Genomic DNA, 57,671 nt, shown 5'->3' with positions numbered 1-57,671 from the left:
TGTCGGTCAACTTTGTACACAATAGAGTTCGTGCAGTGTTATCTCAAGGCGGAAGAGTATGGGTTCAAGAAGCAGGTCAATCCAATTTTACTCGCGACTGGGTTGAAGCTCTCATAAGTTCAGGTGTTCATGAATCCGTCATTAAAAACAACGTCATAATCGTACAACACAGCGATTGGAATGAGAAACAAACCAGCCCAAAAGATCTCGATTTTGTAAAATCCAAAACCAATTACAAAGCTATTTCTGACGGCAACAAACCTAAAAAAGTATTTGTCCGTAAAAATCGCAGAGGTCCATTTACGCCAATCTACGTCGAACAAGACAGTAAATGGATTGCAACGGCCACATCAGAAGACAACGTAAAAAAACATGCAAAAACGCTTTGGCAATTAGCTGATAAAATCGTTAAAGAAAGTCGATTTAACGCAACATACTCTTCAATTCCAAATGGCGGTGTCGACTTTTCTGACCATGTTGAAATTTGGTGGATCTTAAACCAAGGCCAGACTACGGTTTCCGTTCATTCTTTTTGGCAACGATATGTGACTAACGTAACACTTGATAAAGTTAACCCTCCGAGTGGTCGAATCGCAATAATAGCCGATGGTAACTCCCCTGATCCTGACGATATTGGTGCAACACCTGTCATCTTTGGTTTATTAAAACAGTCTGGACTAGCAGAAAGACTGGTACACGTATCACACTCATGCGACCTTGACCCGTTTCGTAACAAAGCAAAACATCAAATAGACAAATCCAACGAAGCGCGCCGCCAGAAAGTTCTACACCAGCTCGCAGGTGAGTCAGTTAAACTGTTCGGTCCATTCGAAAACCTTCGTAACTACTACAACTGCCGAGTTGACCAACAGGGAGCAACACAAGATTTAGTTGATGCAATAAACGCTTCTACAGAGCAGGACCCGCTGTGGATAATTGAAGCCGGTGAACCAGACTTAATTGGTTACGCTTTGCAGCAGTCTAACAAGAGTAAACACCAATACCTTCACGTAGTTTCACACCACCCTGCCAATGACAATAGTGGCGACTATTTTGAATGGCAGCAAATACTAGATTTTGGCGTAACAGAACATCAAATCGGTGATCAAAATGTCACCTTGCAAACGCCAATTCATCATTGGGATTGGGCAAAAGAACACCAACACCTAGGCTTTCGGTTTATCTGGGAAATGCTCGCTTATGCGGAACAAGACGGCATTGTGCCCTTCCAAGCGAATAAGTTCGATTGTTCAGATGCTGGAATGGTTTATTGGTGGATTACAGGCGCTAATGTAGGTGGAAACAACTTCGCAACACCTCCTGACATCAAAAAAATGTTAGTGCAACGGCAGTAAAATAAATGCAAAGGTGCGACGACAATATCGCACCTCTTTACTGGGTATCAGTGATATTCCACATAGAATATAAAAATATAAAAATAAAACACTCAACAGGGAAAAATGATGAAGGCAATATTCTTTTTTTATTTCGTAACCACCTTTTTAACCATAAGTGTCACCGCTGCGCCATCTGTGTCAGTGTCATCAGTTTCTGACAAAGTTGAGCAATCATTAAATTGGCAAGCAGAATGGATATGGACAAAACAAAGGGCTGGCATACCAAACACTTGGGTTGCACTGAGAAAAGAAGTAACAATAGAAAACTTATCATCGAACAAAAATAATAGTGGGAGTTCAAATCAAGAGGTCATAGCCTATATCAGTGCTGACACAAAATATTGGCTTTGGATTAACGGTGAAATGGTCGTGTTTGAAGGTGGTTATACAGGAGGTCCAAGTCCAGTAGTTAACTCACCTCGTGTTGATGATTTTGCAATTGCATCAAACAAATATTACGACCAAGTTGATATCAAACCTTACCTCAAACAAGGTTCGAATACGATTGCTGCACTCGTTTGGTACTATGGTGACAATGGCAAAAAAGGTACCCACATTTCTGCTAGTAAAGCAGGCTTTATTTTTCAAACAAATGTCGGCGACACTGCAATAATATCAGACGCCTCATGGAAGGCTAAGCAACATCAATCTTATCAACAAATCAAAAAAGCACCGCCTTATCGAGTGGCAGCATGGAGCATTAATTATGATGCCCGCCAAGACATGGCCGATTGGACAGACAATGCATGGTATTTGCCCGAATTTGACGATTCACAATGGTTGCCGGCTAAATCAATGCATCGCCCGCCTCGTGCACCATTTTATAACCTTTATCCAAGTGAAATTCCGATTTTAAATAATTACGGTTTAGCAAATTGCACCAACTTACCTGATTCAGTATTTCCATTTGTAAGTGACGGTAAAAAAATCAAATGCAAACTAGATTTTAATAAAAATTTCACTCCTTATTTTGATATCGATGCGCAAGCAGGCTTACAGGTAAACATAGATTCCAATATGCGACTCAACACCATCGAAACGTTTTACACTACCAAAGCCGGTCGCCAACAGTTTGAATCATTTTCGTGGATGAATGGTAGATTAATTGAGTACACGTTTCCAAAAGGTGTTGTAGTTCATGGGCTAAAATACCGTTGGACAGGCGTTGGCTCAGCCCCTGGACATTTTGAGTCGAGCGACGATTGGTATACCCGAATTTGGCAAATGGCAGAAAATACATTGTACATTTGTGCGCGTGATAACTTCATGGATACCCCAGACCGAGAACGTGGATTATGGATTGGCGATGTTGCAGACCAAGCCAGTTATTTATTTTACTCAATGGATAAACCAGGGCGTGATCTACTCAAAAAAGCCATCAAAGTCACATTGGCCTTTAGCGACTCTGAAACCGGTATATTTGCGGGGCTAGGACCTGGACGCTTTCGTGAATTGCCAGCCCAAAGTCTCCAGTTTATTGAACAGGGGATCTGGCACTATTACTTTAATACCGGAGACAAAGAAACTCTTAGCTTTGCCTACCCCTATGTCCACAAATACTTAACTTTGTGGGGCACCAAGGAAAATGGCTTGGCCACATTTAGAACTGGGCACTGGAAATGGACCGATTGGGGCCCACAGGACACCATTGATTATGACGCTATACAAAATGCTCTGTATTACAGTGCTCTTGTATCGGCGAGAAAAATGGCGGTTGAATTAGGTAATACAACCCACATGAGTTTTTACAACAGCCGCATTGCCGCTTTAAAACAAGCCTACCAAAAACATTATTGGCAAAAAGGCTTTTACAGCAGTAACCCAAATAAATTTAAAGATGACAGAGCCAATGCACTCGCTATTTTATTTGGACTAGCCGATACCTCACAGTACCAACAAATTGTCGATAATGTGTTGCTACCTAATCACTTTGCTAGCCCACATTTTGAATGGATGGTCTACAACGCCATGGCAATAGCAGGTCGTTACGACGACGCTCTAACACGCATGAAACAGCGTTATGCAAAACAAGTGAATAACCCGGCCTTGTCAACATTGGCAGAATACTTACCATCGGGTGGTACTGAAAACCATGCGTGGAATGCCCCAAGCACAGTACTCAGTCAACATATTGCCGGCATCACTCCAACCGATGTCGGATGGAGGACTTACCAAGTTATGCCAAATATGGCCCATATGACACATGTGCAACAAAACGTACCGAGTGTAAAAGGCCCCATAAATTTTGATATCAAAAGAACAGAACAACAAATCACTATGAATTTAACGTCACCGAAAATGTCCTCCGCCGTGATAGGAATACCTAAGGCTTATTTTAACATCGGTCACGTCGCCATTAATGGCCAGCAAGTCTGGTTAAATGGCAAGCCAAACGTCGCCATCGATGGTGTCAGCTATGTTGGTGAAGATCACAAATATCTTAAATTTAGATTGGCCGCGGGTTCGTGGTCTATCGTAAGTCGCAAATAACTGGCAATCAATAATAAATAGGAAAGCCTGACATGAAACAATCAACAAATACAAAACGTCCAAACACCTTAAAATTGGCAAGCTATTCTTTGTTAGCAACGTCACTTTTAGTAGGTTGTAATGCAATCACTCATCAACTGGAAGGCGACAAAACGGTTGCTGATTCGCAACTCATCCCGGCCAAAACAGGAAGCTTTGGTGATCAAGGAGATGGCACTTATATCAATCCAATACTAAATGCGGACTACCCTGATTCCGATATCGAGCAAGTTGGTGATACTTATTACATGATCACCTCAAAACAACACATGTCGCCTGGTATGCCAATCTTAAAATCAAAAGATATGGTCAACTGGACAAATGTAGGTCATGCATTCCCTAAGCTTTCGTGGGCGCCCGAATACAATTGGGATCGAATGAACGGTTATTCATTTGGAACTTGGGCCGGAGATATCGCTTATCACGAAGGCAAATGGTATGTATATCAAATTGATTACCAACACGGTTTAATGGTCACTATGGCTGACCAGATTGAAGGTCCGTGGAGTGACCCAATCATGATGCTGCCACATGCCGATGTATTAGACGATCCCGCTGTTTATTGGGACCATGATACTGGTAAAGCATACGTCATCATCAATACCGGTAAGAAGCAAAAAGGATCTGACAACAAGATCGAAGGCAATGAAAACCGCATTTATGAAATGAGCTGGGATGGTACTAAAATCCTAGACGAAGGCAAGCTTGTATATACCGGCATGGGTGCAGAGGCTGCTAAAATTTATAAAATTGACGGCACTTGGTATATATTCATGGCACAGTGGACCATGGGTGATAAGTCGACAAAACCTGGAGTTAAAAATCCCAAAAACGACCGTAAACAACTCGTGTTGCGTTCAAAAGAAAGTATTTATGGCCCGTACGAAGTGAAAACCGTTCTTGAAAAAGGCAAAGAGTTTAACAATCGTAGCGCCAGCCAAGGTGGTTTAATGCAAGCACCAGATGGTTCTTGGTGGTATATGCATCAGCTAATTCAAAATGACGATATCCCTTTTCAAGGTCGACCGCAGGTGCTCGATCCGGTTACTTGGGTTGATGGTTGGCCGATAATAGGTTTTGACGAAGATAACGATGGCATAGGTGAGCCGGTAAAACGTCACAAAAAACCAATAGATGGATATCCAGTGTCTGCACCAAGTTCAGATGATGATTTCTCATCTTCGCAACTTGGTATGCAATGGGAGTGGAATCACAACCCACGTGATAGCCATTGGTCATTATCCGAGCGTCCGGGTTGGTTACGCCTAAAAGCAAGTAAAGTACTACCTAATACAAAGGCTTTTGGGCCTAAAATCAATGAATGGACCAATAATGACGGTTCAGACTCTGACTTCTGGCGCGCCCCAAATACACTAAGTCAACGTATGATGGGGATCACGACGGGCACTGCTGTTGCTAAGTTTGATATTTCCGGAATGAAACCCAATCAACTAGGCGGTTTTGTGCGTTATGGTGGCGTATTTAACTTACTCGGAGTGCAAGTTGACAACAATGGTAAGAAGAATTTGTTCTACATGGATAAGATGGCTAAACGTGTTGTTGGCCCTGAAATCACCGGAGATGACTTATACGTGCGTACCTCTAACGCCCGTGACCAAGCAACTTACGAGTACAGCTTTGACGGTGTAAGTTTCAAAGCCTTTGGCCCGAGCTTTACCATTGCCTTTGGTAAATGGACTGGTGACCGTTTAGGATTCTTCTCATGGAATGAAAAACGCGATACTGACGCTGGTCATATCGATATAGATTGGTTCTTATATGATTATGACGGACCAAAAGCGGCACATAAACTTTTAGATTTATAGAAAAATTAACATCCAATGCTTCCATACCTCAATGGAAGCATTAACTTTTTAATGATGAAAATAACCCGGTGCTACATCATAGTAATTGATGTTTTCACCTTCTATCTGACGTAACTCATCAATATACATAATAGCATCAGAATCTCGTGTTGAATTAGTACCAAACAAATACCAACCATAGGACGGGTACAGACCATTTTTATCGTTGTAACCCAATTGGATGTTGTGATGGTTCACTCTTCGTTTACCATCTATCCAAAGCCTAATATACCCTTTTTCCTCAAACGGATTGGTTCTAACCTGCAGCACAAAATCAACCCAACGATCTTGATATTCAGGTAAAGATACCGGTAAATTTAAGTGATTGACCCCCTCTCCTTTTATACTAGTACTTAGTTCCTTTGAGTCCCATGAATAGCCAACTCTAAACCCATCTGTTCCTATGGTAAGGCTAATTGGCGGTATTCGGCTTGGTTCACCATTTTTATCCTTTGCTCCGTGCAACTGAAAAAACAAAGCTCTTTGATCGCCTGTTAACGTAAAGTCAACACTTGGAAAATAAGCACTAAAACCATACCAAAGTGTTGTACTATTGGTGCTCGCTCTTTTTCCATGAAACATGGCCTTTCGATCTGTATTGTCTAATTTATTTGGGTCACCATTCCACTGTTCGGGGTGTTGATGTTTCCAATGTAATTTGGCTGAATGCTTACCTAAACGGACAATTTCAGACTCCACCTTAAAAGAATGTGGTCCCTGAAATTGAGTAAAGAAAAAGAATTCAGGTAATTGGTTATTTAAACCTGGTGTATAAATATTTATTGTTGTATTTTCCGCATTCCAACCAGCACCAGAAAATGACTCATAGGCAACAGACTTATGTCTTTGAATAGGTTTATTGCCAACATAAGATTCACCAATCGCATAATTTTCCGCGACCGTTCTGCCAGTCTCCTCTGAAATTATTTTATCGTGCGCAGTCTTACATGCCATTAGCACAACACTTATTAAAATTATTGTAAAAATTCGTTTATTCATTTTTGCCTACTTTCGTCGTTTCAATTGTGATTCGAAATAAGATATCTATGATTAAACATTAATCACGGCTAACTGACGTTGCATTTTAAAGTCATGGTACACATGGCTATTCTCCATTCTAAATACACTTTATTTTCAGTTTGACCTATATGTTTTGAGCTGCTCGGGTTGCCTAGCAGGCATAGATTTTCGGTTCAGAATGGGAGCTTTGAGTTTTAAACACTGATCGCTAAGTCGAGTTTGTCACGCGCAAAAAATATTTGTTACGAAGAAATCACAGATCCCATTGTTTCGAATAATGGCAACAACGTTAGCACTTTGTCATGCCAACCCAATCAAAACATTAGTTGGGTTAGCTATGAGCGTAGCTTTTGAACAGCTAGCTTTTCTGCCTAATTGATTTGTTGGACCAAGTTATTTGCTCGAAACTCGCCGTCATGCCATAAGTAAAGTCGTTGCGAACCCGCTTTTCTAACATTCACAATAATTGCTTTTACTTCCCCTGTTTCATTGGCAACAGGCTTCACTAATAACTTGCCTTTATCGACGTTAAAATAAGTTTTATCCACTTGCCAGTCTTGACTATTAAGCAGATTATCCGCTTTAGTACTACGGTTAGTGCGTTGTTTAGCTATCGCAAAAACACTTTCCCCTTTACTATTGCGGTAAGCAACCGCCGCTGTATCACTCTGTTTTCCAAGCTTTTCTAAAGCAAAAATCTTGCTAACTTTTTTGCCATCGGTGTCTACTAATGTACGATTTTTTGTACCAGGCATAGGGTGTCCATGGGTCCAACTACCATTGTCAAAAATAGCCATACGCCATTCGCGATACCCTTCCCCCTTCGCCTCGTAAGCCGCTGCAATTTTGCCATCACCTAGAATAAGTGGTCTTGTGCCGAAACTGGTTTCACCTGCTTTTTCTGAGTTGTAGGCTAAAGTGTGTTGGTTACTGCTCTGCAATGTTAATGGTAAGGTTAATTTTTCTTTATTTGCGTTATAAAACGAGCCGTCCGTCGTATCTAACACCATGTAATAAAGGTTTAGACGGTTGTAATGTGTTTTATCGTGGATCTCTTTAAAATTACAAGCATGCCAAAGTGAGGTAATTGCAATTTCAGTGTCCGATATTTTTAACGGATTAATGTAATGAGTGTGAACGGTTATCGGGTCGCTATGATCGGGCGTTGGCCAAGTAATAGTGACTGGCGGCTCAAACGTTTGTGAACCATTTTTCATTTTGTAATATAACCATGGAGATTTATGAGTACCGGCGCGAGTAAAAAAATAAATGTCGCCATTGGCCATCTTGTAACTTTTGGTATAAGAAGCAAAAGGCGTGATGTCGTTTTTTTCTGAAAATGAAGATAAATCATATGGTTTGCTAGAAACCACATGTTTCATTCGGCCACCAGCATGGGGAGTGTCTATCGATAATGGATTTAACCCATCTTCACGCTCTCCTCCATGGCCACCAAATACAATATGAATATAACCCTGATTATCTACTTCAATTATGGGCCGCCCATGGCTGTCAATTTTGCGTTCACCTTTTGACAGGGTGCTGTGTCCCGCTTTGTAAGGCCCATCCCATTTGTCTATGCGTAAGTTGTAACTAGCAACATATGGGTCTGTTAAATGTCCTTGGTAAGTCACATATACCGTATCACCAATGAGTTGGTGCCAACCTGTGTAAGTATTTCCCGGTAAGTTTTCTGTAAAGAAACCTTTGGGCAGTTGCGGTTGATGATTGGTTTTCTTGCTATTCGAACTTAAGTTTTCTGCAGGCAGGTTGTAAATTTCAATAAATTTTTTGCCTTCGGTGTAAGCATCATAAACAGGTTGAAACTCAACATACTGACCGTATAAATACTGATCTATCCGCCAGCGCCAATATTCACTGTTATAAGTAGCGTTAGCTGTATTTCCATTTTGTTTTTCATTTATTAAAGCCGAAAATGTAGGATCTTGAAGAGAATATTTATTTATTAATTCAGACCTTTTTTCAAAAAAATTGCTCTCTGTCTCTGCTAGAACAGGCTGACTCGGTAGTTTGATTGCACATGCAGATATTGTAATTACGGACGCTGATATCACCGCAGCTATAGTAAGTTTTAATGCGTTATTCATGGTAATTGAGCTTCTGTTTAAATTAATAGAAACAAATTATTGGGTTTAGATTTCAACCCAACAATAAAGGCTTTAAAAGCCCCTTTTAGGGAGGCACGAATTTACATCAACTTTTATTTTTTAAGACGTTGCGTTCTTTTACTGAATACCAGTTTGTGAGTTTATCGCTTAAAGCTTTTACCAACTCTGGATGTTGTTCTGCTAAATTCATTGTTTCATGTTCATCAGCTAAAATATTGTAAAGCCTCGGGCCTTCTAACACACCTTTGTGGTACTTCTGGTAACTGATGTTTGCTCCGTCATAACTTAAGATTAACTTCCATTGGCCTGCGATCACCCAACGGTATAACAAAGTGCTTTCAGCGTTGTTCAGCTCTGTCATGTCATGGGCAAATCCCTCTCCAAATATAGCATCACGGTCTATTGGCGTTTCTTGTTTTAGATTTTCCAATAAATTTTTACCAGGTAAATTAGGCGGAACTTCAATACCCGCTACAGCTAATACCGTAGGTACAATATCAATGCTGCTCACCGCTTCTGTTCGCATTTGTGCGTTAAATTGACTAGGCAAAGAGAACATAATAGGTGTACGAACACCGCTTTCTCCTGGGCTTTGTTTTGAGCGCGGTAAAAAACGTTCCGCCTGACTTGGATTTGTCACCCAGCCATTGTCAGATACATAAACAATCAATGTATTATCTTTCAGCCCTTTTTCCTCTAAATATCCAAGTAATTCAGCATTGGTTTCATCAAACCATTCGATCATCGCGTAGTACTTAGCAATAGATGTTGGCAAACCTAAATTTGCGTATTTTTTATATATGCGCTGCGGTGGATTATGCGGTGTATGAGGCATATATGGCGCATACCAAATTAAAAATGGATGGCCTTCGGAGGTCGATTTGTCGATAAAGTTCGTTATCGGCTTTATTCCTTCACGACCAATTTTTAATCCGTCATCTCCGTGACGGCCGCCTTTTTCTGGAAAACCACGAGTCATGCCTTCATCAAATCGGCCGCGCTTAAAGCTGCCTTCCCACCATTTACCTGTTTGAAGTGATTTGTAGCCTTTTTCTTTTAACAGTTGCGGCAGTGTCGCAACATTATCAATTTTTGCAATAATTTCACCGCGTTGCTTTTGATATTCAGCCCCTTTTTTTCCGCCCGGTAGATTGCGCGATGGATCGTTGCCCGTAATTCCGTGCTGAGAAGCATAAAGCCCCGTGGCTATCGTGGCCAATGATGGCCGACACAAAGAAGTCGGAACATAGCCTCGAGTAAATGTCACAGACTCAGCCGCCAACTGGTCTAATGCAGGTGTCTTGACAATCTCATGCCCCATAAAGCTATAGTCATTCCACGCATGATCATCAGATAAAATAAGAACAATATTTGGCGGTGTTTGGTTATTTTCACTATTTGTGTCTCGGGAAGAATCTAGCTTGTCAGATTGCAATGAAGTCATGTTGCAACCAGCTAAAGCTAATACTAAAAGCCCGCACAGAGCCTTTGTCTTATAAGCGAGTTGTTTTATTTTACTATGTCCAGTTGATAGGTTCATTTGATTAAGCCTGTTTGCGACTATTGTACTTTTTAATAGTTTTTGTGATTACTTTTACGATATTGGAGATGACTTCCCATTTATTTCTAAATATGCGAAACCAACTCCATACCGTCACTTATTATGGTGTTTGGAACTCTAAGCGGTGCTGGCCAGCAGAATATTTCACGGGCTTTAGCTTACCGAGGGTAGGTAATGTCACTAACGCACTTGAGTTATTTGGAATTACAAAATCCCAAACGATACGATCGCCATCACGTTGCCAGCGACTTTTTATTTCCCCATACCCGGTTGTGTAAGACACATCCACACTATCTAAGCCAGATACAAATAACGGGGCTAATTCAAAATCTTGATATCCAACGGTGTCAGCCATTGGACGAATACCACCAAGGCCTTCATAAAACCAACCGTCATAACCGCTGTGGAATGGATGGTTTAATGAACGGCCAGGTTCGGCTTCATGTCTACCTTGCTTTGAGCCTGGAATAAAGCCACCTTTACGCTCCCACAATGTGGTCGCATTAAGCTCGTTTAGCAGGTAAGCGTAACCTGGGTAACCTTTGGCTTTAAAAATATTAAAGGCCGTATCTGCGTAGCCAAAATCACTTAACGCACGGTACAAATAAGTTTGCCCCAACGCACCGACAGACGCATGACCTTGCCATGTGTTAATCACATCATCGTTGATAGCTTTGGCTATCGCCGCGTGTTTATCTCGAGGCGCAATATCAAACGCTATTGCCATCGCATCAGCTGTTTGGCTTCCATAACTATTACTTGTAGAGTCAAATAATTCAGTATTAAACTGCGTAGTGATCTGCCTAAATAACTTAGAATAGTGAGCGGTACCTTCAGGTTTATTTAATAACGTTGAGATTTTTGACATTAAATTAGCAGTATGAGCAAACAAAGCGGAACTTGTTAACGTTGGAGTTGTACGCTCAGAGGCACAACGTCCGTTTACGCGGTCCGCACCGCGATTTACTACAGGATCACACCAGTCACCATAGCCAATTCGTAACATTGAACTTTCTAGCTTTGCTTCACCAGCTGTCATGTATTCAACCATGCTCTCATATTGGTCAGCCAATAATTGCATGTCTCCATGGTGGCGATAGTGTTCCCATGCGATCATAATTTCCGCTGCCGCCCAGTCAAACTTGTCACCATGTGTTCGTTTACCAGGCACAACTGCTGGCGCTACAAATGCCGCGGTTTGAAAGTCGCCCAAAAACTTGTCCCAAAACTTATCCATGTTGTAATTGTAGTTACCAGTGATCATTGCCGCATGAGCATCACCAGTCCAGCCAGCTCGTTCACGAATTGGACAATCCATTGGCAATGCAATTAGGTTACTTTCATATCCCCAAAGGGCCATGTCATGTATTTGATTCAATAATGGATCAGAGCTTGTAAATTTACCTACTATTTCAACATCGCTTCTAACTAAATGCGCGGTTATTGAATCTAAAGCCGGGGCATGCTCCAAACCTCGAATTTCAATGTACCTAAAACCATGCCAAGTAAAAATTGGTGTCCAGCTTTCAGTTTCATCGTCTGACGCTATATAGCCGTCCACCTGTTTTAATAAAGGCGCGCCGCCGCCACTTTTTTGACTGATCATATTTTTAGATGTGACCCATTCAGCGTAACGGAAATACACAGCTTGCCCTTTTTTAAGGCCAAGGCTTTTAACATCAACGGTTGGAATACCAGTAAAGTTTTGACCAAAGTCCAATACCCAAACATTTGGCTCCGGATTCAAGATGTCTACAGGCTTAACTTCTTTAACAGCTTTAATTGCGGGCTGTAGTTGTGGTTCGAGGGATTTTGTAGGCCATTGCTCAAGCACTTCTACCTTTTGCCAACTGCTCAAATCTAAATTGGTATCTTTATTCCAACCAGCGATAGCGTTATTTGCATCAAACAATTCGCCAGAGAATACGCCTTCTTTTAATACAGGAGAAACATGGCTCAACCAATTTTTGTCACTGGCAATCACTTGTTTAGTGCCGTCGTCATAGGTAACTTCAAGTTGGGCAATAAAAGTTGGCTGACCATAAGACAAAGAGCGCTTTGGCTTTGAGCCCGATTTAGCATCAGGGTTTGTCCATTTGCTGAATGCAATATCTTCGTCATACCAACCACTGCCTAGATGCACAGCGATGATATTTTCACCTTTATTTAAAAAAGATTGAACATCATCAGTGTTATACAAAATACGTTTATCAAAATCGGTTTGACCCGGGTCCATAATACGATCATCCACATTACGACCATTTAGATATATTTCATAGTAGCCACCAGCTGTACTATGTAATCGAGCTTTAGTGATTGATTTATTGCTGTCTAATGTAAATTCATGTCTAAATAGACCTGCTGTTGCTGATGCTTCTAATTGTTTTAATACTCGTTGTTGAGTTTTTAGTTTGCTGTTTGTTAAACTTTTATTTTCTAAGTTTGCAGCAAATCGCATCCATTGCGTAACGGCTGGCGTAATTTCAGTGGGTTGAGGTTTAGCCATTTTTAGCCATTTCGCTTGCCAATCGTCCTTATTAACAAGTCCCATTTCCCAAGAATCGATGTCACTCCATTTATGTGGCGGTTTGTCACCTTCAGCCCAAACTCGAACGCGCCAATAGACGGCTATACCCGATGTAAGTGGCTTTCCTTCATATGCGATATGAACTGAACGTCGATCTTGTATTTGCCCACTATCCCATAAATCTGGTCTGCCCTCGGATATTAAGTGTTCAGATGTAGCGACTTGAATCTGATAAGCGCTTTGTGTGGTGACATTGGAATACCAAGCCAAACTCGGTTTTGGATTATGAACATTAAGCGGATTCTGATTACCTTCTACCAATAAATTAGAAGGCGCTGGATCTAAATCTTGCTTAGTTCCACAACCTACAACATTAGCAACGACAAGCAAAAGTATCGCTATTCTAGTGGCATACCAGCCCTTGTTTACGAAATACCGAGTATTGTTCATTAAATCCATCTCCTTTTAACGAGCACTTTCCTATTTCGCCGCATACATAATTGCGAGTAAGTAAGAACAAGTTGATGATTTAATAGGGTTGGATATTTGTCTAAGGTAGTACTACTGGCATAAGACCAGAGAACAAATAGCATTAGCTATTTAGACTTATATATGTGTAATCCCTATTGATACTGCAACTTTAACGTTGCTTCTAATTTTATTTATTATTTTTTGTACAACTGCAAATAAACCTTAACACGCCACATGTTTAAAAAAAAGCACAAATGAGCGATTTTGACTTACAATGACTTGTCGTGGTATTTATAATACATTAGACGTTTAACGGGTTAAAACTCCAATAATTTTAAAAAAAACAATAATAAATAAATAGATAGGATTTATCTAAAGATAGAAAAAAATATTAAATAAAGTATAAAAAAGAACAATATAAATTCAAAAACAATAAACCACTCTTAGAAGTGACTATAATCGACTGGAGTTGACATGAATAATAAAGTATATATTGCACTCACCATCGTGGTGGCATATTTAGGCCTTACCGCCTGCCAATCAATCTCGAATGTATTTTCCGATAAAAGTAGTGATAAATTATATTCAGGTGCAGTTTCAACGGTGACAATACAGCTACAAGCCTTAGAAATCGGTCAGCGAGTAGCAGATTGGCAGGTAACTCAAATTGAAGCTGATAATTATGATTATTTAGCCGCTCGATATCACGATGCATCATCTAAACCTCAACATTGGATCCAAGCAGCGTTTTACATTGGATTAACAGAATGGGTAGAGGTCACCGATAATAACGTTTTGTTAAGTCACATCGAAACAATGGCAAAAGAGCAAAACTATGCATTAAGGTTATCTCGAGGTAAACATGCTGATGACCATGCTATTGGACAAACCTACCTTTGGTTAACTGAAAGAACAAATAACAAATTTGCATTTGAGCCGACAAAACAACTTTTTGATCAAATACTTGCAAATCCTTCAACTGTTACACTAGAAATGGATTCAAGCAAAAAAAGACCTAAAGCCTACGAGGGTGCTTGCCAAGATAGGTGGTGTTGGGCCGATGCATTGTTCATGGCTCCAAGAACGTGGATAAAATTAGGAAATATTACTGGAGAAGACAGATATATTAATTTTGCCGACAAAGAGTTTTGGGCAACCGTGAACTATTTGTTTTCTGAAAAACATGGATTGTATTTTCGCGACAGCCGATATTTCGATCAGAAAAGTGATAATGGAAAGCCTGTTTTTTGGAGCCGAGGCAACGGTTGGGTATTTGCGGCTTTACCTTTAATCATTGATGACTTACCAAAGGACCACCCTTCTCGCGCCCGATATATAGAGCTCTTTAAAAAAAATGCAGCTGGCTTACAAAAAATACAAAACCCAAACGGATACTGGTCGGCTTCATTGCTTGATCCAAATAAGGTTAAAACACCGGAAGTAAGTGGTACAGGCTTCATCACGTATGGATTAGCTTGGGGGGTAAATAATGGTATTTTAACTGATGATTCTTATAAACAATCAGTTATTAAAGGTTGGAACGCGTTAGTGAACTCAGTGCAGAATAATGGTCGAGTAAACTGGGTTCAACAGGTAGGAAAATCCCCTGATCCCGTGAAAAAAACCGACACTCAATTATATGGTGCAGGTGCAGTGTTACTTGCCGCATCCGAAATGACCAAGTGGACAAAGTAGAATGTATTCTCGCCGATGTAAGTCCTACAGGCGCTTAACTATGCAACCAGTACGTCGGCGGCAAGTAGCTAGTGCACTCATTATCTGCTTGTTAGCATTCATTACAGGCTGCAACAGTCACCCTGCACTAGCATCAACTATGTATGTCGCTAAGTCTTCACTGAACACACCTAGCTCAATGGTTGAAAATACAAATTTAATCGCTATTGAAGCTGAAAATTTTGCTAGCCAACATTTAGACCATAAACGCCGCTGGTTGGTTATGTCTGAAGATACATCAACACATAATTATCCAGATGCTGATCTTCCGCACTACGAAACCGCTAGCGGCAAAAGTTATATTGAAATTTTGCCAGATACGCGAGTCAATCATTATGAAACACTTGTTCGAGGTGAGAATTTTAGTGCACAAGGCGGCAATGTCGCCGTATTAACCTATCCGGTATATTTTGACAAGCCTGGTAAATACTACGTATGGTCACGCGCTTTTAGTACAGGCAGTGAAGATAATGGCGTTCATATCGGTTTAAACGGGCATTGGCCTGAAACGAGCCAGCGCGTTCAGTTTTGTCATGGTAAACACAAATGGACTTGGTCGTCAGCGCAGAGAACAATCGGTAATCATTGCGGCGTCCCAAATACCATTAGTGTTAATGTACCTACAAAAGGTGTACATACTTTAATGATTTCAATGCGTGAAGACGGATTCGAACTGGATAAACTCTTGCTGACTCAGGATGTTAACTACCAACCTAGAGGAAAAGGCATCGCTGCAAAAAGATTAGCCCCACCGCCTTTACAGGAAAAAACGGAATTGTTTGGTATTAAACAGTACAAACGAATTATAAAACCCGAAAGTTTCAAGTTCGATAAAACCAATAATGGATTTGAGGCAACATTGGCTCTAGGTCATAAAGATAGAGGTTCAAGTTCGTTGATAGTAGTGACTTTGCACGACACACATCAAAACGTGCAACCTATCGAATTCACAATCCGTATTAATGACAAGATAATTGGTAATTTTAAGAATAACTCTTCTATCACGTTAAATAACGAATTTTATTTTATTACAGATAAAGTAAACCTTAGCAAAGGCGATGTCATTCGAGTCACAGTAACAAACCCAGGCGATGTTTTATCAATAAAAAAAATTAAAAGTCTATGGCAAGCTCTCGTTATTTCGAGAAGCCAATAATTAGTAGAGAAAGGGATAAGCAAGATGTATAAATTAACAAAAAAGCCCGTAATTCACTTTAAGAAAGGATTACTCAAAATAAGCTGTGTAACATTAACAGCCTTAGCGTTAGTCAGCTGTTACTCTTCAACAACACATACTAACTCCGATGCTAAAAATACAGTCAACACTAAAGATAATCAAAAACAACCGAACATACTATTTATTCTTGCCGATGATCATCGTTGGGATCTAATTGGTAAATATCACTCTATTATAAAAACCCCGACACTCGACCAACTTGCAAATCAAGGCACTGTTTTTAAGAATGCTTTTGTTACGACACCAATTTGTGCTTCGAGCCGTATTAGTATTTTAACGGGGTTAACAGAACGGACGCACGACTTCACATTCAGTCGCCCAAAAACAGGAAAAGTGGAATCGGCCAATATGTACCCCGCAATATTGAAGAAAAACGGCTATCGTTCGGCACTTGTGGGTAAATATGAAATCAACATGTCAGGTCAACATAAAGATAGATTTGACTATTTTAAACCGCTATTGCACGAGAAAACAGGTGAGTTTAAAGGTAAAAATTTGCCACAGACTTATTACATTGCTGAGTTGGCCAAAGATTTTATCGAACAATCCAAAAATACAAACCAGCCTTGGACAATGTCGGTAAACTTTTGGAACCCCCATGCATTAGACAAAGATAAAGAAGATCAATTCCACTACCCGCCTGAATTTGAAAACTACTATTCAGATGTCACTATTCCACCTGCAAAATTATCTGACAACGAATATTTTGAACAGTTACCCGAGTTTTTACAATTATCGATTGGCCGCGTTCGTTGGGAGTACCGTTTCAGCAACGAAGCCATGTACCAAAAAATGGTCAAACGTCATTACCGAGCTATCAGTAGCGTCGATAAGGCCGTAAGTATGTTGATCCAAAAACTAGAAGAGACTGGCATGGCAGACAATACAATTATCATTTATACCGGCGATAACGGGTATGCATTAAATGAACGTCAACTTGCTGGAAAATGGTTTGGTTGGGAAGAAGATCTACGTGTCCCTCTCATCATTTACGACCCTCGTAATAAACAAGATCAAGCAAAAGAAATCACAAAGATGGTGCTCAATATCGATATCGCACCAACGATTTTAAGTTTGGCCGGCGTTGATGCACCACAAACATACCAAGGGAAAAGTTTACTCCCTATGTTAAATGACAGTGATGAAATACAAGACTGGCGTACCGAGTTTATGTTTGAGCATATGTATCAGCCTAAGCGCGTGTTCATTCCACCCGTTGTAGGTGTCAGAACTGAAGATTGGAAATATTTCGACTTCCATAAGCAAAATCATGAGCGGTTATACGATCTGAAAAACGATCCTGATGAAACAACTAACCTAGCAAACGATCCGAAATATCAGCACGTGTTAAAAACACTTAGCGAAAAAACGGATTTGTACATTAAAAAATATGAACAAGCTAGAACGGATGAAGTTAAGCAACGGCCCTCTTTCCTAAATCAACGGAATTAAAGTCCCTTTTATTAATGTACTCAAAAACAAAAAGCCTTTGTCATTTGTATGACAAAGGCTTATTAAATTAATGATAGAAACTATAACAACTACTTAATTACAAAAATTTAACTGCGATATTTAGTTATTCTAAAAAGTCTACCTATCTTTAAATTTCTGAAGATGCTGTTGCATTATCATTCTTCTCAATACTGCAAATAATCCAAGCATAAACAATATAAATGGCATTGTGGAGCCTCCAGAACTGTCGCTGTCCTTTGGTTTATCTTCGAGGTCATCCTTTTGTGATTGCACAACTTTTTCCTTTACGATAATTTGCATGGTCACTTCCGCTGTAAGTCCTAAATTATCAGTTGCTACCGCTTTCACCACATGAGACCCAACGGGTAAGTCTGTTAATGAAGAATCAGTTTGTGTCCACTGATACGGGGCCGAAGTCAGCGTTGAAACTTCTACATTATTAACAAAAAGAGCGACTTGCTTTATAGAGCGCGTGTTCATTGGCGAAGACGCTGTAACGTCAATGGTCAAACTATCATAACCTTCCTCAACTGTTAGTGTTGAGTCATTAAAACTAACTAAAGGTGCCTGAATAGTTTCTTCAATAATTAAATTAGCTAAAGCTTCTGCCATTAAGCCTTCACTGTCGGTTGCCACAGCTTTAATAGTATAAGAACCGACTGAAAAATTGAGTAATTCTTCACTAAGCGATGCAGAGTGCCCCCACTCGTACGGAGCAACAGCCTCCTTGCGAATCAAATTATCGTCGACATACAGTTCCACATTTTCGATAGTTCGTCCTAAGACTGGCGTCGAGGCATTAACACTAAGTGAAAAACTATTATACCCCTCAAACATTGTGTAAATGTCCTGTGGGAAAGTGACAATCGGAGTTGGGTCAATAACAGTCAAAGACATCGTCGTTTCCGCAGTCTCTCCCTCACTGTCTTTAACAATGGCTTTTAACTCATAGGAGCCGACACTTAAATTTTGTAGGTTAGGCTCTTCGAATGACCATTTAAATGGCGCTGTGTTCTTTGTTGATATCAACGTTTCATCTAAATAAAGGCTAACCTGCGAAATAGTACGCGTATCATTAGGAGTATCAGCAATAACGTTAATGTCGACACTGTCATACTCTTTTAACAAGGTGATATTGGTAGTTAAGAATGCAACGGTTGGCGCTGACTCCACAACGTTTACCGTCATAAATGCTTGAGATGTATCACCAACATTATCAACAACTACAGCCTTCACTTCATAAGAGCCTAGCGTTAAATTTTGTAACGCTAAGGTACTTTGTGTCCATGTGTAAGGAGCGGTATTCAATGTTGATATAAGTTCTTCATCTAAATATAAAGCCACACTTTCAACATATCGCGCGGGATCGGTTACAGAAGTCATTGCCGATAATGATATGTTGGAATAGTCTTCAACCAATGTTATTTCCGTTTTTTCAAAGTTCACGCTTACTTGAGAAATATCTAGGTCAATAATTTGGATATAAAGTGGGAGAGAATTACCCACCCCTTTTTCCATTAAGTAGTAATAAACTTTTCCATCCTTAATATAGATGGTTCCATGAGCAAACGTTGGTCCGTCTGTTGCTTCATAAACTCGAGTAAACTTATTTGTACCGCCTGTTGCAACTTCAATATAAGGTCGACCTCCGCTAAGTCCAATGACATATATATTGTCTCCAGCTGTATAAATCGATGAGGCCCCAACAAAATTTGTGTCGATAATAAACTTATCCGATCCGGAAGGTTTATAAGAATGGATATAGACTTTTTCTTTTGGGATATCAGAAAAACCAAATTCGGCAGCTTCTGAAGAAGAGTTATTGGTTTGCACTAAACTGATTATATGAATATCACCGCGAGCTGTTACCGTCCAATCGAAATCTTGAACAATATAGACTGAGTTAGGTTGTTCATGAGATATATAATCACCAGGCTCGAAAACTTTTATCTCATCAGAGTTAACTAACGGCCAAGTCATTGGGTCGCCATTGTGATTGAACCATTCTCCAAAACCTTCAGGATGATCAGAATACGCATAATAAACACCATTTTGATATTTATATTTATCGTCGTTGTCACTACTTCTTTGCTGGAAACCAACTCTAAGTTTTCCGTTCAAATACTTCATGTTGCCATACAGGCCCCAATTGTATTCATTCCCCGCATTTTTTTGATTGTTTAAATTAAATTTTGTAAATGTAGACCAGGTTTCTGTTTCAGCATTATAACGGTTAAACAAATAAGCCCCATTGTTGTTGCCTCCTAAGCGCATATAGAGCAATAACGTACCGTCTGAGGTCGCAAAAAACTTGGGATATGTCAGACGGGCAAAGTTTGCTTTATCAGCAATGTCGCCCGTCATAGAAAGGTGTTTGTAATCATTCTCACCTTGACTAACAGCACTTGTATCTTTAACAAATTTATCTAATGTAAAATCGCCATCGGCAACATCTGCTGTACCTGCAACACTGTATGAGTAGCGAAAGAAATCATCTTTAAATTTGCCATCATGATTATTGTCATCATAGGCGTGCATGTCATAGACCATGTGAATGGTTCCGTTAATAGGACTAACAGCCAAACCTATCGTATTATGTGACTCACCAATTAACGGATCGCCCCTGAAGCCGGTGTGCTGGTGCGGAAATTCAATGTCTACTGTGCTACCGGTTACAGTATTAAGCCTAGTTAACATTACGTGGCGGTCATCTTTACCGCCACGGTACCAGGTCATAAATACATAGTGTTTATAGCTTTTAACCGCATCTCCATGCGCTGAAATACTGCGTCCAAAGAAAAAATCATATTTATCACCAGTATTTGCAGTATGTACATTTCCATAGTCAAGATCGACGCCATCAAAATATAACCCATTATCGGCAATTTTTACTTGAGTTTCTAATGTCACTGCAGCGTTAAGTTGTAAAGAAGCTAACATCAACGAACCTGAAAACAGACTTATTAGCTTTGCAAAAAAAGTAAAAAGAACAGTGCAAACAGAGTTAAATATAGCCAAATTCTTTGTCGGCGACCGTTTAAATTCTATCAACCGGCTTATATACGTTTTAATTTTATTCACTATTAAACCTCATTTATTATCATTTTTATATTGTGTTAAACGGGGTTAAACCAGTTATCGCTATATAACAGCAACAATGTTCGACTATTAGCCCCCTGTAAATGTGCTAATTTTAATTCGAACTGTTTTACCACCATGTACAATGACACTAACAGTCAAAATAAATCATTACAAACCATTTGAGATCATATCAGTCACTAAAACAAGTGTTGGTGAGTGATATATGATAAAAATACAAAACAGCTTCTAGTTCTGCCATTAACAAACAAGAAAATAAACACTTTAAATACATAAACTTAAACGAGAAAATCCCATTTGAAAAGTAGTAGCGGCCTACAGAACAGCGGTTTACAACGACAATTAATCATGGTTTAAGCACAAACTAGAGTTACCATTTTTACTTTTTTAATTACGTTTTTAATTTAATTAAACTCGGTATTTCGAGTGCAATAAGTTTTAAATTCAACATGAAAAATATGTATGCGGTGACCACCAATGGTTAAGAAACACTCAACACAACACAAGAAAAACACAGCACAACTAAGTTAAATCAACAACTTAAAAAAACAAGACATTAAAAAACGATTGGTAAAAACTAATTATAGGAGCTGTCATTTCATTAATTTTTTTTCTACTGTTTAAAGACAAAATTAATTAACCCGACAAATTAAGTTAATTTATGAGCTATATTGATTATTTATGACCGCTAATGTAGTTTGGTTGTTGCACAATAAAAATTATAAATAAAATTAGTTCCAATCACAGGCGAGAAGCTCATGGGAAAAATAAAAACAAGTAATACAAATATTAAACACAAGTCGAAACTACTCGGCTATTCAACAGGTGTTTTAATGACTTTGTTTGCACCTTCAATTTTAGCTGCGGAAATTCAGGCCGCCATTGACAGCAAAAATAAAGAATCTAAAGATTTAGAAGTTATTGAGGTAACAGGCATTCGGGACTCACTCGAAAATGCTCTTAATACCAAGCGCGAGGCGGATTCGATTGTAGACGCTATATCTGCCGAGGATATTGACGGTTTGCCAGCCCTTGATTTAGGGGAAGCATTACAGGCGATTCCTGGTATTCAACTTAATACTGACGATGGCTCAAGAAATTCAGAAATTAATTTACGTGGATTACCAGGTGGATATGCAAAAGTAACGGCTGAAGGTCAATCTTTTGCAACACCTAGTCGTAGCCAAGGAATAGTTGGAAACTCAAATCCATTTGGCGCTTTTGAGGCCGGTGTTTTTGATGGCGTTACAGTTATTAAAGCCCCTACTGCTGACATGCAAGAAGGTGGTATCGGCGGTATCGTAGACAAAAAGTTACAACGAGCGCTCGGTAAAAAGGACGGACAATATTCCTTTAGCGTTGGAAGCCGATATGAGGAACTCGCAGATAATTGGGATAAGACAATTAAGTTTTCAGCCTCTAAGCATCTGATCAAAGACAAGCTCGCAGTAGCATTTAAAGTTTCAGCTTCAGAACAAAACTTTCGTCGTGATACGGCAAATTTCACGCAATATACTTCATTAAATACCGTAGATAATAATTCAATTAAAGACACAACATTTATTTCAGCCGACGACTTAAATGCCTACAAGTCTCAACATGGCATTACCGATCCACTTGCCATCGTAAAAGTCATAGGCAAAGCTGGTCAAGTTACCGAAAATTCTCGTGGAGACCGTATTTCAGCCACTGGTAATATTGAATTTAAGCCAACAGACGCATTTAAGATCGGTGCAAACTTCCTTTTCACAAAACGAGATTTAGGTGAAAGTAATATGGAAGATGTGCAGTTTTATATTGATAGTAACGATAATAATGGCAACCAAAATACGCAACGAGTAATTCCAATCGGAGCGCCTATTCAATTGAGCAATAACGCTAATCCGGACTATGTTGAAGGATTACACCACCCAGACTTAGCAACAATTCCTGTCTATGCCGTGACTCATGCAGAAATGACGAACGTGTCCTGGACTCCATCTAATCGTTTATCATCAAGTAAAGAAGAAGCTAAAGGAATTTTTCTATATGCAGATTACCTCACCGACAATTGGCATATTGACGGTACGATTAGCGTCTCAGAGGCGGAAAGTGAGGGTATTCTGACTGGCTTAGACTTGAGACATACCAACAAACGTAATAATCAGTACTATACCGATTTAGACAGTGGTGAGCGACTTAACTTCTCGCCAACAGGTATCAACGGGGTCATTAATACGGGTAACGGTAACTTAAATAATGCCTTTGCAAGTATTAGTGGATATGACGATTATCTTTATTCAGATGTTAACGGCATTTTCAGCCAAGTTGATCCAGAAACAGGCGAACTTATATATGATCTTGGAGACAACGCGTGGAAACGCTTTGGCAATGGTTGGGAATCAGTTCCACTTACGAGTTTTGGCAGTAGATTAGATCCTAAAATCAATCAGGGCGATTTAAATGATTTCCCAGCGGGTTATTTTCCAGCCGCTCCAATTGCTTTAACTCCCGAACAAGAAGCAGCATTAACGCCGGAACAAATCGAAGAACGCGCCGCTCAAAGCCAAGCAAGAGCTGATGCTATCGCCAAGTTTGGTGGCAAGTCACTAGATTACTATGTTAATGGTCGGGTTACACGTCCGATTCGAGAGTTTGAGTCCGGTGAACTTAATTTTGAACGTTATTTAGAAATTGGCACTAGTGCATTTTCTTTTACCAGCTTAAAGTTTGGTGCGCGTCATTCTCGTGAAACACTACAAGTTGAAGATCTTCGTGTTGGCGGAGGCGGCATGAACTTGTCACAAATAGGCCGCGATGTCCTATACAAAGAAAAATTATCTTCTGATGAACAAACAGTCTACTTTAATGGTGACTATGCTGGTCATTATGGTTCAGATGCAGGTTGGTCAGTACTAGATTCACAACATTTAGCGACTATTGTTCAACAAGATATGACCCCTTATGATCCACAAACAGGCGAAGTTGTCGAGAATTACGATATTGCCGATCCAACAGGTTTTCCAGTTAAGTTAGAAAATGCGACTACATCGCCAGCTTATGGATTAAACCAGTTTTATCGGAATAACTTTTATGCCGATCAAGCGATAAACGCCGTATATTTAATGGGTAAATTTGAAGGTGAAATCGGTAACATTTTATACACAGGTAACGCCGGTATTCGTTACGTTGAAACGACTAATGACGTTATTGGTCAGGGATTTGATGATGAAGGAAAAGGTATCGCAGTATTAGTCGAAACTGATTACGCAAATACATTACCTTCATTTAACGCGGCCTTTGAATTATCAGAAGACATTGTTTTAAGAACTGCTTATTCAAAGGCGCTTGTAAGACCTAATTTATTGTCTCAAACCCCAAGCCCAATTAATGACAACGGCCGTTCTACGGTTAAATTAGAAAATGCAAAAGCGGAAGTTCTGCCCTATACCGCACAAAACTATGACTTATCATTAGCTTGGTATAATCGTGAAGGTTCTGCCATCTCAATCGGAATGTTTGTTAAAGACATTGAAGGTAAAATTCAAACCCAAACCATATGTCCTGTAGGTGAACACGAAAAGTGGGACGTTGGCGAGTTAGAGCACATCGACGATGGCTCTTCTTCAGGTCTATGCCAGGAAATCGGAGAATTTGAAACTGACGACGGCGAAATTCTTACTAACCGTAAAGTCACAATTAAAGAAACGTTCAATAGCGATATTCCAATCACAGTTACAGGATATGAACTTGCGATTCAGCAAAAGCTTGACTTCTTACCTTACCCTTGGAACGGATTTGGCGGCGTATTTAACTTTACCAAAATTGACTTAGATGAAGGCGAAGGTGCGCCTATGACTCGTATTGCACCGCATTCAGCAAATCTAATTGGGTATTACGAGAACGATGGTTTCAGCCTTCGCTTGGCTTATAACTGGCAAGATGAAAAACTTTTAAGTACCGACGGCGTTACAAACTTCCTTGGAAGTGATGCCCGTACTCAAACCTCAGGTGGTCGTCTCGATTTATCCGCGTCATACAAGTTTGCAAAAGGGTTTAATTTCAACTTACGAGCATTCAACCTAAATAACCGTCAGGAATATGAATACATAGGTGGTAACGAAGACGCCATCAGTCGAATTCGTTACGCCGGGCGTATCTATACTGCTAGTTTAAGTTACAGTTTCTAAGCAATCATAAGACGAAAAATATTTACAGGACAATTAACATGAAAAAAGAAATCTTAGTTTTGTCTATGATTGCCAGCCTAACGGGTTGCGACCTAGACAACAGCGAAGCAAAAAAAGTACCTGCTGATTTTAATAACGAGTTTACAACTAAATTAGGTTTTGACGGCACATCTGGCGAAGGCCTAGACGTTGAAATAACTTTCGGCCATGGTTCTGCTTCGGGAGTAATTGGTGTCACCGACGTTAACTATGGAGAAGCTGATCCCGATTACAGCTTAATTCCTGAAGCTGAATTTGGCACTTTTATAATGACAAAAGAAGGTGACGGTGTATGGACTTACGATTTGGATGAAACTCATCCACAGGTAGCGGCACTGCAGGGTAATCCTTCGGCCTCTCTTACCGATTCGATAACTTTGACGTCTCTTGATGGTACAACTTCACAGTTAAACATCATCATTAACGGCACACCTGCTGATAGCCCCGCTGAATTTCGGGGAGCAACAGTTGCCAACGTATCTCTGACCGAAACATCCGCCTTTGGAAAAGCCGAAGTTTATGATGAAAATTTCGAACAGTCTATGTTTAAACCTGTTGATGAAGTAGGTTATGAAGTTGTAGCAAAATATGGAACTTTTATAATTCATGCCGATGGTCGTTGGGAATATGAGTTAGATAAAAGACACCCTGATTTACAGACCTTAGTAACACCGGAAGACGCAACGGACGAAACTTTTACCATTTATTCTGCAGACGGTACTGAAGTTGAGTTTAAAGTAAATATTACCGGTGCGCCTTTAAATTTTGCTGTTCAAATTCCTAGTGAAACTGATCAAACCAGCATTTTTGCAATTGATTTTCTCCACGGAGGCTTGACCCCTGAGGATGTTAATGATGGAAAAATTACATTTAGAGCTAAAGTAACAGACGATTTAGCGACATATGGCAACTTTGGTTTTACCTGTAGCAGATGGAATGGTAACAATGATGGTGGTGGTGATAACCGAAGGCTAGCTCAGTTTTGGATGCAGCCCGAAGGGCTATTTGAAATGTGGTCTGCTGAAATAAGTCCGGGTGGAAACTATCAAAATGGGTCGGCAGACTACGCAAAAGATGAAAACAATCAGTTCATAACCGAAAAAGTCGTGTTCGATCAAATGTTCATTCCAGGCGAGTGGGTCGAGCTTGTAATGTCTTGGACATTTAGTACTGCAACAAACTTATCTTATATCACATTATCTTTTGACGATTCAGTAGCAACCTCACAACATGGTGCGATTCCTGATGATCCAAAACAAAAAATAGTGGCCCAAACGGTGGCTGGAAGCTCATTATACAAATGCCTTGATGAAGCTCGTTTCTATGTAAGAAAAAATGTCGATAACGGCGGTGTTGGCGCAATGCTAATTGATGACATTAAATTCTACAAAAACATAGATGCTGATATAAAGTTTGATACTCCTGACTTTGAAGAAAGCTTTTCTAATAACAGTGATGGTGACCCGGTAAAAGCATCTGGAGAACCTCGTTATCAAAATGTCACGACTGACAATATTTCAGTAGTTCGTGATCTGTAATAACGAAAACCAAACCATTCATTAAACACAGGGGAGATTTACTTCCCCTGTGATTAGAAAAGAAATCGTAAGAAGGAAAACAATAATGAAAAAACAATTCCTAACTTTAGCAATTATCGCCGCTTTAGGTGCATGTAGCAGTGATGACGAATCTGGCGTATCAACGCCAACCCCTGCCGACATAACAGGTGACAAAACAGGTACAGCAACAAAAGCGGCCAATGCGACAGGAACTTTGACCGTAAATGACGTAAACCCAGGTGAATCTTTAGTTTATCCATCCACCACCACTGGACTGTATGGAACATTTTCCATTAATGCTGCCGGTGAGTGGGAGTACAAAATCGATACCGCTAATGAACAGATTATTGCGCTTGTTAGCGCGGCAATGGACCCACTAGTCGAGTCACCTTTTACCATTACTACAGCTGACGGTACGACCGAAAACATCTCTATTTCGGTCGCTGGTATTGACGTTCCTGCTACATTTAGCGGAGCTTTGAGCTATTCTGTTGTTTATGATGATGGTAATGCCAATGCAACCGTCACAGTACAAGATGATAACCCTGCAGAAGCAAGCTTTGCACCCGATCAAACCCCTATTGCAAATTACGGTGCAGTTACGTTTGATTCGGTCTCGGGTGAGTGGATGTATGATTTAGATGAAAGTATTGAAGCAGTTAAAGCACTAAATTATGTTGAAGATACTGACACTCCTCCATCGGTGGAGGATACTTTTATTATTAAGTCACTAGATGGCACTGAGCAGGTTGTAACAATCCGAGTTTTAGGTTCTCAGCTAATTGATGCTGATATCGACGGTATTCCAGGTGGGGTAGACGTCGAACCAGAAGAAGGTCAAGAGCCGGTTCGCAACCCAGATGTATTTGTTAATATAAATGCTGGCAATGCAGATGGGATGCTAATTATTACTGACCCCAACTTTGAACAAGAAAAGTTTGAAGTAATGTCGGATATTACTTCGACATATGGTACCTATTCAATAGATGAGTCTGGTTCATGGACGTATACATTAAACGAAGAACTTGATGCAATTAAAAATCACAAAGGAGACGGTGTAACTTTACCCGATCCACTGATTGATGAGCTAGCAATTTCGTCAGCAGATGGCACAACTGCAACTATTCCTATTAATATTAACCCGCTTGTCGGCGGTAATTTAGCAGCCCATCTAGGGAGCTCTGATGGAAAAGATGCTAAATGGGCCATTGATATACAGGACTTAACAGCTGTTCAAGGAAAAGCCTCTTTTATTGGTGAGTATCCCAACGAATCAACAAAAGATGTAAAATTGATATTTAGTGGTAGCAAATGGAAAGGCAAGGAGCTACATAGGACTTATCTTGCTTTAACGGTGAGATCCAATGGTGAGTTACGTTTGAATAATGAAACAGGTAATGGTAAATACCACACATTAGATAATACAATTGAGAAAGGTAAACCATTTTTAGTGGAGTTCACTTGGGATAGTTCAGCGGGTACACCTGCTTTACTTTCTTTGTATATTGATGGCAATCCGATTTCCTCTGATGCGATGACAATTAATGAAGACAATACCTTCTCGTCAATGACCGTTGGTGGTAGCCTTCAAAACAACGGCCCTGGTTACTTCGATGTGCAAACTAAAGGAGGCTCTCCATTCATAATAGACGACTTCACACTCTATTCTGATGTTGCTGGCAATACCGAGGTATTTAGCGAAACATTTGAAAGCTCAGATGATAACGAGTTTTTAGAAGGTAAAGAGTTTACTTATGACAAACTGTATACTTCAGGTTCGAACGGCTCTACAGCTAATTCAGCGTCACTGGTAATTCCATTGACCAAACCATAAACCTGTAGAAGTTATTCTCATAACTAAAGCGCTACTTTTGTAGCGCTTTTTATTTTCTGTCACTAAATAAAACAGAAGTAATTGAATTTATTTAATATGTTTTATCTATATAGTTTACTCTGACCTAACTCAATAAAAAAGCGCCCGTAGGCGCTTGCTCAATCTATATGTGACCGATTTACGGCCAGGTGGAGCGTTAATTATAACTACAAATAATCAACACGCCCCTGAGCTTGAAATCGCTTTATATCTTTTTCTGTGACACAACCTCGATAGGCACCTGGAATTAACATAAAGTCAGGATTTGCCTCTTTAGATGAATAATAGATCTGGAATATCATCTCTTTTAATTTACGGTAACGCTTTGACAAGGGGGTATTCGCATCAGCAAATGCCCTACTGTCCATAAGTTTGACTAAAGACAAACGATCGACAAACGGCAGCTGTTTATAAGGCGCACTAAAAGTGTCCTCAGCTAGCTTCTCGATTTGACTTATCAAAATACGAAACTGGTGTTTTGTTTCTTTACCGGCCCAAGTTATCATCATTCCGTCCAAAACAGGGATCACCTGCGCATCTGTCGCACCGGGAGTGTCTGTTTCTGGGATCATGATTTCAGCGACATCGACTAAGGTGGTCATATCTTCTGCTGTAAAAAATTGGCCATCATTCGTGACTTCAAACAGCGCGTTAGTAGGATTTGAAATGCCAGCAAGTAATGGAGCTGAAACCACAAGCAAACTAGAGCCGATAAATATTCTGCGGCTTATATTTACACATTCTTTTGTCATTTTATCCTCTCTTTAATTCGTAACTGGCGTTCTATCATCGATACCTCGGATATCCAGTACATCAAATTGGCCCTTCATCACATTCGTAGAGCTATTTCCGCCAATTTTTAGTTAGTACAAACATTAACTCATGACGATTTTTATATCGCGCTTAGTTGGTTTATCTTTTAGCTTATCTTTTAACTTATCTTTTAACTTATTTTTTAACTTATTTTTTAACTTATCTTTTAACTTATCTTTTAGTTCAATTTTCAAGATACTTTATCCGAGGGATCAATTTAGTTCGGTAATCTCAACATTTCTAAATCGAACGACGTTATCCGTAGTGCCTGTTTTAAGTAACTTTTTGCTACCATGATGTTGCAGACCAATAACGCCTACTTTATCTTTGATATCAATTACATGAGTTGTTAACACATCATTGATGTAAATTTTAATTTCACTTTCAACACATTCGATTCGGATCGAATTCCAATCAAGGTGTTTATATGCAGACATATGTTTTTCAGTCCATTGCGGAATAAACGACTTAATAAAATCACTATCGCGCTGCGACCGTTTTGGATTAGAGTGCACAGGGTGTAGCCATTTCCGACGACCTTGATCAAAAAAACCACCAGTCCATTTACGTGGACTAGGATCTACTTCCGCCTGATAACCCACTACATATTTGCCGTTATCCCCTTCCTTTATTTGTCCTCTAAAAATAATACCTGAATTACTATATTCCTTGACATTAGGCATCAAAACTTCTGCTGTAAGGATAAAATTCCGATAGCTTTTTTTTGTTGTAAAAAACCAGTTTTGAGTGGATTGTAATAACACTTCCCCTTCAACAAATCGAGCTTGCCCATATGAGTAGACATTATCAAAATGGCTTAAATCCTTATCTAACAATAGCGTTTTATTTGCCTTTAAATTATTACTGCTACAACCTATGAGCAATCCTGATAATAAAACACAGCCAACTGCTAATTTCTGTTTATCTATAAATTTTTTCAAACCAAACTCCAGTCTAAATACAACAGCCCCAGCCTAAATACACAGACTAAAATAACTGTCCAGCATATCTTAACTGCCATAAACGATAATAATTTCGAAGGGTCGCCTAATGAAAATGTTCAAATAGATTCGACAAATCGTACCTCTATTTTTTGAACTGCAAATGAGGGTAACTGAGTAGGTAATATCACCCACGTTTCTCCATTAGGCTCTACCACAATGTTATGATCCTGCCATTCAGTCCACTTTAAGTCCTGTGACTTAGCATATTTGTGTCGGTTGTCTAAATAGACTTTAACTCCTTGTTCATTCAATAAACTCATAGGCGAAGCTGTTATATGAACGCCAGCTTTGCGCCAGCCACCTTGGCTTTCATCAACTAGTGACAAAGGGAACTCTTGATAGAATTTTTGATGAGCAATGTTACTTTGATCAATGGACCCGATTCGATATTTAAAGCTTGCTTTCGATGGTGTGTTTATCTTTAAGCGAACATCGACATTTTCAGGTTGGCGATACGTAAAGTCTTTTCGGTTAAAATTGTAGATCAACACATCGTAATCTTGACCTTTAGTAGATTTAGTAAAAATGCCATCAATAATATTGCTATCATCATTACTAGGTCTAATGTCAGATACTTGATTATCAAAGATTTGATTCCCCAACATTGAATATAGAGCCAATTGCGTCAAAGCTTCCGGCGCATAATGGCCTCCTGTTGCATTGCCCCATTGATAAACATCTCTGATATTGTGGGTTAACATCATCTTTGCAAACATAGCAAAAAACGACGCACTATGTGATGTTTGAACACTTTCAAACCCACCACGTTTCATCTTAATTATAAATTTGAATTCATGTATTTCGAAGTTAGCTTTTTCGTTCCAATCTGGGTGCGTTGTAATTGGTGCAATATCATGTTGATAGACATATTCCATATCCATCTCATGGGGTTTAGTAATATGTGGATAATAAGAAATAGCAATAAAATCGTAGTGTACATCATGAGCCTTAGCCCAAGAGACAAAGTGCCTTGCATAAGAATCTTCTTTATTTCCAGTATAATCGACATAGCGCCCTTTGAAAGATGCTTCTCGAAAGTGTGTCCCTATTTTTGCATTAGGCAGAACCGCGTGAACAGCCTTTACCGTATTTTGGTAGTGAGCAAAAAATTCCTCTCTTGTAGCAGACCAATGCTGAGGCCGAGTGTCAATTTCTGAACCGACACGAAACCGCCAGGATAAAACAACATCCCGCCCATAATGTTCAACTAGATGCTCCATAAACGCTTTTATATAGCGAGCCCACGCATCAGAATCATTAGGTGGTAATGAATTGCCGTAAACAGCATTTGCGTCTTTTTTTAAATAATGAATGCCATCTGGTTTATCAACTAAAGTTAAGCCATTTTGAAACGCCCAGGGCGGGTTATCCAAAACAATCTGAAAAATGTCCCAATCTTTATCTAACCATTTATCGATCCGTTTTGTAGCTTGAGTAAAATCATATACATACTTTGAACCGTCCCATTTATAGGTATCTGCCTCGGTGTTTTTTGATGCCCATCCCCCTAACATACGAACGGTGTTAACTTTCGGACGGCGACCAAATGTGGCGGGAACCGAGTTAGGTGAGCCTTTATGGGTACGAACTGCAACATCAAAAAAATCATACACCTGACTATTTATAGTTGAGTCGACAGTATAGTCAGCAGATAAAATCACATCTGCACCTTTGTTAATACTGTTAACATTAATAACTCCAATTCCACGGCCTTTGTTCACCGCTTCATATGAACAGCCGGTAGTTAGCAGTAAAACGGTGAAAATACACATTAGCATCTTTATTTTCACAATTACTTTGTTTGCACTTATCTGTATTTTCAATTCCCTATCCTCTTACTAACCTAAAATAACGCGCATTTATGTTTAAGCGTTTAATAAATCACTTTAAATCAAACAAACCATAAATAATCAAAATTAACAAAAACAAATCACAACATGTCAAATATAATAATAAATGGATTTATACACAAACCTGAATCGTCTCAATAAAATAATATTTTAAGCCGTAATGAGGTTGAACTGATTAACAGGGATTAACCGTTCAACCCATTACCTGCTTGTGACAAGTCTTTTGCCTTATTTAACTACAACATACCTTTGTTCATTAAATCGGCTGCATAATCTGCTGCTCTTGCTGTTAATGCCATATAAGTTAAAGAAGGGTTTTGTGCAGTGCTAGACGACATAGCCGCTCCGTCCGTGACAAACAAGTTTTTTACATCATGAGTTTGAGACCATTTATTTAAAACCGACGTTGTAGGATCAGATCCCATTGCTGCCCCGCCCATTTCATGGGTCCGAGCACCGAGCATAATATGACGTTTATCAGGTTCAATTTTTACTTTGATGTTTGTGCAGCCCCCGACTTCCAACATTTCACGTATATCGATGGCGGCTTGTTTAGTCATTTTTCGCTCATTGTCACCAATCTGAGCATCGATATGTAATTGCGGTATTCCCCATTGATCCGTTTTTGTGGGATGTAACGTCGCTCTGTTGTTATAGTTCGGCAAAATTTCCGCATACATAAATGCTCGAATTTTCCATTGCATCGGTTTACCGACTTGAGATTTTATTGCGGCACCAATACCCTCACGTTTCGCTGCGTTACCCGTTTTAGCTCTTGCTCCCGCTGTAACTTGAAATCCATAGCCTCGGACAAAATCAACATCGTCCGTTTGTTCATGTCTATAATTTGGAATATAGGTAGCAATTGGCCGGCGACCTATCGAAAACTTATCTTCAAAACCAGGAATGGTTGCTTCAGCACGTACACCGGTGAAATGGTCCATAATGTATCGCCCAACCGCACCGCTAGAATTAGCAATACCATTTGGAAAGCTTTTTGATTTTGAATTTAGCATTATCTGAACCGAGCCTAATGCAGAAGCACAGAGAAAAACGACCCGAGATTTATAACTGCGTTGCTCTTTAGTTTTAGCATCAACGACAGTTACACCGGAGGCGTTCCCTGACACTTCATCATAATCCACGTGCGACGCTATTGCATCGGTAACTATAGTTAAATTACCCGTACGTTGAGCACTCGGTAAGGTGGCGGATAATGAGCTAAAATAAGCTCCAAACGTGCAACCTCGCTTACAATATGAGCGGGCTTGGCATTGCGCTCGCCCCAATGATTGTTGCTCTGTAGTCGGCTCTGTCAAATTGGCTGTACGGCCAATAATCAAACGTCGGTCTTCATAATGTTTTGCTATATTGTCGGCAACGTACTTCTCTGCACAACTCATTTCCCAAGGCTTTTGAAATACGCCATCAGGTACCGTCTCTAGGCCATCTTTATTACCTGAAACACCAATGTATGACTCGACGTAATCGTACCAAGGCGCTAAATCTTCATATCCAATTGGCCAAGGAACCCCATACCCATCTTTTTCATTAGCTTCAAAATCTTTTTTGCCCCAACGTAACGACATCCGCGCCCATGTTAGAGACCGCCCTCCAAGCTGGTTACCGCGAGTCCACATAAATGGTCTATCTTTTGGGTATGAATATGGCATTTCTTTTTCATCTGCAAAGAAATGCATAAACTCTGTTTTGAGTTTGCCGAATTTTCTTTTTAACATCCGATATCGGTTTTCTTCATCAAAGAATTCCGACCCTAAATTTCGGTTTTGCAACTCCCAAGGCGATTGCATATCTTTATATTCGGGACCACGATGCTCGACATGACGACCTCGTTCAATAACTAAAGTTTTAAAACCCTTTTCGCAAAATTCTTTTGCAGCCCAGCCTCCAGTAATACCAGACCCGACAACAATAACGTCGTACTCTTGAACTTCTGTTTTATCGCTTAACATCTAAATAAACCTTATCTTTTATTCTTAATCCTTTGTGCCTTAGGCAACAAGATTTAATTTCTATTCCAGATCCCGAAACGCTTATTTCGTAATAACAAACAAAATAACATCAAATAATTAATGCTTATTGCGCCACCAGAGGCTTCACTCTTTTTGTCTTTTGAATCTTGATTTTCATTGGGATCTACTGCTTCTATGTCGTTATCTTGATCGTCGGAACTATCTACTTCTTCAGTAATCGACTCGTCCACCTTTTGTTCAACGGTAACCGTTAAAACATTTGAATTGACTTTTTGTTGGTTTGCGGTTGTTGCAACAAGATCAATCGCATAATTGCCAGCTTCTAGAGGTACCCAATTAAATGAATATGGTTCACTTTCCGATTGTTGAACGACTTTATTATTGACGCGCAATTCAACAAGTTGGGTTGTGCCAATATTTAATTCAATCGTACCGGTAATTGAAATCACCTCACCAATGTCATAAATTTTATCGTCAAGCTCGTCTAATATCGCTTTAAATATAAAAATATCTGGAGTGATGTTAAACAATAGTGGTTCAGAAGATTTAATCGCTCCGTCATTTCTCATTGCCATCGCAGTTATTGCCTGAATGCCGTAATTTTGGGGCTGCCAATTAAATTGAAATGGCGCAGATTCATCCACGGATATTTCCGTACCATCAACATAAAATGTTACCGACGTAACTTGTCCGCTATTTGTGTTTGGAATAGCTTCTAGTTTGATTAATTCATTTTGTTTAAATTGGTAAAAATCAGATCCATTGGATAATTCAAGTTCGAAACGATCTAACGTTAACTCAACCTCTTCAAGTTCAATGGTATTGATAGAAAAAGGCGGTAAAGTGACAACATCTGTACTAGGCAAATTAGATAGCGGACGGCCCTCAATTGGCAATACTCTTTCTTCATCTAGTGTTTTAAAACTCATTGCTGAATGAGTCATTTTTCCACTATACAACTGAGTATCAAGTTCAATCGCTAACGGCGTTGATTGGTTAGTCAAATTAAGGACTAACAATTGGATCTTACCGCTTTTTGTTATGGCTCTGCCACTAATGGCTTTTACCCCATCCGCCAACTCACTTGTTTCAATACTGCTGCCTAGCATCACTGCATCTTGTAGTACTTCACGAATAATTTCGTGCGCTGATCCAAAAGCAGTTTTCTCAAGCGGATATTTAATTCGAGGCCGTTCTACACCTGATACTGACGTATAAGTCTCCCAAACAAGAAAGGAATTGAGCTGACCGTTTACGCTGAACCAATTTGCTCTTTCATATGTTTCTTGATTTTCACTCATATAGATATAAGCGTCTAACATTCCGAGTACAGACGCCGCATTGGCTCCCCCCGAGTTGACTCCCCATTCCGTCAACCACACAGGTTTATTTGGTGCAACGACTTTCGCATAGTCATTAACAGATGCAGCTAAATGATAACGTGCAAGCAGCGCAGTGCTATATGCTTCATCACTGGTAGTTTCATCATCGGGGTTGGCGCCCACGTAAGTGTGCACTGTAACAGCATCAAAATAGTTTGATTCCTTAGTTACATCTTGGTTCCAATTCGGGTTGGCCCAATTATCCCTGCGCAATAATGGTATAGACAGCTGTATGTTTGGGTTATGAAATTTTAATGCGTCAGAAATAGATTTGGCGCGTTTAATATACTCAACCGCATTTGGAATAATTGAGCTACGTTGGCCGGGGTAAAAATTTTCATTTCCTAGTTCAATGTTTTGAACATTAAATTCACGATTAACTAAATCCCAATATCGTTCGACTGAATCTGGGCTACCATCTTCAAAGTCAGGACCATCGGCACTCATATTGAATGTCCATACCATGTCATAACCTTCACCTAGGTTATTTTTTCGCAGCACATTTAAATCAGTTAAACCGTCAATGCCGACTTTCGTATCGTTTTGTTCAAACACTTTGATGCTAGATAAATGATCAATTTCTTTACTTTTAAAACTCCCATCAGAATGTTCGTATCGAAATGTATCCGTACCAAAAACTCGAGTTCCATCAGTGCGCCAATCATACCAATTCGCCCATATCCCATGAGGAAAACGAATTGTCGTTGGATTAAAAGTATTTATTAACTCTTGTTCGGATTGACTAGTGAACTTAAAAATATTGGTGCCCAACAATTTATTGTTAAAATTTTCTTGTTGGTTTGAATCGATCTTAATTTTTGCACTTAGTTGTGCTGGTAACTCAAACGGGTAGTCTGAAGAAGCAGCCAAAGGCGATTCAAAAAAAAGCGGTACTAGGCCGAAAAATAGAATTTTTTTTAACATGCTCTATTGCTCTCTTTTATAATTTTTATGACATTGCTGCAAAAAACGAAATTAGTATATTCAATTTATTACACAAACAGGTCATTTTAAATCATAATGAATCAAATATTTTCACTTATCAGTTATGTTATTTCGTATATTTTTTAAGTCACAATAGAATTTGTAGGAAAACGAGGCTACTAACAACTGACCTTGTTATGATGCTAGTTATAATAATCCTAGTAATGAAACAGCTCATTTAACAATGACGACAAGCTTTACACATAACTCTGACAGCCTTCTGTTATTGAAGATAAGTCGACGCTCTTATAAAGTTAGTAACAACTAACGTTATAAGAGCGTAAAAGCTTTTAAACACATCCTTAAGTAAGCGACTTTAGGCCGGTTATTAATTGACGATGCCTAAATCAATGATCTGTAAATGCAGCGGCAAAGAAGAACCCGATCCTCGTTCCATCAAATAATAATATAATTTGTCATTTGCGATATGCACAACTCCATGGTCATATTGCAAACCGGAGTTTTGCTCGTAAATGCGTTCAAAATTATTGGTACCGCCTTCGGCTTTCTCCACATATGGGTAACCATTTTTTAGCCCGATAATGTAAATATTATCGCCAGACGTATATATGTTACTCGCGCCGGTAAAATCTGTGCTCGTAATGAATTCGGCAGCGCCCGCCGGTTTATATGAGTGTAAGTAAACTTCTTGATAGTCAGCTCGATGGGTATCTGTTGAACGCACTTTACTAATGAAGTGAACATCACCTTTAGCGGTAACGGTCCAGTCAAAACTACCGACGATAAAAACAGAATTAGGCTCTGTGTGAGTGATATAATCACCCGGTTCAAATACCTTAATTTCATCGGAATTTACTAATGGCCATGTCATGGCTTCTCCGCGGTGGTTTTTCCAACTGCCGACGCCTTCCGCATGATCTGAATAGGCATAATATACGCCATTCTGATATTTATACTTGTCGTTATTGTCGCCACTACGTTGCTGAAAACCTACTCTCAGTTTGCCGTTTACATATTTCATGTTCCCATAAAGTCCCCAATTATAGGCGTTGCCTTTTAGAGTTTGATTATTGAAATTGAAGTCGGTAAACGTTGACCATTTTTGTGTTTGAGCGTCATATCGATTGAAGACATAAGCACCGTTATTATTGCCGCCTAAACGCATGTAAAGTAACAAGGTACCATCGGTATTAGTAAAAAACTTGGGGTAAGTTAATTTTGCAAAATTATCCCTATCAGCTAAATTTCCTGTCATTGTTAAATGTTTGTAGTCGCCAACCCCCTGACTAACTTCGCTAGTGTCTTTAACAAACTTATCTAGCGTAAACTCTGAATCTTTAAGTTCTGCCGCACCTGGCACACTATACGAATAACGGAAATAATCATCTTTAAATTTACCATTATGGTTATTATCGTCATAAGCATGCATGTCATAAACCATATGAATAGTGCCATTAATTGGGCTGACTGCTATACCGATTGTGTTATGTGATTCCCCCACCAGTGGATTGCCGCGAAAGCCCGTATGTTTATGTGGAAACGTAATAGTTTTTACAGTGCCCGTTTTTGTATTGTAGCGGGACAGCATCACATTTCTTTCATCTTTTCCGCCTTTATACCAAGTCATAAAAACATAATGTTTGTAAGTTTTTATGGCGTCGCCGTGAGCCGATATATTGCGACCAAAAAAATAATCATATTTTTCACCGCTATCAGGCTCTTTAAAGTTACTAAAATCTAAGTTTTCGCCATCAAAGTGTAAGCCATTATTCGCAATTTTGACTTGTTGATCTAGTTTGACATTAGTAACAACGTGACCTGTAAAACTCGAACAAGATGTAACTAAAAGGGGCACGCAAACACAAGCTCCAAGTAGCAACGACGTGTTCAAGTATCTCGCACACAACTTCTTAATGTTGTTCATATATCCCCTCATATAATTTTTATTTTATTGATTTAATATGATATTTAACTAATTTCGAGAAACTAGTTTACGGCTAACTAATTGACTTTCTTTATAGCCAATTCGATGGGCTACTACGTCGATTGCGATGGCATTATTTCGTGCAATACTATTTTTATATAACTTCCAACCGCTCAATTTGCCATTCATGTCTGTTAACTGATAAGAAAGCACCGCTCCTGGGGTAGCACTAGATAAGGTAATAAATTTATCGTCCAATGCCACCGTTGGTGATTGGGTAACAGGTTGTTTTAAAGCTCCTCCCCACAATTCAGATATCAACTTTGACTCAACTCGATTGGGTTTATCACCAATATTTTGCAGCCAAGTTGTTAATTCAATACGCAGCTGTTTTGCTATCGAACGATATGCAGGGTCGTCAATCAGATTATTTAGTTCGTGTGGGTCATTCAGCGTGTCAAACAATTCCTCTGCTGGTTTTTCATTACGAAACCACTGAGCTTGAGCAGGAGTAAGTTGCTTATCTCTATGTAACCGCAACAGTTCCTGCATAGTAGGAATTTTTTCTCGATAGGCTACAGGTAAATAATAGCCTTGCTGAGGTCGATAGTTTCGAATGAATTTAAAACGGTCGTTTTTTACGGCTCTAATTACGTCTGTAAATCCATCAAATCGGTCAGCAGCTGCATGAATGTATTCTCGTTGCGTTTTTTGCTCCCCCAAAAAGGCTTTACCATGCATGTGGCTTGGAATACCAATGTTAGCTAGGCTTAAAACCGTTGGTGCGAAGTCAACAAAGCTAACCATTTGTTCACTTTTTTCGCCTGCATTTATCGCATCGGGGTACCGTATGATAAAGGGAACTTTTAAACCACTGTCATAGATTAGACGTTTTTGTCTAGGTAAAGGACCACCGTGATCGGAGTAAAACATAATAATAGTCTCGTTATATAAACCATCATCGCGTAACTGTTTTAGTACCGCAGCTATTTGTCTATCAGTCTCCGCCAAATTATTATACATTTTCCAAAAGTCTCGACGAACAACTGGAGTATCAGGTAAATATGGTGGGATTGGAAAATCAAGATCTTTAGCAATATGTACAGCTGTGTTAGCTTCGTCGGACTTAACTAAATGGTGTTTAGGTAACTTTGCAATCCTTTCAACATCATCAGAAAAATAATGTCGAGATTCAATTTTTCTAAAGCCATAGGGTTCAAACAATCCAGATTCATGCGTTGTTGTAAAGTTAACGACAGCATAAAAGGGCTGTCCTTCTTTACGATTTCGCCAATGAGCATAAGGACCACTTTCATCCCAAGCCGCTCTCGGTGCCGTAAATTGGTAATCCGTTTTAAGATTATTAGTCGTATAATACCCATTTTCACGCAAGTACTGACTTAACATTTTAGCTTGAACTGGAGGGACAGCCTCATATTTAGGTAACCCAGTCTCTTTAGTGTTAGATGTTGTTCGCATATTATTGGCGCCAACGGCGGATGGATACATACCTAAAGCTATTGCCGCCCTACTTGGAGCACATACTCCCGAGGTGGAGTAAACGTTTGTGTAAGTCACACCTTCTTTCGCGAGTTGCGAAATTGCCGGTGTCTTAATGGTTTCATCGCCATACATTTCCAAGATGGGACTCATGTCTTCTACTACTAGCCACAATATGTTTGGCTTCTTTTCCAGACTACCATTTACATTGCCTTTTTTAGGCAGATGATCATTAGCACAAACGCCTGTACTTAACACTATGAAACAATAAACTAAAATAAATTTGGTGCTCAAGTTAAATATATTCAACACGAACTCTCCATATCAGTGACTAATAATTTGTAATATACAACAATATACAATCATATAAAATCAATAATAATCACTTAAAATCACAATCGCTAATATTTAATAGTTCCAACTCAACCCTCTATTCAAAAAAATAACATTAATTTTCAATATGATATAAAACAAAAACAAAACGTAAAGTTCATTTCGTTTGTATTACCTCTGTAAATCATCCTAAACCACCAAAATACCCTAGTTAATATCTCGCTACTCCCATGGTATAATCCACCACAATCAATCAAAAACAGAGATATATAATCATGAAAATTGCACTAATGATGGAAAATAGTCAAGCTAACAAAAATGATGGAATTTTGACTGAATTGGAATACGTCGCCAAACCACTAGGGCATAACGTATTTAATGTCGGAATGAACAATGCTAATGATCACTATTTAACCTATATTCACCTAGGAATAATGGCGGGTTTATTACTAAACGCAAAAGCGGTAGATTTTGTTTTTACTGGTTGTGGAACAGGACAAGGAGCGATGATGGCCTCTAATGCTCATGCTGGAGTGTTTTGTGGTTATTGTATTGACCCATCTGATGCTTTTTTATTCAACCAAGTAAACAATGGTAATGCGCTTGCTCTGCCATTTGCTAAAGGATTTGGTTGGGGAGCAGAACTAAATGCTAGATACATATTTGAAAAAGCATTAACCGGAGAAAGAGGCGCTGGTTACCCATTGGATCGTAAAGAACCGCAAGTTAAAAATGCCAACATTTTAACGAAATTAAAATCTGATTTAATTGGTACCACTTATGTAAAATCTTTGGAAAATCTAGATCAAAATTTAGTAAAAGAAGCAGTCGGCGGGGAACGTTTTCAAGCTTGTTTATTTGAACACGGCCAAGACCAAGAAATTATAAATTATGTGAAGTCTTTGCTTCATTAAAATTCACCTCTAATGGTTCCTGACGATTAGAGGTAAACTTAATGTATAAACATTACTGCGAAAAACAAGCATATCCATCTGAACGTCCCTGTTGTTTTTCGCAGCATTTTTAACGTTACTTATTCTATATGGAATAAAGTAGCTGAAATAACATACTCTCCAGCTTTTAAATTAACTAATTCAGTTCCCATCCCTTTTTCGCCATTTAAAATTAGAACGTTGTTCTTCAATTCTGGTAACACAATATTTGCTCGCGTATTTTTAGGAACTACTACCTTTAATTCAAGCTTTTTACCCGCCACTTTCCAGGACACATTAATTTCACCATTTGGGGTCGCTAATGAACCGGATGCCGAAGATAATTTTAAATTGAATTGTGGTGCAACCTCAAAATGACTAAATCCTGGAGTTATCGGTTTTATCCCCAACATACCTTCGTAAAACCATCTCGATATACTGCCATATGCGTAGTGATTTAACGAATTCATGCCTTCAGGATTAAAGCCATCTTCAATTGAGTAAGAGTTCCAACGCTCCCAAGTTGTCGTTGCGCCATTGTTAATAGAATAAAACCACGACGGGTAGGTTTCTTTGAAAATCAAATCATAAACAAGATCGCTTCTACCGGCCTTTTGCAACACTGACGCAAGTAGAGGTGTTCCTAAAAAACCAGTACGTAAATGGTCATCGGCTTCTTCAATTAGTTTGACCAATTTATCTTCTGCAAGCGCAATTTTATCGTCAGGAAACAGGTTATAAGCGAGGCCTAATAAATAGGTGGTTTGTGTCGCTATGCCTTGTTTTAAGTTTAAATTTTGGTCAAAAAAGTGCGATAAAAATGATTTTTTAACGTCATTGTAACGGGTCATTAATTGAGCAACATCATGACTATAATTTAGAACCTTTGCAGCTTTGAGGGTTAGTTCTAGTGAACGAGCATAATACGCGGTGCCAATCAGACTAAAATCAGTGTTGCCGCGATTTCCTTTATCACCTTCTTTAATTAAAACCGGGTATGGCTGTAACCAATCTCCGAACGTCATCATATTTGAGATATTATTTTTACTCTTTTTCTGATGATAATTCACCCAACCTTTCATCATTTGGTAATTATCGGCCAGAATAGATTGATCACCGGTTACCATATATAGCTCCCAGGGAATAATAGTTGAAGCATCTCCCCAGCCAGACGAAGCAAAATTAATCCATTCCACAAAAGGTATATAAAGCGGGATCTTTCCATCTTCGCCTTGCTCCTCTCGTATGCTTTTTAGCCAAGCGGACCAAAAACCATAGACGTCAGCCATGTACATTGATGGCGTAACAAAAACCTGTGCATCACCAGTCCAGCCAAGTCGTTCATCACGCTGCGGACAATCAAGTGGTATGTCATAAAAATTGCTACGCAATCCCCACACTATGTTTTCAGCAAGCTTATTTAATTTGGGCGCAGAACTTGTAAAGTTTGCGGTTATTTCCACATCAGAGTGCTGTACCAGCGCTGTTACCCAGCTTAAATCTGGTTTGATTTTTTTATCGTACCCGGTTAATTCGACATAACGATAACCGTGGTAGGTAAAACTAGGTTGATATTCAATGTACCCGCTTTGTTTTGGATGGTAATAATTAGTTGATTCTGCAGACCGGTAATTATCAGTATAAAATTCGCCTTTATGCAACGCCTCTGCAAAACGCATTCGTAACTGTTGGTTAGCCACAACTGGAACTCTTATCTTAGGCACTCCCACCATATTTTGACCAAAATCAAAAATCACTGTGCCATTTTGATTGGAAACAATTTGAGCGGCTTGTAAAGACTCTACAATTCGAATTGGAGCATGCTGTTTTGGCGACAGTTCTATGTTGTGGTCTAATGCTTCACTGACAACACCATCCCAATTTTCAGCTGAAAAGCCTTGTTTATGCCAGCTTTTATCTTCCAAGTTTTGATTATATCGCTCACCATCATAAATGCTTGCAAACTCAATTGGACCAGAAATTGACGCTTTCCAATCTTGATCGGTAGCAATAAGTTGTTTAGAACCATTGGCGTATTCAATTTCTAGTTGAGCTAAAAACCGAGATGGTTTCAAAAACTCTTTTTCAGTAAATTTATAAACTCTACCTGAATACCAACCACTCGCGACTTTAGCCGCTATTACGTTGCCTCCTGAAGCTAACATTTTGGTCACGTCATATGTTAGCGTCTCTATACGCTTCTGATACGGCGTCCAACCTGGTGTCATCACGTCATTGGGCGCTACTTCCTGGCCGTTTACATACGCTTTAAACAAGCCTTTAGCAGTAACATACAGTCTCGCTTTAATGGGTTTGTCTGTCGCTATAAATGTACGCCGAAGGTATTGTGGAGTAGCTAGTAAGCTCTGCGACGGATTTTTACTTAGTCTAGTGGCGGGATGGCCGATCCAACTCGCTTGCCAATCTTGATTTGATAACAAACCCAGTTCAAAACGTTGTTGCTTACTCCATTCAGAAACTTGATTGTGCTCATCCCATATTCGAACGCGCCAAAAAACCACCTGGCGGGAGCTTAAAGGTCTACCGTTATAATCTACCCAGCTGTTTTTATTCGAATTGATTTTACCACTATCCCAAAGGTTCGCTTGAGCAATGTTTTTTTGATTATCTGATACCTGTATTTGGTAGGCAGATTGCTGTTTCGCTGTTGAATCTTCATCTATTTTCCAGGAAAACCGAGGCTTGCTTTCAAAATGCCCTAGCAAATGTGTTTGCCCTGTACCAATGCTTAATTTGTTCGGTGCCGATCCTTTGGAAACGCTCTGAAACAGGCTACATGAGGACAATAATAGCGTCGACACTAAGCATAATAATAAGGTTCTAAAACCTACTACTCTTACTTCTGGACTATATTTCATAATGATTTAATCACTTATCTCTATGTCTAGTTAATCACTAACTTTACCTAGTAATTTGCATCAATATTAAATATTTATAGGTAAATTTAAGTTAAAAAAAAGCGCTCGTTAAACGAGCGCTATGACTGAACAATTTAGTTTTTCCACTTAGACATCTCAGATGCCGCAAGTAGTACCGCACCAACACCATATAATTGAGAATCTGTTTTCTTAACTGGATCAGGTGACTTACCTACATGTTGCACCCAATTTACGCGTCCACTTGGTTCAACGGCTTGTTCTAGAGCGCGCCATCCTTTCTCAACAACTTCCTTAGTTTTTGCATCAGTGAGAATGCCATTGTTTACACCCCATGCTAGTCCATAAGTTATAAACCCTGTTCCGCTAACTTCAGGCGTCTTCACTTTATTTGGATCCATTAACGAAGCAGGCCAATAACCGTTTTCCGTTTGTAACTTAACTAGACCTGCTGCATTCTTTTTATATAGTTCAATGTAGCGATCACGAGAAGGATGGTCTTTTGGCAAGTCATCGATAATTAATGGAATAGCGGCAAATACCCAGCCATTACCACGTCCCCAAAATACCGGTTCACCGTTGTCACTCTTCATATCAAAGTAACGACTGTCTCGGAAAAACAAACCATATTTATCAGAAAACAAGTAATCCGCCGCTGCCCAGAACTCATGATCTGCATATTCAAAATATTTAGCATCACCCGTAACGTTCGACAACTTTAACCAAGTGCGTGGAGCCATAAATAAAGCGTCAGCCCAACACCAACGCAATTGACAATTTCCTTCATGGTGGACTTTGCCAGAACCACTCGCAGTTTTATCTAACATTTCCAAACCAACGTCAGGTTTGTTCGCTAATATCCAATCGAAGTGTTTCTGTACTTTTTTATAAGCATCCTGATTACCTGTTTGCTCAGTCAGCCACAAATACGTTTGGCCAATAGTATGGTCATCAGCATGATATGGTCTGTCGGTTAATAGGCCATACTCCTGTTCTTTAGACATTTTATCCATATAAGCTAAAAAGTTCTGATCGTTTGCAGTTTCAGCCCATTTCGTTAAGCCGATATAAAATGCGGCTTGGATCCAAAATTTAGGATTTTCTGATTTTGCTCTATGGGACTCAGGAATGTAACTCAAATTGCCAAGTTGTTCTATTTGCCATTGACCTGCTCTACTTGCAATATCATGTGCGGAAAGTCTGATTTGTTCGGCTGTATATTTTACGTTTTCTTGCTTGACGTTCGTATCATTATCTACGTTCGTTTGACCACAACCCGCTATCACTAAGCTTAACGCTAACGGCACAGCCGAAAGCTTTGAGAATGTTTTAAACATAAACTTACCCTTATTAATTTTTGGTTAGTCTTTTGTGACTAATCTTTTGCTAAATTTTTCGTTATTAGTTAAATGTGGATTGGTCTTTTTCTAACGTCGCGTCTTTTAACTCACGCTTAATTGGACCATTGTCTCCGACCAGATAGATTTTTCGATGTGGTGTATTTCTCGATTTTTCGGCAACAATAACTCTGGCATCAGGATGAGCATTCTTAATCATGCTCGTAATAGCAAATGTTGCTTTATTGCGTCTGAGAAGCTCTTTTTTATTGGTAAATGATTTACCACCATCTTTACTCTGCCACCACGCTATCACACCGTCAGAGCCATCTTCGTCTGACAATATAAATTGAACATCATTTGGTTCTGTGACAACGAAGTCGCCGCGAGAAATAGTTGAACGAGCACTATTAATTGCATCACTAACTAGCCACTCTTTGCCGTCCCAGCGAATATGGTGAGTTAATTTAGGGCCACCTGTTTTTGCCCCTAAATCTTTACCAATATTAGTTGCAATATGAGGGTAACCATCTGTGTCTAAATAAGTTGTTCCGTTGAAAGTCCAATCGTTACCAGTATCCAGTACCAACGTTTGCTTTTCAGCATCTTCTCTGTGTAATGGCATAGTTAAAGTCTCACCACGCACATTTTTCCATTCACCGGTTTTAGTATTAAATGTCATATAGTGAGCATCGTGACGCTCAGTTGTGTGACCTCGTTTTGTCGCTTTGCCATCCCAACAAATATGGTAGTCAAACGTCACCATAATTTCATCGCCACTACCTTTTCCGACCCAAGCGTACCAACTGTCCATTGCTTTGATATCAGTGCGGCGTTTATGCTTTAAAAATGACTCAGGTTCTGCAAATGTGCGGCCATTATCAGTAGATTTTTGATAAACCCAGTCGCTGCGATGGGCACCGTGGCGGTAAAACAAATAAATGTCACCATTATCCATTTTTATAGCTTGGTTATACGTACCAAATACCGAAATATTGTCGACTTCTTCCCATTCGGTAATATCTAAAGGACGCTTCGAAATAGAGTGTTTATTTGCACCATGATGAATATTACCAAGTAAATTTTTTCCATGGTGTTTATCGCCACCGTGCCCACCATAAAAGATATGAATATATCCAGCATCATCTATTAACACTGTCGGCTTACCATGATTGTCGAACTTAGTTCGTCCATCACGACGGCCTAGTTCGCTAGTACCAGCGCGAAAAGGACCAACCCATGTTTCAGTTTTGTGGTTATAGGCCGCGACGTAAGGGTCCTCAAATGGTCCTTGATAAGATACATAGGTAACTCCATTGTGGTATTCTCCAGCTGGGTGTTGAACCACAGCCAATGGATTTCCCGTGCCGTTATCGGCAAAATAATCCACTATAGTTTCGTTAGGCTTTTCAGCTATCACACTTCCGCATCCTGACATTACAATGCTGATAATTATTAAGCTACCAACTGTCAACAATGGCTTAAGAAAGTTATTTTTTAAGTTATTTAACTTCAACATAATTGTGCCTACTTACTTTTTATAACGTTCAAATAACGCTAAAAACTCGCTAGCCATTGGTCTGTTTTTTCTGACCAAATTATTTGATTCTGATGGATCTTGAATGATGTTGTAGAGTTCTAAAGGTGCATCAAAACCGTATCGAACGGCTTTCCAATTCCCTTTTCTAGCGGCCTGGTAAGTATCTCCAATGACACCAGAATTTGGATCACCTACTTGTTTTGAAAACTCCCAATATAAAATGCGGTCAGCCATTTTCACTGGTTTATCGTTGAGTAAGTCTGCAATTGAGACACCATTTGTATGAACTCTAGGAATCATATTTAAATTTACATCTGCAATATCTGCGAAAGTTGGTAAAACATCGGCAAATAACCAAGGAGTTTGGTCAACCCGAGCAGTACGAATTTGAGCAGGCCAATGCACAATCATCGGAACATGGATGCCCCCATCGTAAAGGTCACGTTTTTGGCCTTTATATGGTGCAGAAGCTTTAAAAAATGTAGGATCTGCGCCCCCTTCATCATGAGGGCCGTTGTCAGAAGTAAATATGATCAAGGTATTTTCAAGCTTACCTTGCTCATCTAAAGTATTTAGGATTTGACCAATATATTCGTCTAGAGCCGACACCATACCCGCTAAAGTTGCATTTGGTTTATCAACTGGTTCAGGGTAATACGCCGCATATTTGTCAGCTGGTTTACCACCTTTCATTCCGGTATATGGTTTTTCTGACAGTTTATATTTGTCGCTATATTTGGCTGGTACGGCTAATTCTGCATGTGGAGATGAGTAAGTTAACATAACAAAAAACGGGTTTTCACGTTCTTGCTTGATGTAATCAATCGCTTCATTTGTAAATAACTCTTGTGCGTAAGCACCTTTGCGACCACCTTCGTTTTCTTTGATGCGAATTTTTTGACCATCTCGCCAAAGAATTTGTGGGTACTGTCTATGTCCTTCCAAAATGGAGTACATACCGTACCAAGTGTCAAATCCCATTGCCAAAGGATCTGTGACCCCCATTTGTTGGCCAATAGAGTATTTCCCAAATAATGCAGTATCATAATCCGCGTATTTAAGAACATGAGCCAACGTTATGTCTTTATGATTTAGCTCAACTGTATTCGAGTTATTTGTCATATAACGGCCATCACGGCCAGTAAATAGAGACACACGAGATGGTGAACATACGGTATTGCCAGCATAAGCTTGATCAAACCGGATCCCATTTGCCGCCATTGCGTCTAAGTTCGGGGTTTTAATAGGTGTATCACCATAAGCACCAACCTGATTAAAACCGAGATCATCGGTTAAAATAAAAATAATATTTGGTTTTTCTTCGGCAGTGACTGTATTTATCGCACAACCGGCTATCAATAAGGCACTGGCAACTAATTTAACAACTTTGCTTACTTTATTTTTCATGTCTTACCCTATAACTATCAACCCGTTAATCACCTAAAAAATGATCACTTAACAGGTTTATTTTATTCTTCTGACTCCATACTACCTGAATCAAACAAATCAAAAAAGACTTATTTTGACTTTTATTGACCTATTATGAGTGTTAAGTCATAAAGTTGTCATCATCACACTCAATTTATGAGACTAGTGCCATTTGTTGTTCAACATAATTGCAAACGCTTATCTATAGGCCCATTGAAATAAAAAAAATGACCCGTTAAGGTCATTTTTTTACTACTTATCTTTAGCTACTTTTTATAACGGCCCACACAATTTAACTGCTCGAATGCCAATATCAATCGAGCAGACATAGACTTTTCAACCTCTCTCAACCACACCCGCGGATCGTAATATTTTTTATTTGGCGCATCCGGATCTTCTGGGTTACCTATTTGCTCTTGCAAAAACACCTCATGCTGTTTGTAGTATTTCAACACACCTTGCCAACTCGCCCATTGTGTATCAGTATCGATATTCATTTTGATGACACCGTAACTTATTGCCTCTTCAATTTCAGCCGAGCTAGAACCAGATCCCCCATGAAACACAAAATTAAGGGTATTATCCGAAAGACCAAATTTCTCGCTGACATAAGCCTGTGAATTTTTAAGAATTTCAGGGGTTAGTTTGACATTACCAGGTTTGTAAACCCCATGAACATTGCCAAAAGACGCAGCAATGGTAAACGCATCACTCACTTTAGCCAACGCTTGATATGCAAAACTCACATCTTCAGGTTGGGTATATAACAATGAATTATCCAAGTTTGTATTGTCGACACCATCTTCTTCTCCACCCGTGCAGCCAAGTTCGATTTCAATCGACATTTCCAAATCTTTCATTCGTGCCAAGTATTGACTGCAGATTTCAATATTTTCTGCCAAGGGCTCTTCAGATAGATCTAACATATGAGAACTGAATAAAGGACGCCCTTGCAGTTGATAAAAACGTTCGCCAGCATCTAATAAACCGTCTATCCAAGGCAGTAGGTTTTTAGCCGCATGGTCCGTATGTAAAATCACCGGAACACCATAATGCAGCGCTACATTATGCACATAATGCGCAGCAGCGATTGCCCCAGCGATTGAAGCAGAATGACCTTTTAGGCCAGCCCCTTTGCCAACAAAAAAAGCTGAACCACTATACGATAACTGAATAATTACAGGAGATTGACAAGACTTCGCGGCCTCCAATGCAGCATTAATTGAATTTGTGCCGACCACATTAATTGCTGGATAAGCAAATTTGTTCTGTCGCGCCACTTGGTATAGTGTTTCAACATCTTTGCCAGCAACAACACCGGCAGGTACCAAATTAAAAAGGTTCATCAATTATCTCTCATTTATTAGTCAAACGGGTATATGTGACGATATGTTTCCCGTTGCGCACCTACGAGCTCAATCCAAAACTCTAGACTGCACACTGATTACATCGTTGCACTGAAATTTGATACGCAATGCTACCCAATCAACAATCATTGTCAAGCATCAACAATCAAAACAGGTCATTCAGGGTTGTACTTTTTGGTAAGGCTATATTTAAGATTAATCACCTTAAAGTGGTGTAATTTTAAATGTTATATTGCCGCTAAATTAAAAGGTACTACTTAAAAATAGTGCTTGAATTTAAAAGAAAGACTAATAGTGCTTGACCCATTTATCGAGTTTGCTGAAACTGTTATCCACAATCGTGACACCAGTTGTTGTCCGACTATCCTCATCTCGAGTTACAATACCGTAAGTCGTAGTTGAACCTTCCCTAGTACTCCCTGAAACCCCATTTATGGTGTTTAGGCGAATGGAGTTTGTCCCCTGAACCCCATTTAGAGCGATCCCTTCATAATGGTTTCCATATTTGTTCCTCGGATTAGTTTCCCCTGCGACCTTCTCTCCCAAATCGTAAATTGTATTGCCCTCGATCGTGACATTATTTGCACGTTCTATACTAATTGGGCGAACGCCTTTGGTGATAATATTACCTTTTATCGTAACATTCGTAGCAGTCCAACCGTTAAAAACGCGTTTAATACTTAACCCAACGACAACATCATTCATTGTGTTATCTAACATCTTGATATTGTCTGCACCTCGTTTACTTGTAATACCATCAAACGCTCGCTCTATATAATTATTAGAGAGAGTAAAATGATCACCATACACACCATTCGCTCCGCCAGCAGAAACATAAATTGCAGCATCCCTGACACCATAAAAACTATTATTTTTTATAGTTGCTTTTAACGCGCCGGTCATCAATATGCCACTATCGCCACCAGCTAAGTAAAACGGATCTGAACTGGACGACGTACCATTAAATGTAATATTTTCAACGATAAGGTGATTTAATTTACTACTGCCATTATTACTCACACCTCGGATAGACAAAGCATCTGCTGTCGCTTTTGTACCTTGCTTTGCAACCGGTGTTAAAGAAGTATACGGAACAACAGTAGAGACTTTAGCATTAGCCATATCAAAACTGCCGCCATCCCAACTGACATTAGCTAAACCTGTGCCAGCACCACACTCAGACGACTTAATATCGTGAGCATCTAAGCTGAACATATCACCATCTAAAGAGGTTGTTGCAATGAAAGACGCCCCACTTGCGTCCACACTTAGGTCATTTTTTAAATAAACTTTGATGTCAGAACTGATGTAATAAGTTCCTGTAAGCTTGATTGGAAGGCCAGTATTAGTGGCTTGTTGGAGAGCAGCCTGTAATTGATTGGAATCGCCATTTGGGTTTACTGGCTCTGAATTGCAATCGAGTGCGTAAATTTGAAATGACAAAATTGCCGCAGACAATGAAGATATCGTACGTAATTTAAAATTCATATTGTGTACCTGTTGAGTATTATTATTGTTTGCGTAGCTGGGTTTGACTAAAAACCCAACAACGCAATAAACTACAACCCAAACAAAACAATATCAATCTTTTTTAATCAGATTAAATCACAACATGAAAGCAAACTGTTTACTATTTAATCTGCAAATTGCCTAACTAGGTTAGTTAATGTTTCTTTTGCATCACCAAAAATCATGCGAGTATTGTCTTTAAAGAATAATGGATTGTCTATTCCCGCAAAACCTGCGGCCATTCCTCGTTTTAATACAAATACATTTTTTGCAAGATCTACGTTGATGACCGGCATTCCGTAGATTGGACTCCCTTCCATTTCACGAGCCGCTGGGTTGACCACGTCATTTGCCCCAATAACAATGGCAACGTCAAAGCCTTCAATACGAGGATTAATTTCGTCCATTTCAAATAACTGTTCATATGAAACATCAGCTTCAGCAAGCAAGACATTCATGTGGCCGGGCATTCGACCCGCAACAGGATGAATAGCATAAGCGACTTCTGCACCATTTCCTTCAATAAGCCCCTGAAGCTCTTTCATTGCATGCTGAGCCTGAGCTACAGCCATACCATAACCAGGAATGACTAATACAGATTGTGCGGCTTCCAAAACATAAAAAGCATCCTCTGCAGTAAGGGGTTTTATTTCACCTTCAATCTTCATATCACTTGTAACTACAGGTTTAAAGCCTGATGTCACTACGTTAATAAGAGAGCGATTCATTGCTTTACACATGATATTAGTCAAAATAATACCGCTCGCACCAACTAATGCTCCGGCAACGATAAGTAAATTATTTTCTAATGCAAATCCCGCCGCGCACGCCGCCAAACCTGAGTAGCTATTTAGTAATGAAATAACGACTGGCATATCTGCCCCACCAATCGGTAAAACCAACATAATGCCCATTACCAGCGCGAGACCAATAGCAATATAGTGCCAATTTCCATCATTAGGTTGCAACGAAATTAAGGCGCCACAAACGAAAAGACCAATTATGAGCACAATATTAGCAATTACCTGACCTTTAAAGATAATCGGGCGACCCACTATCCTTTCACTTAATTTTGCCCACGCAACAACGCTGCCAGAGAATGTGATTGCCCCTATTAACAAGGCTAAAAAGCTTACTAAAGCAACAAATACTGACAAACCAACACTGCCATTTAACGTTGCATAGGCGACAGCCAAACTCGCTAAGCCACCGATACCATTAAACAGTGACACTAGTTCAGGCATTGAAGTCATCTCAACTTTACGAGCCGCATAAACCCCGACAGCTGAACCTATCACTAAACAGGCCAAAATTAGTTCAAAGGATAGTATTTGGTGATCTAACATTGTCACGACAACAGCTAATAACATTGCGACTGCAGACAACATATTGCCTTTTCTAGCCGTTGATGGATGACTTAATAATTTAAGACCAAAAATAAACAAGGTGGCAGAAACCACATAAACTAAATTAATTAACATCGAATAATCGTTCATCACTGCACCTTACCTTTTTTTAAACATCGCTAACATGCGGTCAGTTACTAAATAACCACCCACAACATTTATCGTTGCTAATAACACAGCGATACCACCCAACCATGTTGCAATGGTGTCATGCTCGCCACCTGCTATGCTTAAAGCACCAATCACTGTGATCCCTGAAATAGCATTCGCTCCAGACATTAAAGGGGTATGAAGTGTTGCTGGCACTTTACGAATTAATTCAAATCCGACAAAAATCGCCAATATTAAAATAAATAATAAATATATTGCGGTCATCTTTACTGCTCCGTTGCGGTTAGATTGATGGTTGCTGCAGGCGTCGTGCTGGGATTAGACTCCATGAAATCCTGATGCAGTTCTTTTATGGTTGAATTGATAACATTTGATCCGTGGGTGATCACAGCTAAATTTTGAATGTCATCTTCTAAGTCGACTAAGAAGTGCTTATTTTCTTTGTCCCAAAATTCACTGACTAAACTTAAAACGTTGTTGGCATACATTTGAGACGCATTATAAGCAACTTCATTTGCCCAATTTCCGGTACCTATAATCGTAACCCCATTTACTTCAACAGTAGCTTTTGGCACGCTACCTTCAACATTACCACCAGATTCAGCTGCCATATCAACCACCACAGAACCGGGTTTCATTTGACTTATTGTCTGTTGATTAATGAGTCTAGGTGGTTTACGACCAAACAACTGTGCTGTTGTTATTACTATGTCTGACTCTGCAATACATTTAGCCTGTGCAGCGTGTTGTATTTCAAGTTGTTCCGGTGATAGCGCGGTCGCATACCCTTGGTTGGTTTGGCCTGTATCTCCTAGGTCAATATTAAGAAATTTAGCACCCAATGATTGCACTTGCTCTGCTACTACGCTGCGTGTATCAAATGCAGTAACTGTGGCCCCTAGTCGCTTCGCCGTAGCAATAGCTTGTAAACCAGCTACTCCAGCGCCAATGATAAACACTTTGGCTGGTTTAATCGTACCCGCTGCAGTCATCATCATTGGCATAATACGATTAAGTGCGTCTACCGCTTTTGAAACCATGACATAGCCAGCTAAGCTTGCCTGGGAACTTAGGGCATCCATTTTCTGACACCGAGTGGAACGCGGGATCATTTCCATACTAAAACTAGTGACATTATGTTGTCTTAAATTTTCAACATAAGCCAAATCGTTAAACGGGTCTAAAAAGCTTATCGCTATGTTACCAGCGATATGTCGCAAATCATTTTTGGGCAGTTTATCTATAGACATCACCACCTCTGCCGCAGAAAGCAAAGCTACACGACTATTAACGACCGTTGCCCCGGCATCAATATATACTTGATCATCGATATTGAGACCTTCTCCAAGTCCGGTTTCAATTTGTACATCTACGCCCATAAGGGCATACGCTTTAACGTTGCCGGGCAGCAACGCACAACGATTTTCACCTGGAGTAAGTTCTTTTGGAAAAGCGAATATTGTCATGACAAATCCTAAATTTAAGGTGTACTAACCCCTACCAGTGAATGGCAGTGGAAAATTTATTCAATAATGAGGAGTAACGCCTAAACCAGTTACTCCTCTAAACTATGAGGAATGGTTAGTTAAGATCGGAGACAGTCAAATGGTCCATGTCATCAAAATCTTGGTTTTCACCGCCCATGGCCCAAACAAACGTATAATTGGTTGTGCCTACACCACTATGAATTGACCACATTGGTGACGCAATCGCGACTTCCTTTGGTAAAGATAGTGAGCGAATTTCAGCCGGCTCACCCATCAAATGAAATACACGCTCTTCTTCTGGCAAGTCAAAATACATATAAATTTCAGTTCGACGAAAATGAGTATGAGGCGGCTTGGTATTCCAAACGCTGCCGGGCTTTAATTCAGTTATACCCATCACCAATTGACAACTATCTACAATACCAGGACGGATAGATTGAAAAATTGTTCGCTCATTTGAAGTCTCTTGACTCCCCAATTCTATTGTATTGGCGTTTTCTTTGGGTACATGAACAGTTTTAGTCACTCTATGCGCTGGATAAGACACCAAATAAAACTTAGCTGGTGAGCTGGCATTATCAGATTTAAATGTCACAGATTGACTTTCTTTTGCAATATACAAACTGTCTTTGTTGGCCATCACAAACGATTCGCCATCAACGGAAACAGAACCTGGTCCTCCAATGTTAATTACCCCAGCTTCACGTCTCTGACAAAAATAGTCAGCTGCGAGTTCTTTATGTGTTGGTAAATCTAAAGCTTTGTCCGTAGGCATAATACCAGCCACTACACCTCGGTCGACATCGGTATATGTCATGTTAATATCGCCTTCGGTAAATAATGACTGAGTAACAAATGCGTCACGTAATTCATCATTACGCATATCTTTGTAGCTTCTAATATCAGCTGAAAACATAAAATTCATAATTTTTACTCCTAATTGGCTTATCGAGCCATCCAACCACCGTCAACTAACATAACGTGGCCGTTCATGTAATTGGCCGCAGAACTTGATAAAAATACCGCAGGTCCAGTCAAATCCTCAGGCTTCCCCCATTCCCCAGCAGGAATACGAGCCGTTATGCTGGCATGACGCTCTTTATCTTGACGTAGATTATATGTATTGTCGGTTTCAAAATATCCCGGTGCTATTGCATTAACCTGAATACCTGATGCAGCCCATTCGTTAGCCAATGCTTTTGTAAGCTGTGCAACGCCACCTTTACTAGCTGCATAAGCCGGCACTGTGATCCCTCCAGAAAAACTCAACAAAGATGCAATATTGATGATTTTGCCACTGCCTTGTTTCAACATGTGTTTGCCCACTTCACGACAAAAACGAAAAACACCATTTAGATTGACTTCAATTACGTCATCCCAATCTTCGTCTGTAAATTCATGTGCCGGAGATCGTTTTATGGTGCCCGCGTTATTTACTAATATGTCAATTTTTCCAAACGCTTTAAGTGTATCTTCTACAACGTCGATAATTTGCGCTTTATTTGATTGATCACAACCTAAGGCTAAATGCTTAATACCTTTTGCTTCTAATAGTTTAATCGTATTGGCGACATTTTCTGGTTTCGATCCAACGGCAACCACTGTAGCTCCAGCTTCACCAAGTGCGATAGCCATTGCCTGTCCTAGACCTCGTGTCGCACCGGTAACAATGGCAACTTTACCTTCGAGACCAAATTGTTGTTTTAAAAAATCTTGCATAATATGTCTTCCGAATTAGGTGTTTGGATTAAATTAAGCCAAACAATTGTGGTAAAAACTCACTGATTGCAGGGAACATTGTGACCAAAACAAGGGCCAGAATCATCGCAGCATACAGTGGTAAAATTGGTTTAATGATTTTGCTGATAGAAACCTTGCCGATACTACAACCAACAAATAACACACTGCCTACAGGCGGTGTACACAACCCAATCGACAAGTTTAAAATCATCATGATGCCAAAGTGCAACGGCGATATACCTAATGACTCGGCAACAGGAAGGAAAATTGGTGTAAAGATCAAAACAGCAGGTGTCATGTCCATAAACGTGCCAATGAGCAACAAAGTTAAATTGATGATTAATAGAATCAGCAGAGGATTGTCAGACAAATTCAATAACGAATTACTGATCGATTGTGGAATCGCTTCATAGGACATTAACCAAGACATTGCTGAAGACGCGCCAATCAATAGCATAACAATTGCTGTGGTATTCACCGACTTCAATAAAATTGGGTAAATATCCTTAATACTAAGCTCTTTATAAAACAACAGCGATAAAGCCATTGAATATAACACTGCGATGGCACCAGCCTCCGTAGGTGTAAACAAACCGCCAATAATGCCGCCAATAATCAATACTATTAGCAGTAGGCTCGGAATTGCTCCCCAAAAGGACGCCCAAAAAGGCTCTTCAACTTGCCCTTGAATTGGCTGGATATTGTGTCGTTTTGCGTACAACACTGCGCTCGCAATTAATAATAAAGAAACTAATAACCCAGGTAAGTATCCAGCAATAAACAACGCTGCAATAGAAACACCGCCACTCGCCAGTGAATAGATAATTAAGATATTACTCGGTGGTATCAACATGCCTGTTGTAGCGGCTGTGACTGTAACTGCAGTACTAAAAGGTTTGTCATACCCTTCTTTTTTCATCGCAGGTATCATAAAGCCACCAATTGCAGAAGTTGCAGCAACAGCCGAACCTGAAATCGAACCAAATAACGCACATGAAATAACATTCACGATGGCTAAACCACCAGGTAATTTGCCAACCAATACTTTTGCAAAAGCAATTAAACGCTGAGCAATCCCACCTTGTCCCATTAAATATCCTGACAAGATAAAATAAGGGATAGCCAGTAACGCAAAACTATCAATTCCTGCAGCCAACCTCTGAGCTATTGTAGTCAATGCCGGTAACGTATCTATCGTCGCCAGCATAGTGACTAACGTAGCAAAAATAATAGCTAAGGCGATTGGTAAATTAATTAGCAGAAGCAGTGCGAAAATGCCAAACAATAAAATACTAGTCATGACGAGATCCGCCCTTTGTTTCGTTCGACTCAGGATTGAGTTCTTCAATTATCTCTACGCTTTCTTCTTGATTTGTTACTGCATTTTGATCCGCGTTGAGTAAAAAATAGAGGCTGTAAATTAAGAAGAGAATACCGCTAAGTGGCAATACGGAATAAACTGCAGCCATTGGTACGTTCAATACAGGTGA

Annotated in this window: 36 protein-coding genes (2 of these 36 cut by a window edge); 10 read left to right on the top strand and 26 right to left on the bottom strand. The window is 39.6% G+C overall.

Features of this window, described 5'->3' with window-relative positions; all coding sequences use genetic code 11:
• From Q4575_RS10580 to Q4575_RS10570, 3 genes are all read left to right on the top strand, one after another.
• Positions 1 to 1,355, top strand: partial view of a hypothetical protein gene (locus Q4575_RS10580; RefSeq protein ID WP_303522903.1) — the 3' portion only. The gene continues 820 nt to the left of window position 1, outside the view; the window shows 1,355 of its 2,175 coding nt (coding positions 821–2,175); the start codon falls outside the window, past its left edge; it ends in the stop codon at positions 1,353 to 1,355.
• A gap of 108 nt (positions 1,356 to 1,463) precedes the next feature.
• The gene (locus Q4575_RS10575; RefSeq protein WP_303522901.1) at positions 1,464 to 3,887 is read left to right on the top strand and encodes an alpha-L-rhamnosidase N-terminal domain-containing protein; all 2,424 of its coding nucleotides are present in this window, start codon (positions 1,464 to 1,466) and stop codon (positions 3,885 to 3,887) included.
• 32 nt (positions 3,888 to 3,919) lie between these two features.
• Entirely contained in the window at positions 3,920 to 5,752 is a 1,833-nt protein-coding gene (locus Q4575_RS10570) for a glycoside hydrolase 43 family protein (RefSeq protein WP_215963656.1), read from the top strand.
• 48 nt (positions 5,753 to 5,800) lie between these two features.
• On the opposite strand, the gene Q4575_RS10565 is transcribed toward Q4575_RS10570, so the two are convergent.
• The 4 genes from Q4575_RS10565 to Q4575_RS10550 all read right to left on the bottom strand — a co-directional run bounded on the left by Q4575_RS10565 (position 5,801) and on the right by Q4575_RS10550 (position 13,478).
• The gene (locus tag Q4575_RS10565) at positions 5,801 to 6,745 is read right to left on the bottom strand and encodes a heparin lyase I family protein (RefSeq protein ID WP_215963657.1); all 945 of its coding nucleotides are present in this window, start codon (positions 6,743 to 6,745) and stop codon (positions 5,801 to 5,803) included.
• A gap of 437 nt (positions 6,746 to 7,182) precedes the next feature.
• Positions 7,183 to 8,919, bottom strand: coding sequence for a hypothetical protein (locus Q4575_RS10560; protein ID WP_303522898.1), 1,737 nt, complete (start codon positions 8,917 to 8,919; stop codon positions 7,183 to 7,185).
• A 106-nt stretch (positions 8,920 to 9,025) separates the two neighbouring features.
• Positions 9,026 to 10,384 (bottom strand): sulfatase, encoded by a 1,359-nt coding sequence (locus Q4575_RS10555; RefSeq protein ID WP_303522896.1) that lies wholly within the window; start codon positions 10,382 to 10,384, stop codon positions 9,026 to 9,028.
• Positions 10,385 to 10,601: 217 nt separating this feature from the next.
• Positions 10,602 to 13,478 (bottom strand): alpha-L-rhamnosidase, encoded by a 2,877-nt coding sequence (locus Q4575_RS10550; protein WP_215963660.1) that lies wholly within the window; start codon positions 13,476 to 13,478, stop codon positions 10,602 to 10,604.
• A 495-nt stretch (positions 13,479 to 13,973) separates the two neighbouring features.
• Here Q4575_RS10550 and Q4575_RS10545 point away from each other — a divergent pair, with 495 nt between their 5' ends.
• From Q4575_RS10545 to Q4575_RS10535, 3 genes are read left to right on the top strand one after another with little or no spacing between them, the layout of a single operon-like run.
• Positions 13,974 to 15,194: a glycoside hydrolase family 105 protein gene (locus Q4575_RS10545; RefSeq protein WP_303522894.1), complete on the top strand. Its 1,221-nt coding sequence runs from the start codon at positions 13,974 to 13,976 to the stop codon at positions 15,192 to 15,194.
• A 40-nt stretch (positions 15,195 to 15,234) separates the two neighbouring features.
• The gene (locus Q4575_RS10540) at positions 15,235 to 16,389 is read left to right on the top strand and encodes a hypothetical protein (protein WP_303522892.1); all 1,155 of its coding nucleotides are present in this window, start codon (positions 15,235 to 15,237) and stop codon (positions 16,387 to 16,389) included.
• A 24-nt stretch (positions 16,390 to 16,413) separates the two neighbouring features.
• The gene (locus tag Q4575_RS10535; protein WP_215963663.1) at positions 16,414 to 17,922 is read left to right on the top strand and encodes a sulfatase; all 1,509 of its coding nucleotides are present in this window, start codon (positions 16,414 to 16,416) and stop codon (positions 17,920 to 17,922) included.
• Positions 17,923 to 18,060: 138 nt separating this feature from the next.
• On the opposite strand, the gene Q4575_RS10530 is transcribed toward Q4575_RS10535, so the two are convergent.
• Positions 18,061 to 20,883, bottom strand: coding sequence for an Ig-like domain-containing protein (locus Q4575_RS10530; protein WP_303522890.1), 2,823 nt, complete (start codon positions 20,881 to 20,883; stop codon positions 18,061 to 18,063).
• A gap of 917 nt (positions 20,884 to 21,800) precedes the next feature.
• Between Q4575_RS10530 and Q4575_RS10525 the strand changes: the two genes are divergently transcribed.
• The 3 genes from Q4575_RS10525 (at position 21,801) to Q4575_RS10515 (ending at position 28,643) form a co-directional block, all read left to right on the top strand.
• Complete coding sequence (locus tag Q4575_RS10525) at positions 21,801 to 25,211, top strand: TonB-dependent receptor (RefSeq protein WP_303522888.1); 3,411 nt, start codon at positions 21,801 to 21,803, stop codon at positions 25,209 to 25,211.
• Between the two features lie 38 nt (positions 25,212 to 25,249).
• A complete protein-coding gene (locus tag Q4575_RS10520; protein WP_215963666.1) occupies positions 25,250 to 26,788 on the top strand; it encodes a VCBS domain-containing protein in 1,539 nt (512 codons plus the stop codon).
• 85 nt (positions 26,789 to 26,873) lie between these two features.
• The gene (locus tag Q4575_RS10515; protein WP_215963667.1) at positions 26,874 to 28,643 is read left to right on the top strand and encodes a VCBS domain-containing protein; all 1,770 of its coding nucleotides are present in this window, start codon (positions 26,874 to 26,876) and stop codon (positions 28,641 to 28,643) included.
• Positions 28,644 to 28,849: 206 nt separating this feature from the next.
• Here Q4575_RS10515 and Q4575_RS10510 read toward each other — a convergent pair whose 3' ends face one another.
• The 8 genes from Q4575_RS10510 to Q4575_RS10475 all read right to left on the bottom strand — a co-directional run bounded on the left by Q4575_RS10510 (position 28,850) and on the right by Q4575_RS10475 (position 40,406).
• The gene (locus Q4575_RS10510; protein ID WP_215963668.1) at positions 28,850 to 29,434 is read right to left on the bottom strand and encodes a gluconate 2-dehydrogenase subunit 3 family protein; all 585 of its coding nucleotides are present in this window, start codon (positions 29,432 to 29,434) and stop codon (positions 28,850 to 28,852) included.
• Between the two features lie 123 nt (positions 29,435 to 29,557).
• Entirely contained in the window at positions 29,558 to 29,689 is a 132-nt protein-coding gene (locus tag Q4575_RS10505; RefSeq protein WP_303522885.1) for a hypothetical protein, read from the bottom strand.
• An 18-nt stretch (positions 29,690 to 29,707) separates the two neighbouring features.
• On the bottom strand, positions 29,708 to 30,436 hold the full coding sequence (locus Q4575_RS10500; RefSeq protein ID WP_252736835.1) for a DUF1080 domain-containing protein: 729 nt from the start codon (positions 30,434 to 30,436) through the stop codon (positions 29,708 to 29,710).
• Positions 30,437 to 30,555: 119 nt separating this feature from the next.
• Positions 30,556 to 32,322: a hypothetical protein gene (locus Q4575_RS10495; protein WP_215963670.1), complete on the bottom strand. Its 1,767-nt coding sequence runs from the start codon at positions 32,320 to 32,322 to the stop codon at positions 30,556 to 30,558.
• A gap of 263 nt (positions 32,323 to 32,585) precedes the next feature.
• Positions 32,586 to 34,322, bottom strand: coding sequence for a GMC oxidoreductase (locus Q4575_RS10490; protein ID WP_215963671.1), 1,737 nt, complete (start codon positions 34,320 to 34,322; stop codon positions 32,586 to 32,588).
• A gap of 53 nt (positions 34,323 to 34,375) precedes the next feature.
• Positions 34,376 to 36,649: an Ig-like domain-containing protein gene (locus tag Q4575_RS10485; protein WP_303522882.1), complete on the bottom strand. Its 2,274-nt coding sequence runs from the start codon at positions 36,647 to 36,649 to the stop codon at positions 34,376 to 34,378.
• A 388-nt stretch (positions 36,650 to 37,037) separates the two neighbouring features.
• Complete coding sequence (locus Q4575_RS10480; protein WP_303522880.1) at positions 37,038 to 38,594, bottom strand: BNR-4 repeat-containing protein; 1,557 nt, start codon at positions 38,592 to 38,594, stop codon at positions 37,038 to 37,040.
• 48 nt (positions 38,595 to 38,642) lie between these two features.
• A complete protein-coding gene (locus Q4575_RS10475; protein ID WP_303522879.1) occupies positions 38,643 to 40,406 on the bottom strand; it encodes a sulfatase in 1,764 nt (587 codons plus the stop codon).
• 296 nt (positions 40,407 to 40,702) lie between these two features.
• Between Q4575_RS10475 and Q4575_RS10470 the strand changes: the two genes are divergently transcribed.
• Positions 40,703 to 41,341, top strand: coding sequence for an RpiB/LacA/LacB family sugar-phosphate isomerase (locus Q4575_RS10470; RefSeq protein ID WP_303522877.1), 639 nt, complete (start codon positions 40,703 to 40,705; stop codon positions 41,339 to 41,341).
• A gap of 119 nt (positions 41,342 to 41,460) precedes the next feature.
• Here the strand turns inward: Q4575_RS10470 and Q4575_RS10465 are convergent, their stop codons facing one another.
• The 13 genes from Q4575_RS10465 to Q4575_RS10405 form a co-directional block, all read right to left on the bottom strand.
• Entirely contained in the window at positions 41,461 to 44,238 is a 2,778-nt protein-coding gene (locus tag Q4575_RS10465) for an alpha-L-rhamnosidase (protein WP_303522875.1), read from the bottom strand.
• Between the two features lie 134 nt (positions 44,239 to 44,372).
• Positions 44,373 to 45,593, bottom strand: a complete 1,221-nt coding sequence (locus Q4575_RS10460) for a glycoside hydrolase family 105 protein (protein WP_215963676.1) — start codon at positions 45,591 to 45,593, stop codon at positions 44,373 to 44,375.
• Positions 45,594 to 45,657: 64 nt separating this feature from the next.
• The gene (locus tag Q4575_RS10455) at positions 45,658 to 47,112 is read right to left on the bottom strand and encodes a BNR-4 repeat-containing protein (RefSeq protein WP_215963677.1); all 1,455 of its coding nucleotides are present in this window, start codon (positions 47,110 to 47,112) and stop codon (positions 45,658 to 45,660) included.
• Positions 47,113 to 47,124: 12 nt separating this feature from the next.
• Positions 47,125 to 48,540, bottom strand: a complete 1,416-nt coding sequence (locus Q4575_RS10450; protein WP_215963678.1) for a sulfatase-like hydrolase/transferase — start codon at positions 48,538 to 48,540, stop codon at positions 47,125 to 47,127.
• Between the two features lie 287 nt (positions 48,541 to 48,827).
• Positions 48,828 to 49,907 carry a class II fructose-bisphosphate aldolase gene (gene fbaA / locus Q4575_RS10445; protein ID WP_215963679.1) on the bottom strand — a complete coding sequence of 360 codons (1,080 nt, stop codon included), beginning with the start codon at positions 49,905 to 49,907 and terminating at the stop codon, positions 48,828 to 48,830.
• Positions 49,908 to 50,216: 309 nt separating this feature from the next.
• The gene (locus tag Q4575_RS10440) at positions 50,217 to 51,416 is read right to left on the bottom strand and encodes a right-handed parallel beta-helix repeat-containing protein (protein WP_303522871.1); all 1,200 of its coding nucleotides are present in this window, start codon (positions 51,414 to 51,416) and stop codon (positions 50,217 to 50,219) included.
• Between the two features lie 146 nt (positions 51,417 to 51,562).
• Positions 51,563 to 52,933, bottom strand: a complete 1,371-nt coding sequence (locus Q4575_RS10435; protein WP_215963681.1) for an NAD(P)(+) transhydrogenase (Re/Si-specific) subunit beta — start codon at positions 52,931 to 52,933, stop codon at positions 51,563 to 51,565.
• Between the two features lie 9 nt (positions 52,934 to 52,942).
• Positions 52,943 to 53,218, bottom strand: a complete 276-nt coding sequence (locus tag Q4575_RS10430) for an NAD(P) transhydrogenase subunit alpha (RefSeq protein ID WP_215963682.1) — start codon at positions 53,216 to 53,218, stop codon at positions 52,943 to 52,945.
• A gap of 2 nt (positions 53,219 to 53,220) precedes the next feature.
• Complete coding sequence (locus tag Q4575_RS10425) at positions 53,221 to 54,420, bottom strand: NAD(P) transhydrogenase subunit alpha (RefSeq protein ID WP_215963683.1); 1,200 nt, start codon at positions 54,418 to 54,420, stop codon at positions 53,221 to 53,223.
• Positions 54,421 to 54,535: 115 nt separating this feature from the next.
• A complete protein-coding gene (gene kduI, locus Q4575_RS10420; protein ID WP_303522868.1) occupies positions 54,536 to 55,366 on the bottom strand; it encodes a 5-dehydro-4-deoxy-D-glucuronate isomerase in 831 nt (276 codons plus the stop codon).
• A 20-nt stretch (positions 55,367 to 55,386) separates the two neighbouring features.
• Positions 55,387 to 56,160, bottom strand: coding sequence for a 2-dehydro-3-deoxy-D-gluconate 5-dehydrogenase KduD (gene kduD / locus Q4575_RS10415; RefSeq protein WP_303522866.1), 774 nt, complete (start codon positions 56,158 to 56,160; stop codon positions 55,387 to 55,389).
• A gap of 28 nt (positions 56,161 to 56,188) precedes the next feature.
• Positions 56,189 to 57,481: a TRAP transporter large permease gene (locus Q4575_RS10410; RefSeq protein WP_303522864.1), complete on the bottom strand. Its 1,293-nt coding sequence runs from the start codon at positions 57,479 to 57,481 to the stop codon at positions 56,189 to 56,191.
• Positions 57,474 to 57,671 carry the 3' end of a TRAP transporter small permease gene (locus Q4575_RS10405; protein WP_303522862.1) on the bottom strand. The gene runs 381 nt beyond the window's last position, so only the last 198 of its 579 coding nucleotides appear in the window; its start codon lies off the right edge, out of view; it ends in the stop codon at positions 57,474 to 57,476. Before Q4575_RS10405 ends, Q4575_RS10410 begins: the two co-directional genes overlap by 8 nt.

This window comes from Psychrosphaera sp. 1_MG-2023 (assembly GCF_030548245.1).
Classification (GTDB): domain Bacteria; phylum Pseudomonadota; class Gammaproteobacteria; order Enterobacterales; family Alteromonadaceae; genus Psychrosphaera; species Psychrosphaera algicola.
Note: the sequence above shows the minus strand (reverse complement) of the source record. Positions and strands in the feature narration are given on the sequence as shown.

Excerpts from the sequence above, each read along its gene's own strand:
- Q4575_RS10575 (WP_303522901.1), top strand. The coding sequence starts at position 1,464 with ATGAAGGCAATATTCTTTTTTTATTTCGTAACCACCTTTTTAACCATA.
- Q4575_RS10570 (WP_215963656.1), top strand. The coding sequence starts at position 3,920 with ATGAAACAATCAACAAATACAAAACGTCCAAACACCTTAAAATTGGCA.
- Q4575_RS10565 (WP_215963657.1), bottom strand. The coding sequence starts at position 6,745 with ATGGCATGTAAGACTGCGCACGATAAAATAATTTCAGAGGAGACTGGC.
- Q4575_RS10560 (WP_303522898.1), bottom strand. The coding sequence starts at position 8,919 with ATGAATAACGCATTAAAACTTACTATAGCTGCGGTGATATCAGCGTCC.
- Q4575_RS10555 (WP_303522896.1), bottom strand. The coding sequence starts at position 10,384 with ATGACTTCATTGCAATCTGACAAGCTAGATTCTTCCCGAGACACAAAT.
- Q4575_RS10550 (WP_215963660.1), bottom strand. The coding sequence starts at position 13,478 with ATGAACAATACTCGGTATTTCGTAAACAAGGGCTGGTATGCCACTAGA.
- Q4575_RS10545 (WP_303522894.1), top strand. The coding sequence starts at position 13,974 with ATGAATAATAAAGTATATATTGCACTCACCATCGTGGTGGCATATTTA.
- Q4575_RS10540 (WP_303522892.1), top strand. The coding sequence starts at position 15,235 with ATGCAACCAGTACGTCGGCGGCAAGTAGCTAGTGCACTCATTATCTGC.
- Q4575_RS10535 (WP_215963663.1), top strand. The coding sequence starts at position 16,414 with ATGTATAAATTAACAAAAAAGCCCGTAATTCACTTTAAGAAAGGATTA.
- Q4575_RS10530 (WP_303522890.1), bottom strand. The coding sequence starts at position 20,883 with ATGTTAGCTTCTTTACAACTTAACGCTGCAGTGACATTAGAAACTCAA.
- Q4575_RS10525 (WP_303522888.1), top strand. The coding sequence starts at position 21,801 with ATGGGAAAAATAAAAACAAGTAATACAAATATTAAACACAAGTCGAAA.
- Q4575_RS10520 (WP_215963666.1), top strand. The coding sequence starts at position 25,250 with ATGAAAAAAGAAATCTTAGTTTTGTCTATGATTGCCAGCCTAACGGGT.
- Q4575_RS10515 (WP_215963667.1), top strand. The coding sequence starts at position 26,874 with ATGAAAAAACAATTCCTAACTTTAGCAATTATCGCCGCTTTAGGTGCA.
- Q4575_RS10510 (WP_215963668.1), bottom strand. The coding sequence starts at position 29,434 with ATGACAAAAGAATGTGTAAATATAAGCCGCAGAATATTTATCGGCTCT.
- Q4575_RS10490 (WP_215963671.1), bottom strand. The coding sequence starts at position 34,322 with ATGTTAAGCGATAAAACAGAAGTTCAAGAGTACGACGTTATTGTTGTC.
- Q4575_RS10485 (WP_303522882.1), bottom strand. The coding sequence starts at position 36,649 with ATGTTAAAAAAAATTCTATTTTTCGGCCTAGTACCGCTTTTTTTTGAA.
- Q4575_RS10480 (WP_303522880.1), bottom strand. The coding sequence starts at position 38,594 with ATGAACAACATTAAGAAGTTGTGTGCGAGATACTTGAACACGTCGTTG.
- Q4575_RS10470 (WP_303522877.1), top strand. The coding sequence starts at position 40,703 with ATGAAAATTGCACTAATGATGGAAAATAGTCAAGCTAACAAAAATGAT.
- Q4575_RS10465 (WP_303522875.1), bottom strand. The coding sequence starts at position 44,238 with ATGAAATATAGTCCAGAAGTAAGAGTAGTAGGTTTTAGAACCTTATTA.
- Q4575_RS10460 (WP_215963676.1), bottom strand. The coding sequence starts at position 45,593 with ATGTTTAAAACATTCTCAAAGCTTTCGGCTGTGCCGTTAGCGTTAAGC.
- Q4575_RS10455 (WP_215963677.1), bottom strand. The coding sequence starts at position 47,112 with ATGTTGAAGTTAAATAACTTAAAAAATAACTTTCTTAAGCCATTGTTG.
- Q4575_RS10450 (WP_215963678.1), bottom strand. The coding sequence starts at position 48,540 with ATGAAAAATAAAGTAAGCAAAGTTGTTAAATTAGTTGCCAGTGCCTTA.
- fbaA (WP_215963679.1), bottom strand. The coding sequence starts at position 49,907 with ATGAACCTTTTTAATTTGGTACCTGCCGGTGTTGTTGCTGGCAAAGAT.
- Q4575_RS10440 (WP_303522871.1), bottom strand. The coding sequence starts at position 51,416 with ATGAATTTTAAATTACGTACGATATCTTCATTGTCTGCGGCAATTTTG.
- Q4575_RS10435 (WP_215963681.1), bottom strand. The coding sequence starts at position 52,933 with ATGAACGATTATTCGATGTTAATTAATTTAGTTTATGTGGTTTCTGCC.
- Q4575_RS10430 (WP_215963682.1), bottom strand. The coding sequence starts at position 53,218 with ATGACCGCAATATATTTATTATTTATTTTAATATTGGCGATTTTTGTC.
- Q4575_RS10425 (WP_215963683.1), bottom strand. The coding sequence starts at position 54,420 with ATGACAATATTCGCTTTTCCAAAAGAACTTACTCCAGGTGAAAATCGT.
- kduI (WP_303522868.1), bottom strand. The coding sequence starts at position 55,366 with ATGAATTTTATGTTTTCAGCTGATATTAGAAGCTACAAAGATATGCGT.
- kduD (WP_303522866.1), bottom strand. The coding sequence starts at position 56,160 with ATGCAAGATTTTTTAAAACAACAATTTGGTCTCGAAGGTAAAGTTGCC.
- Q4575_RS10410 (WP_303522864.1), bottom strand. The coding sequence starts at position 57,481 with ATGACTAGTATTTTATTGTTTGGCATTTTCGCACTGCTTCTGCTAATT.